The 57671-nt window shown below is 48.3% G+C and carries 56 protein-coding genes and 1 tRNA gene (1 of these 57 running past the window's edge); 26 read left to right on the top strand and 31 right to left on the bottom strand.

Features of this window, described 5'->3' with window-relative positions:
* The 5 genes from SD53_RS08145 to cysW all read left to right on the top strand — a co-directional run.
* Nucleotides 1-479, top strand: part of the annotated coding region (locus SD53_RS08145; protein ID WP_046519741.1) for a trans-sulfuration enzyme family protein (this coding region is incomplete at its 5' end). The annotated region extends 259 nt beyond the left edge of the window; 479 of its 738 annotated nt are in view.
* A 316-nt stretch (nt 480-795) separates the two neighbouring features.
* Nucleotides 796-3204, top strand: coding sequence for a TonB-dependent receptor (locus tag SD53_RS08140; RefSeq protein WP_082101821.1), 2409 nt, complete (start codon nt 796-798; stop codon nt 3202-3204).
* Between the two features lie 89 nt (nt 3205-3293).
* Nucleotides 3294-4292 (top strand): sulfate ABC transporter substrate-binding protein, encoded by a 999-nt coding sequence (locus SD53_RS08135; RefSeq protein WP_046519733.1) that lies wholly within the window; start codon nt 3294-3296, stop codon nt 4290-4292.
* 76 nt (nt 4293-4368) lie between these two features.
* A complete protein-coding gene (gene cysT, locus SD53_RS08130; RefSeq protein ID WP_046519732.1) occupies nt 4369-5211 on the top strand; it encodes a sulfate ABC transporter permease subunit CysT in 843 nt (280 codons plus the stop codon).
* A complete protein-coding gene (gene cysW / locus SD53_RS08125; protein ID WP_046519731.1) occupies nt 5208-6092 on the top strand; it encodes a sulfate ABC transporter permease subunit CysW in 885 nt (294 codons plus the stop codon). The genes cysT and cysW overlap by 4 nt, the downstream gene beginning before the upstream one ends.
* A gap of 17 nt (nt 6093-6109) precedes the next feature.
* On the opposite strand, the gene SD53_RS08120 is transcribed toward cysW, so the two are convergent.
* Both SD53_RS08120 and SD53_RS18595 read right to left on the bottom strand, forming a co-directional pair.
* Complete coding sequence (locus tag SD53_RS08120) at nt 6110-7399, bottom strand: dicarboxylate/amino acid:cation symporter (RefSeq protein WP_046519730.1); 1290 nt, start codon at nt 7397-7399, stop codon at nt 6110-6112.
* 56 nt (nt 7400-7455) lie between these two features.
* Nucleotides 7456-7854, bottom strand: coding sequence for a hypothetical protein (locus tag SD53_RS18595; RefSeq protein WP_125060857.1), 399 nt, complete (start codon nt 7852-7854; stop codon nt 7456-7458).
* Nucleotide 7855: 1 nt separating this feature from the next.
* Between SD53_RS18595 and SD53_RS08115 the strand changes: the two genes are divergently transcribed.
* On the top strand, nt 7856-8665 hold the full coding sequence (locus tag SD53_RS08115) for an isocitrate lyase/PEP mutase family protein (RefSeq protein ID WP_046519729.1): 810 nt from the start codon (nt 7856-7858) through the stop codon (nt 8663-8665).
* Here the strand turns inward: SD53_RS08115 and SD53_RS08110 are convergent.
* From SD53_RS08110 to nudF, 11 genes are all read right to left on the bottom strand, one after another.
* Complete coding sequence (locus SD53_RS08110; protein ID WP_046519728.1) at nt 8662-9726, bottom strand: sulfate/molybdate ABC transporter ATP-binding protein; 1065 nt, start codon at nt 9724-9726, stop codon at nt 8662-8664. The two genes, SD53_RS08115 and SD53_RS08110, sit on opposite strands and share 4 nt — an antisense overlap.
* 147 nt (nt 9727-9873) lie before the next feature.
* Nucleotides 9874-10035, bottom strand: coding sequence for a YezD family protein (locus tag SD53_RS18195; protein WP_068226353.1), 162 nt, complete (start codon nt 10033-10035; stop codon nt 9874-9876).
* 198 nt (nt 10036-10233) lie between these two features.
* Complete coding sequence (rraB, locus tag SD53_RS08105; RefSeq protein WP_046519727.1) at nt 10234-10632, bottom strand: ribonuclease E inhibitor RraB; 399 nt, start codon at nt 10630-10632, stop codon at nt 10234-10236.
* A 4-nt stretch (nt 10633-10636) separates the two neighbouring features.
* On the bottom strand, nt 10637-11374 hold the full coding sequence (locus SD53_RS08100) for a 1-acylglycerol-3-phosphate O-acyltransferase (RefSeq protein ID WP_046519726.1): 738 nt from the start codon (nt 11372-11374) through the stop codon (nt 10637-10639).
* 73 nt (nt 11375-11447) lie between these two features.
* The gene (parC, locus tag SD53_RS08095) at nt 11448-13718 is read right to left on the bottom strand and encodes a DNA topoisomerase IV subunit A (RefSeq protein ID WP_046519725.1); all 2271 of its coding nucleotides are present in this window, start codon (nt 13716-13718) and stop codon (nt 11448-11450) included.
* 20 nt (nt 13719-13738) lie between these two features.
* Nucleotides 13739-15166 (bottom strand): tetratricopeptide repeat protein, encoded by a 1428-nt coding sequence (locus SD53_RS08090; protein ID WP_046519724.1) that lies wholly within the window; start codon nt 15164-15166, stop codon nt 13739-13741.
* A gap of 29 nt (nt 15167-15195) precedes the next feature.
* Nucleotides 15196-17091, bottom strand: a complete 1896-nt coding sequence (gene parE, locus SD53_RS08085) for a DNA topoisomerase IV subunit B (protein WP_046519723.1) — start codon at nt 17089-17091, stop codon at nt 15196-15198.
* 124 nt (nt 17092-17215) lie between these two features.
* Nucleotides 17216-17785 carry a YqiA/YcfP family alpha/beta fold hydrolase gene (locus SD53_RS08080; RefSeq protein ID WP_046519722.1) on the bottom strand — a complete coding sequence of 190 codons (570 nt, stop codon included), beginning with the start codon at nt 17783-17785 and terminating at the stop codon, nt 17216-17218.
* A complete protein-coding gene (locus SD53_RS08075; RefSeq protein ID WP_046519721.1) occupies nt 17786-18556 on the bottom strand; it encodes a metallophosphoesterase family protein in 771 nt (256 codons plus the stop codon). It lies immediately after the preceding gene.
* Nucleotides 18556-18999 carry a DUF1249 domain-containing protein gene (locus SD53_RS08070; RefSeq protein ID WP_046519720.1) on the bottom strand — a complete coding sequence of 148 codons (444 nt, stop codon included), beginning with the start codon at nt 18997-18999 and terminating at the stop codon, nt 18556-18558. Before SD53_RS08070 ends, SD53_RS08075 begins: the two co-directional genes overlap by 1 nt.
* A gap of 30 nt (nt 19000-19029) precedes the next feature.
* Nucleotides 19030-19665 (bottom strand): ADP-ribose diphosphatase, encoded by a 636-nt coding sequence (gene nudF, locus SD53_RS08065; RefSeq protein WP_046519719.1) that lies wholly within the window; start codon nt 19663-19665, stop codon nt 19030-19032.
* Between the two features lie 116 nt (nt 19666-19781).
* On the opposite strand from nudF, the gene tolC reads away from it, so the two are divergent.
* The 3 genes from tolC (at nt 19782) to SD53_RS08050 (ending at nt 22883) form a co-directional block, all read left to right on the top strand.
* A complete protein-coding gene (tolC, locus tag SD53_RS08060) occupies nt 19782-21128 on the top strand; it encodes an outer membrane channel protein TolC (protein WP_046519718.1) in 1347 nt (448 codons plus the stop codon).
* A 130-nt stretch (nt 21129-21258) separates the two neighbouring features.
* On the top strand, nt 21259-22182 hold the full coding sequence (gene lpxL, locus SD53_RS08055; protein ID WP_046519717.1) for an LpxL/LpxP family Kdo(2)-lipid IV(A) lauroyl/palmitoleoyl acyltransferase: 924 nt from the start codon (nt 21259-21261) through the stop codon (nt 22180-22182).
* Between the two features lie 92 nt (nt 22183-22274).
* A complete protein-coding gene (locus SD53_RS08050) occupies nt 22275-22883 on the top strand; it encodes a TcpQ domain-containing protein (RefSeq protein ID WP_046519716.1) in 609 nt (202 codons plus the stop codon).
* 15 nt (nt 22884-22898) lie between these two features.
* Here the strand turns inward: SD53_RS08050 and glnE are convergent, their stop codons facing one another.
* Nucleotides 22899-25733, bottom strand: coding sequence for a bifunctional [glutamate--ammonia ligase]-adenylyl-L-tyrosine phosphorylase/[glutamate--ammonia-ligase] adenylyltransferase (glnE, locus tag SD53_RS08045; protein WP_052749307.1), 2835 nt, complete (start codon nt 25731-25733; stop codon nt 22899-22901).
* Between the two features lie 7 nt (nt 25734-25740).
* The gene (locus SD53_RS08040) at nt 25741-26616 is read right to left on the bottom strand and encodes a CYTH domain-containing protein (RefSeq protein WP_052749306.1); all 876 of its coding nucleotides are present in this window, start codon (nt 26614-26616) and stop codon (nt 25741-25743) included.
* Between the two features lie 113 nt (nt 26617-26729).
* Between SD53_RS08040 and SD53_RS08035 the strand changes: the two genes are divergently transcribed.
* A complete protein-coding gene (locus tag SD53_RS08035; protein WP_157850012.1) occupies nt 26730-27353 on the top strand; it encodes a TIGR04211 family SH3 domain-containing protein in 624 nt (207 codons plus the stop codon).
* Between the two features lie 267 nt (nt 27354-27620).
* The gene (locus SD53_RS08030; RefSeq protein ID WP_125060858.1) at nt 27621-27962 is read left to right on the top strand and encodes a hypothetical protein; all 342 of its coding nucleotides are present in this window, start codon (nt 27621-27623) and stop codon (nt 27960-27962) included.
* A 618-nt stretch (nt 27963-28580) separates the two neighbouring features.
* Here SD53_RS08030 and SD53_RS08020 read toward each other — a convergent pair.
* The gene (locus tag SD53_RS08020; protein WP_046519713.1) at nt 28581-29078 is read right to left on the bottom strand and encodes an Lrp/AsnC ligand binding domain-containing protein; all 498 of its coding nucleotides are present in this window, start codon (nt 29076-29078) and stop codon (nt 28581-28583) included.
* Between the two features lie 133 nt (nt 29079-29211).
* Here SD53_RS08020 and putA point away from each other — a divergent pair, with 133 nt between their 5' ends.
* Both putA and SD53_RS08010 read left to right on the top strand, forming a co-directional pair.
* A complete protein-coding gene (gene putA / locus SD53_RS08015; protein ID WP_046519736.1) occupies nt 29212-32985 on the top strand; it encodes a bifunctional proline dehydrogenase/L-glutamate gamma-semialdehyde dehydrogenase PutA in 3774 nt (1257 codons plus the stop codon).
* A gap of 236 nt (nt 32986-33221) precedes the next feature.
* Nucleotides 33222-34436, top strand: a complete 1215-nt coding sequence (locus tag SD53_RS08010) for a cyclic di-GMP phosphodiesterase (protein ID WP_046519712.1) — start codon at nt 33222-33224, stop codon at nt 34434-34436.
* Between the two features lie 8 nt (nt 34437-34444).
* On the opposite strand, the gene SD53_RS08005 is transcribed toward SD53_RS08010, so the two are convergent.
* Nucleotides 34445-35272: a general secretion pathway protein GspB gene (locus tag SD53_RS08005; protein WP_046519711.1), complete on the bottom strand. Its 828-nt coding sequence runs from the start codon at nt 35270-35272 to the stop codon at nt 34445-34447.
* A 10-nt stretch (nt 35273-35282) separates the two neighbouring features.
* Nucleotides 35283-36191: an ExeA family protein gene (locus SD53_RS08000; RefSeq protein WP_046519710.1), complete on the bottom strand. Its 909-nt coding sequence runs from the start codon at nt 36189-36191 to the stop codon at nt 35283-35285.
* 78 nt (nt 36192-36269) lie between these two features.
* Between SD53_RS08000 and SD53_RS07995 the strand changes: the two genes are divergently transcribed.
* Nucleotides 36270-37514 carry a multifunctional CCA addition/repair protein gene (locus tag SD53_RS07995; RefSeq protein ID WP_046519709.1) on the top strand — a complete coding sequence of 415 codons (1245 nt, stop codon included), beginning with the start codon at nt 36270-36272 and terminating at the stop codon, nt 37512-37514.
* Here SD53_RS07995 and folK read toward each other — a convergent pair.
* Both folK and folB read right to left on the bottom strand, forming a co-directional pair.
* Nucleotides 37477-37986 (bottom strand): 2-amino-4-hydroxy-6-hydroxymethyldihydropteridine diphosphokinase, encoded by a 510-nt coding sequence (gene folK, locus SD53_RS07990; protein ID WP_046519708.1) that lies wholly within the window; start codon nt 37984-37986, stop codon nt 37477-37479. The genes SD53_RS07995 and folK overlap by 38 nt on opposite strands.
* Complete coding sequence (folB, locus tag SD53_RS07985; RefSeq protein WP_046519707.1) at nt 37986-38339, bottom strand: dihydroneopterin aldolase; 354 nt, start codon at nt 38337-38339, stop codon at nt 37986-37988. The genes folK and folB overlap by 1 nt, the downstream gene beginning before the upstream one ends.
* A gap of 137 nt (nt 38340-38476) precedes the next feature.
* Between folB and plsY the strand changes: the two genes are divergently transcribed.
* The gene (plsY, locus tag SD53_RS07980; RefSeq protein WP_046519706.1) at nt 38477-39100 is read left to right on the top strand and encodes a glycerol-3-phosphate 1-O-acyltransferase PlsY; all 624 of its coding nucleotides are present in this window, start codon (nt 38477-38479) and stop codon (nt 39098-39100) included.
* Here the strand turns inward: plsY and tsaD are convergent, their stop codons facing one another.
* Entirely contained in the window at nt 39101-40114 is a 1014-nt protein-coding gene (gene tsaD / locus SD53_RS07975) for a tRNA (adenosine(37)-N6)-threonylcarbamoyltransferase complex transferase subunit TsaD (protein ID WP_046519705.1), read from the bottom strand. It abuts the gene before it with no gap.
* Between the two features lie 169 nt (nt 40115-40283).
* Here tsaD and rpsU point away from each other — a divergent pair, with 169 nt between their 5' ends.
* The 5 genes from rpsU to SD53_RS07950 all read left to right on the top strand — a co-directional run bounded on the left by rpsU (nt 40284) and on the right by SD53_RS07950 (nt 45106).
* A complete protein-coding gene (gene rpsU, locus SD53_RS07970) occupies nt 40284-40499 on the top strand; it encodes a 30S ribosomal protein S21 (protein ID WP_031567241.1) in 216 nt (71 codons plus the stop codon).
* A gap of 16 nt (nt 40500-40515) precedes the next feature.
* Nucleotides 40516-40959: a GatB/YqeY domain-containing protein gene (locus tag SD53_RS07965; protein WP_046519704.1), complete on the top strand. Its 444-nt coding sequence runs from the start codon at nt 40516-40518 to the stop codon at nt 40957-40959.
* A 202-nt stretch (nt 40960-41161) separates the two neighbouring features.
* Nucleotides 41162-42886, top strand: a complete 1725-nt coding sequence (dnaG, locus tag SD53_RS07960; RefSeq protein ID WP_046519735.1) for a DNA primase — start codon at nt 41162-41164, stop codon at nt 42884-42886.
* Nucleotides 42887-42989: 103 nt separating this feature from the next.
* Complete coding sequence (gene rpoD, locus SD53_RS07955; RefSeq protein ID WP_046519703.1) at nt 42990-44840, top strand: RNA polymerase sigma factor RpoD; 1851 nt, start codon at nt 42990-42992, stop codon at nt 44838-44840.
* A gap of 189 nt (nt 44841-45029) precedes the next feature.
* Nucleotides 45030-45106: transfer RNA gene (locus tag SD53_RS07950), tRNA-Ile, on the top strand.
* A gap of 52 nt (nt 45107-45158) precedes the next feature.
* Here the strand turns inward: SD53_RS07950 and hmpA are convergent.
* From hmpA to SD53_RS07935, 3 genes are read right to left on the bottom strand one after another with little or no spacing between them, the layout of a single operon-like run.
* On the bottom strand, nt 45159-46352 hold the full coding sequence (gene hmpA, locus SD53_RS07945; RefSeq protein WP_046519702.1) for an NO-inducible flavohemoprotein: 1194 nt from the start codon (nt 46350-46352) through the stop codon (nt 45159-45161).
* A 34-nt stretch (nt 46353-46386) separates the two neighbouring features.
* Nucleotides 46387-47622, bottom strand: a complete 1236-nt coding sequence (locus SD53_RS07940; protein WP_052749304.1) for an NnrS family protein — start codon at nt 47620-47622, stop codon at nt 46387-46389.
* Between the two features lie 15 nt (nt 47623-47637).
* A complete protein-coding gene (locus SD53_RS07935) occupies nt 47638-47907 on the bottom strand; it encodes a hypothetical protein (protein WP_046519701.1) in 270 nt (89 codons plus the stop codon).
* A 208-nt stretch (nt 47908-48115) separates the two neighbouring features.
* On the opposite strand from SD53_RS07935, the gene norR reads away from it, so the two are divergent.
* Nucleotides 48116-49687, top strand: coding sequence for a nitric oxide reductase transcriptional regulator NorR (gene norR / locus SD53_RS07930; RefSeq protein ID WP_046519700.1), 1572 nt, complete (start codon nt 48116-48118; stop codon nt 49685-49687).
* 6 nt (nt 49688-49693) lie between these two features.
* Here norR and SD53_RS07925 read toward each other — a convergent pair whose 3' ends face one another.
* Together SD53_RS07925 and SD53_RS07920 are read right to left on the bottom strand one after the other, a co-directional pair.
* Nucleotides 49694-50401: a glutamine amidotransferase gene (locus SD53_RS07925; protein WP_046519699.1), complete on the bottom strand. Its 708-nt coding sequence runs from the start codon at nt 50399-50401 to the stop codon at nt 49694-49696.
* Between the two features lie 12 nt (nt 50402-50413).
* Nucleotides 50414-50974, bottom strand: coding sequence for a MarR family winged helix-turn-helix transcriptional regulator (locus SD53_RS07920; protein WP_046519698.1), 561 nt, complete (start codon nt 50972-50974; stop codon nt 50414-50416).
* Nucleotides 50975-51116: 142 nt separating this feature from the next.
* Here SD53_RS07920 and SD53_RS07915 point away from each other — a divergent pair, with 142 nt between their 5' ends.
* The 4 genes from SD53_RS07915 to SD53_RS07900 all read left to right on the top strand — a co-directional run bounded on the left by SD53_RS07915 (nt 51117) and on the right by SD53_RS07900 (nt 52924).
* Nucleotides 51117-51371 (top strand): DUF2024 family protein, encoded by a 255-nt coding sequence (locus SD53_RS07915; protein WP_046519697.1) that lies wholly within the window; start codon nt 51117-51119, stop codon nt 51369-51371.
* A gap of 42 nt (nt 51372-51413) precedes the next feature.
* Nucleotides 51414-51689, top strand: coding sequence for a Rho-binding antiterminator (locus SD53_RS07910; RefSeq protein ID WP_046519696.1), 276 nt, complete (start codon nt 51414-51416; stop codon nt 51687-51689).
* Nucleotides 51690-51932: 243 nt separating this feature from the next.
* The gene (locus tag SD53_RS07905; protein WP_046519695.1) at nt 51933-52175 is read left to right on the top strand and encodes a thioredoxin family protein; all 243 of its coding nucleotides are present in this window, start codon (nt 51933-51935) and stop codon (nt 52173-52175) included.
* 8 nt (nt 52176-52183) lie between these two features.
* A complete protein-coding gene (locus SD53_RS07900; protein WP_046519694.1) occupies nt 52184-52924 on the top strand; it encodes a hypothetical protein in 741 nt (246 codons plus the stop codon).
* 42 nt (nt 52925-52966) lie between these two features.
* On the opposite strand, the gene SD53_RS07895 is transcribed toward SD53_RS07900, so the two are convergent.
* From SD53_RS07895 to SD53_RS07885, 3 genes are read right to left on the bottom strand one after another with little or no spacing between them, the layout of a single operon-like run.
* The gene (locus tag SD53_RS07895; RefSeq protein WP_046519693.1) at nt 52967-53452 is read right to left on the bottom strand and encodes a CC0125/CC1285 family lipoprotein; all 486 of its coding nucleotides are present in this window, start codon (nt 53450-53452) and stop codon (nt 52967-52969) included.
* Entirely contained in the window at nt 53449-54162 is a 714-nt protein-coding gene (locus tag SD53_RS07890) for an RT0821/Lpp0805 family surface protein (protein ID WP_046519692.1), read from the bottom strand. Before SD53_RS07890 ends, SD53_RS07895 begins: the two co-directional genes overlap by 4 nt.
* Nucleotides 54159-54647 carry an RNA polymerase sigma factor gene (locus SD53_RS07885; RefSeq protein WP_046519691.1) on the bottom strand — a complete coding sequence of 163 codons (489 nt, stop codon included), beginning with the start codon at nt 54645-54647 and terminating at the stop codon, nt 54159-54161. The genes SD53_RS07890 and SD53_RS07885 overlap by 4 nt, the downstream gene beginning before the upstream one ends.
* A 124-nt stretch (nt 54648-54771) precedes the next feature.
* Between SD53_RS07885 and SD53_RS07880 the strand changes: the two genes are divergently transcribed.
* Nucleotides 54772-56118, top strand: coding sequence for a S8 family serine peptidase (locus tag SD53_RS07880; protein WP_046519690.1), 1347 nt, complete (start codon nt 54772-54774; stop codon nt 56116-56118).
* Here SD53_RS07880 and SD53_RS07875 read toward each other — a convergent pair.
* Complete coding sequence (locus tag SD53_RS07875) at nt 56115-57029, bottom strand: porin family protein (RefSeq protein ID WP_046519689.1); 915 nt, start codon at nt 57027-57029, stop codon at nt 56115-56117. The two genes, SD53_RS07880 and SD53_RS07875, sit on opposite strands and share 4 nt — an antisense overlap.
* A 45-nt stretch (nt 57030-57074) precedes the next feature.
* Nucleotides 57075-57671, bottom strand: a 597-nt coding sequence (locus SD53_RS07870; RefSeq protein ID WP_046519688.1) for a hypothetical protein, incomplete at its 5' end; no start/stop codon positions are given.

Genomic DNA, 57671 nt, shown 5'->3' with positions numbered 1-57671 from the left:
CGCTCAAGCATATAGGCTCGCCTATAGGCCCGCAGGAAGCGTATTTACTGCAACGGGGTGTAAAAACCCTGACCTTGCGGATGGATGCTCATATCGAAAACGCCCGTAAAGTGGCTGACTTTTTAGTCGCTCATCCTAAAGTAGCCAAAGTCTATTATCCGGGTCACGCCAGTCATCCGGGCCATCAGGCGATTGCTGACACTGCCAGTGGTTTTGGTGGCATGGTGGCTGTGGATATCGAAGGTGGTTTTGCTAAAGCTGCGGTATTTTTAAATCACCTGCAACTCTTCGCGCAGGCAGTCAGCCTGGGTGACGTCGAAAGTTTAGCTTGTCACCCAGCCAGCACCACTCATGCTGCTATGACCGCAGAAGACCGGCAAAAAGCCGGAGTCACGGAAAATCTGGTGCGCCTGAGTATAGGTGTGGAAGATGCGGATGATTTAATAGCCGACTTGGCTCAGGCCCTGTCGAAGTTATAAGCTGGATCAGAGCCTTGGCTCTGATCCAGCTATCTTGTACCCGCATTAGGCCGATTATCGACTTTTATAAGAGGGTTAGAGCGAACAGCTCCGCCCTTTATTCCTTTACGAACTATCAAATACGAATTTCGTTCTTTTTAAGAATATAAATATCCTCTACATTCATCTCAAGCGTCCAGACGGCTAAATTGATTTTATCGTTATGCCGACAGGATCGGAGCAACCACAACTTAAACTCCGATAAAAAAACCAGGAAAACAATGAAGAAAAACTGACCGGAGCGCCGGAAGTTAACAAAAAACTTTTGGAGAATCTGATGTCAGGTCAATACTACGGAGCGGTAAGCAAATCACGCTTACATCCAACCAATAAATTTAAAACCTTAAAGCCTGTGGCTACCGCAGCAGGTATTACAGCCTTGTTAGCTCTGAGTTTTTCAAGCTCACTGCAAGCCGATGAAGCGGCTGCCGATTTAGGCGCAGACAAGGAAGTGGAAGTCATCAAAGTAACAGCGCGTCGCCGGGAAGAAAACGTACAGGATGTGCCTATTTCTATCTCTGTCGTCACAGCAAAAGATTTGGAACAAACCGGAACTTACTCTACGGAGCAACTGACCCGCCTACAGCCAAGTTTACAGTTAATCTCTTCAAACCCTCGCAATACAGCACTGACTATCAGGGGTTTAGGTAGTGTGATTGGCTTGACGAATGACGGCCTGGAATCAGGCGTTGGTATTTATGTCGATGAAGTCTATTACGCTCGTCCTGGATCTGCGGTCGTAGATCTACTGGATATTGAACGAGTTGAAATACTGCGTGGACCACAAGGTACTTTGTTTGGCAAAAATACGACTGCAGGTGCGGTCAGTTTAACCACAGGAGCGCCAACTTTTACGCCTGAAGGTCGTGCTGAACTCTCTTTGGGTGAAGATGGCTTCCTGCAGGGTAAAACCACTGTATCCGGTGCTTTAGTCGATGGAAAAGTTGCTGGCCGTTTCAGCGCGTCCAGCACTAAACGTGATGGTACTTTATACAACGTAACGTCAGGGACTAAACAAAACGATACCAACAGTCAAGCATTACGCGGCCAGTTATTGTTTACACCAACTGACGATATCGATGTGCGTTTATCCGCAGACTACGCCTATCAGAATCCAAATGCCAATACGCAGGTCTTTGTTAAATATGGACCAACTGCTCGCTCTGCCGCCTCTCAGTTTCCTGCTTTAGCCGCACTGTTTGATTATGCACCTCCGAGCTTAAACCCTTATGATCGTCTGGTGGATGTGAACTCTCCTATCCAGGCTCGCCAAATCATTAAAGGCACTTCAGCCACGGTGAACTGGGAGCTGGGTGATCTGCAATTTACTTCAATCAGTGCCGTCAGGGCGTGGGATTGGACCCCCCAAAATGATCGTGATTATACAGCGCTGGCCGTTCGTACCAAGTCAAATAATCCTTCAGTGCAGGATCAGTGGAGCCAGGAGTTCCGTTTAGCTTCCACAGGTCAAAACGATCTGGACTGGGTGATAGGTCTGTATGGCTTCAGTCAGGATATTGAAACCACGGGGACTGAGCAATGGGGCGCAGATGGTGCCAAGTGGCTGATCCGTAGCGCTGTGCCGGAAAATCTGCTGGATGGCTATACTTCAAATACCAAAGTGTATTCAGACACCGATTCGTATGCCATTTTTGCTCAGGCCACTTACCATCTGAGTGATGATTTACGTATTACTCCGGGTGTACGTTACACCAAAGAAGAAAAATCCGGTGACTTTACTCAAGTGGTCAGTGGCGGTTTAGCTACCACCGATCCTGCGTTAATCAGCGCTAAAAATGGTATAGCCCGTAACCAGAAATATCAGGCAGACTTTGAAGACTCCAGCCCTACAGGGCAGTTGAATATCGCCTATGACTTCACCGATGATCACCTGACCTACCTGAACATTGCCCGTGGTTATAAATCTGGTGGTATTAACGCCGCTGGTATACCAACAGATGCAGCAGGTGCCCCTTCTTTGGTCAGTGCTGTTATTAACCCGGAAAAATCTACAACTGTGGAACTGGGCTTAAAATCTCAATTTCTTGATCGTCATATCACGCTCAATCTGGCGGTCTACGATACTAAAGTGACAGATTATCAGGCTAACGTAGTGGATTCAGGTCCAGGCTCATTGAGAGGTTACCTGGCCAATATTGAAGAAGTGTCAGTGCGTGGTATTGAAATTGACAGCCGTATTCTAGTGAATGAATCGTTTAGTACATATTTTACCTACGCTTACACGGACGGCCAGTACGAGTCATTTAAAAATGGTCCTCCGCCGTTAGAGTTTTTAACTGGCACCACCGAAGCCTTTGATTTAAGTGGCCGTGATTTACCTGGTGTTTCAAAAAATACAGGCTCATTGGGCGGTGAATATGTTCACCCTGCCACTATCAGTTCTGTCTCTGGTGAGTTGTACTTTGCCGCAGATCTGAGCTACCGCTCCAAGTGGAACTCAGATTCATCGGTGTCTAAGTATCTTGAGGTGGATGCCTCGACCCTGACCAATCTGCGTTTAGGTTTCCGCTCCGACGGTGGCACTGACGTGTCTCTCTATGCCCGTAATGCCTTTGACGAGGACTACCTGAGCTTTTTAAGTATTCAGGCGGGTAACTCTGGGGCTATTTATGGCCATCCAGGTGACCCTCGCAATATAGGCCTGAGAGTCAAAACAGAATTTTAATCGGATCTGAAGCCACTCTGTAGTGGCTTCATTCTCTCTGGCAATGCTGGTGAGACCAAAAATCAACTGGTAAGAATAGAGGTGAAACTATGAATTCTTTACAAAAATCCAAAGCCTTAGTGTTAGGTATACTGCTTGCACTCAGTGGCCAAGTCGCAGCCAAAGAAGTAACTTTGCTCAACGTATCCTACGACCCAACCCGCGAATTGTATCGTGACTACAACAAAGCCTTTTCAGCATACTGGCAGCAAAAAACCGGTGATAGCGTCAAAATTGAACAGTCACACGGCGGCTCTGGTAGCCAGTCCCGTTCTGTGATTGATGGCTTGAGAGCTGATGTGGTCACTTTGGCTTTATCCGGCGATATCGACCCACTGGCGAAGATTGGCAAACTGCTACCTGAAAACTGGGAAAGCCGTCTAGCCGACAACAGCGCACCTTACACTTCTACCATCGTATTTCTGGTGCGCAAAGGCAATCCGAAAAATATCAAAGACTGGGACGATTTGGTGAAAGAAGGGGTGGAGGTGATCACGCCGAATCCAAAAACCTCAGGTGGTGCCCGCTGGAACTATTTAGCAGCCTGGGCTTATGCCGAACAAAAATATGGCTCAGAAGATGCGGCCAAAGACTTCGTCAGCAAGCTGTTTAAAAACGTGCCCGTGCTGGATTCAGGCGCCCGTGGCTCAACTACTACTTTTGTCCAACGTGGCATAGGCGATGTATTGCTGGCATGGGAAAACGAAGCCTTTTTAGCGGTGAATGAATTAGGCAAAGATAAAATTGAAATCATTGTACCGTCTTTGTCTATTCTGGCTGAGCCCTCTGTGGCTGTGGTCGATAAATACGCAGAAGCCAAAGGTAACACTGAAGTCGCCACCGCTTATCTGCAGTATCTGTACAGCAAAGAAGGTCAGCAAATAGCCGCCAAACATTATTACAGACCCCGCGACAAAGAAGTTGCAGCGAAGTACAGCACACAGTTCCCACAACTGAAGCTGGTGACTATTGCCGACTTTGGCGGCTGGCAAAAAGCGCAACCAGAACACTTTGACGAAGGTGGCCTGTTTGACCAGATTTATAACTAAGCCTTTCGGATGAGCAAAAGGTGACAGTATTGAGCTGTCGCTTTTTGTTGTTTAACCACAAAAGGGGTTCCTTGTTTTGAAAAAATCATATTGGCTGAAACCTACTGTATTACCCGGATTTGGTTTGTCTTTGGGTTTTGCCACCTTTTATTTAAGTTTAATTGTACTGCTGCCTTTAGCAGCATTACTTGGTCAGACCCTGACGTTAAGTTGGGGAGAATTCTGGAAAGTGATTGCCAGCGACAGAGCTATTGCCAGTTATCAGCTAACCTTTGGCGCCTCTTTTATTGCAGCAACCGTCAATCTGATGTTTGGTTTAATAGTGGCCTGGGTGTTAGTGCGCTACCACTTCTTTGGCAAAAAGGTGATAGACGCTTTAGTCGACCTGCCTTTTGCTTTACCCACAGCAGTAGCGGGCATAGCCTTAACCGCCATCTATGCACCCAACGGCTGGGTTGGTCAGCATTTAAGCGCTTTGGGTATCAAAGCCGCCTACAGCCCTTTAGGGGTAACTTTAGCGCTGATTTTTATCGGTTTACCTTTTGTAGTGCGTACAGTGCAGCCTGTGCTGGAAGATTTAGAAAAAGAAATTGAAGAAGCAGCCGCCAGTTTAGGTGCCAGCCGCTTACAAACCTTCTGCCGTATTTTATTCCCCGCTTTGTTGCCCTCGTTACTGACAGGTTTTGCTCTGGCTTTTGCCCGTGCCGTCGGCGAATACGGTTCAGTGGTCTTTATCAGCGGCAATATGCCAATGAAAACTGAAATTACGCCCCTGCTCATCATGACCCGTTTAGAGCAATTTGATTATGCAGGTGCTGCCGCCCTCGGCACTGTGATGCTTCTGATTTCCTTCATTTTATTATTGCTGATTAACCTGCTTCAACACTGGAGCAATCACAGGCATGGAGCTAAAGCATGAGTCGTCTCCAGGTTTCTTTATCCCATCCGGCAGCCGCCACTTTGCGTAACGCCACCACTGAGCCTTTGTGGGTTCGTGTGTTATTAACCAGCATAGCCTTGATATTTTTAGCTTTATTTCTGGTATTGCCGCTGATTATTGTGTTTAGCGAAGCTTTTGCCCGGGGTGCTGAACTCTACTGGGCGTCAATCAGCGAACCTGCCGCTTTACATGCTATCAAGCTGACCTTAATAGCTGCCGCTATTGCCGTGCCCTGTAACGTAATTTTTGGTCTGGCCGCCAGTTGGGCTATCGCCAAATTTCAGTTTAAAGGCCGGCAGTTGCTGATCACCTTAATCGACCTGCCAATAGCCGTCTCGCCTGTGATTGTAGGTTTAAGCCTGATGCTGATTTTTGGTGCCCGGGGTTATTTAGGTGAGTGGCTGATGGACCATGATGTTCGTATTATGTTTGCTGTACCCGGTATAGTGCTGGCCACTATTTTTATTACCTTTCCTTTTGTTGCCCGCGAGCTCATTCCATTGATGCAGGAACAAGGCCGGGAGCAGGAAGAGGCGGCTTTAACTTTGGGCGCGAGCGGCTGGCAAACCTTTTTCCGTGTCACTCTGCCTTCGGTGAAATGGGCTTTGCTGTATGGCGTGATTTTAGCCAACGCCCGAGCTATGGGTGAGTTTGGCGCTGTTAGTGTCGTATCGGGGAAAATCCGCGAGCAAACCAATACCATGCCGCTGCATATTGAAATTTTATACAACGAATACCAGTTTGCCGCCGCTTTTGCTGTCTCCTCTTTACTGGCGTTACTGGCGTTAGTGACACTCTTGCTGAAATCCTTGCTTGAGTATAAAGCGGCTAAAGATTTAGCCGCAGCTCAATCGCGTTAACCCGTACCTGATGCCGGTTAGCTGCGAATATCGCAGCTAACCGGAGTTTCAGCCAGAGCTTTGGCAAACACTGTGTCGTCTTGCAGCTTCTCCTCAGTCGCTGCTGCGTTTAACAAGCCTTCCTGCTCAGCCACCACTAAAGCCACCATAGTGTCACCTGTGACATTGGTGGTGGTTCTGATCATATCGACAATACGGTCAATAGCGGCGATAAAGGCAATACCTTCCAGCGGCAAACCTACGACAGTTAAGGTGACTGTCAGCATCACCAGCGCTGTACCAGGCACACCAGCCGTGCCTAATGAAGCTAACGTGGCAGTGCCTACAATCAGTAGATAATCGACAAACTGCAGCTCAATACCATATAAGTTGGCGATAAAAATCGCGGCGATTGCCGGATATATACCACCACACCCATCCATATTAATGGTCGAGCCCAAAGGTAAGACAAAACCCGCGTAGTCTTTGGAGACCTTCAGATCTTCAGTCACAGCTTTGTAGCTGGCAGGTAAAGTGGCGTAACTGGAACAGGTGCTGAGGGCAACCAGTTGCACCGGAAAAATGGCTTTAAAATAGTCAGTGACTTTCATCGAACTGAAAAAATGCACAAAACCACCATAGGTCAGGCTGATATGCAGCAAACAGCCAACATAAATAGCCAGAATAAATTTGCCCAGCGGCAGCAGCATTTCGAGGCCATAAGTACCGACCACCCAGGCGATCAAACCAAATACCCCGACAGGGGTAAACAGCAATACCAGACGGGTCACTTCAAACATCATGTCGGCACCAGAGCGCACCACCACAAGCATAGCCGCGCCCTTTTCCCCTATATTGCGCAGCGCCAGCCCCAACAAAATGGCAAATAACATCACAGGTAACACCTGGCCCTGCGCCATAGCGGCGATTGGATTGGCCGGTATTAAGTCCACCAGCACCTGACTGACAGGAGGTATGACTTTTTCCGTCACTTGTGCTGCGACTAAATTCTGGTCCGTATTAAATTGAAAGGCGGTGCCAACTGCAAGCCCTATCAGGCTGGCCATCAGCGCCGTCAATAAGAACAAGCCAACAGTTTTAGTGGCAATACGACCTAAACCTTTGCCTTGCCCCAGTGAGGTGACACTCAAAATCAAACTAAAAAACACCAGTGGGATCACTAACATTTTAATGGCATTGATATAGGCAGTTCCCAGAGGCTTTAACAGCAGCGCATCAGTGCCTAAGACCAAACCCGCAATAGCACCCAGTACCATGGCAAGCAGAACCTGCTGCCAAAGCGCAAATTTTAAATTGATGTTTTTCATAATAAATCCCAAAAAAATAGCCGGGCATTATAAGTGCTATACGAATTCGGACCAATTCAGTTCAGTTCTAAGTAAGAACCAAAAACAGCATGACTGGAGTTGGGTTGTAGCCCAAATAACATATTCACTTTTGGAATATAAATAATATTTACACAAACGTTTTGATCTAATAAATTAAGTCTGTTGCCGTAACTCACCGTCAGCGAGAAGCGGTAACTACTCTGGTTGTTGTATGGATACGAAATTCGTAGAGTGCAGGATGCGCTACCCCAGCTACGTTCTATTCCTTGTCCTGTTGCTTGTGGTCCACAGTCTTCACCGACTTCAGTGACTACCCCATAGAGTGCCCCGCCAACTTTTCGGCGGGGCTTTTTTTTGCTATCAGGGCCGGAAGCGGCCAGACGAGATTGTGGATCTGCTTTAGCATGGTTCCAGATATAAAACCGGAGCTCCACTATGAACACCTCTGCCCAACCGTTTTTTACTTTGCATCAACAGCCAGACCCGTTATTACTGATTAACATTTGGGATCCAGCCAGTACGGTCTTGGCACAGCAGCAAGGGGCCAAAGCCATTGGCACATCCAGCGCAGCTTTGGCCTGGTCTTTGGGCTACGCTGATGGTCAACAGCTTCCGATCGCCGAATTGTTAGCAGCGGTGCAGCGGATCCTACGAGTCAGTCAAGTGCCTTTTACTGTGGATATAGAACAGGGGTACAGCGATAATCCACTGCAAGTAGCCAGCCTGGTATTGCAACTGGCAGAGCTGGGGGTGGCCGGGGTGAATATCGAAGACGGAACCGGCGCACCAGAACTATTGGCGGCCAAAATTCGCAGTTGCCGTCAGCGTCTGGATAGGCAGATGTTGTTTATCAATGCCAGAACAGACATCTATCTGACGCAACTGGCAACCGGGCCAGAGGCTGTGACTGAGTGTATCAGACGACTTAAGCTGTATCAGGCGGCAGGCGCGGATGGCGCTTTTATCCCTGGTTTAGCAGACTTAGCTCTGGTGACAGAGCTAAGTCGAGCTAGCCCCTTGCCTTTAAACCTGATGGGTTGGCCTGAAGGCGCCACATTACAGGATTTAACTCGAGCCGGAGTGAAACGCTTAAGCGCGGGGCCGGCTTTATTTCTCGGCAGTTATCAGGCATATCAGCAGGCGGTATGGAGTTTTTTACAACAGAACCCAGTTGCAGCTCAGGCTTTAGATTACGCTGCACTCAATACCATGTTCAGCCAGCCTTTTGCTGATTGGGTCCGCTAAATCCCTTCGCCCAAAAAGACTTTGGTATAACGCGGCTTCACCCAGGCTTGTTGACCTAATGATAACCCCAGTTGTTTAAACCTATCCCGGGCCAGCTCGACATGGATCAGTTGCTGGCTGTCTTTGGCTAAAAACTCCAGCCGGACATTGGGGCCTACTATGGTGATGAGATCAACTTTCGCTTCCAGCGCTTCGTCGGCCGGATTTAACAACACGTCAATTTCGTGCGGCCGCACATAAGCAAAACCGCTTTCTTCCTGTTCGTTGGTAAATTCAGGTGAAGCCACCGATAGCTGGCCTATCTCAGCTTTGCCTTGTTTCACCCGGGCGTGGAACAAATTCACATTGCCTAAAAATTCATACACAAATGGATTAGCCGGGTTGTCGTACACTTGCTCTGGTGAACCTTGTTGTTCAATCCGGCCTTTGTTCATCACGACAATTTTGTCCGCCACCTCCAGTGCTTCTTCCTGATCGTGGGTGACAAACACGCTGGTGACATGAATTTCATCATGCAATCGCCTTAACCAGCGGCGTAATTCAGCTCTGACCTTGGCATCCAAAGCACCAAAAGGCTCGTCGAGCAGCAAGACTTTAGGTTCCACCGCCAGAGCCCGGGCTAATGCAATACGCTGACGCTGACCACCTGAGAGCTGCGAAGGATAACGGTCGGCAGTCCAGTCCAGTTGCACCAGCTCTAATAAATGCTGCACTTTTTTGCGGATAAGCTCAGGCGCAGGACGCTGCTTTTTCGGCTTGACTGTTAAACCAAAAGCCACATTTTCATAGACAGTCATATGCTTAAACAAGGCATAGTGCTGAAACACAAAACCTACACCACGTTCCGACACATGGCGGGCACTGATATCCAAATCATCAAAATGGATGCTGCCGCTATCAGCTTGTTCTAAGCCGGCAATAATACGTAACAAGCTGGTTTTACCTGAACCTGAAGGGCCAAGTAAGGCGGTTAATTCACCGGTCTGAATGGATAAACTGACATTATCGACGGCAACAAAGTCACCAAATTTTTTATTGATCTGGTCTATACGGATGCTCATAGTAGCGCTCTGAGTTCAGGTTGTAGCCAGCACAAAGTCTTTGTGTGAGTGGCTCAACATCACTTCAGATCCGGTGGTCCGGTGCGCTGAAGCAGTTTCAAGTACGACGGGCAGGTTCACTGAGGGACACAGTCTGAACCGGTAAGATTAAGGTTTATCCAGACGTAATTTTTCGTTTTTTTCCAGCTGCACTAATTTGCCCTGATGAAACACCAGTTCAATGGAACCAAACTCTACCCGGCCAACCAGCTTTTCCAGTTTATCGAGCAGTTGGTTCAGCAAATCTGCAGACACTTCTTTTGCCGCCATCTCTGTTCTCCTTAAGGACATCTATATGTCTTTAAGCATTAAAGCAGAGCTAACTAATAACTTAAAATACTTTAAAGTAGCAAGGTTATACGAAAAGGAAATATAAGACTGCAATAGAAAAAGGCCAGAGCTTTCGCTTTGGCCTTTTTGTTTGATCCCAACAGAGTAGAGATCTGAATAGCTAAAAACAGCTTTTACTTAGTGACGTGGAGCATCGTCGCCGTCGTCTTCGTCATCATCGAAGTCGCCGTCTTCGTCTTCGCCACCTTCAAAGTAGGTGCCCCAGCCGTCGTATTCCACGCCAAACTTCTGCGCTAAGGCTTCCAGTTTGATCGCATCTACTGTGATGCTGGCGCCGTCCAACGATTGTTCACGAATAGCGTCGAACACCCAGGCGGTGCCACCTTCTTCAAATTCAACTTCTTCAGCGTCTGTCACTTCGTAACCTAATTTAAAGACTTCCACTGCCAGTTTTTCTAAGCGGGCAAAATCTTCATGGTAAAAATGGTGTTCGATGGTGTATTCCGCATCCGGATCGCTGCCATCTTCCATCAGTGCAGCTATAGTGTCTTCAGTAAATTCTTGCCAGTTTTCCATGATATTACCCCGTGACAGTCAATGAGTCGGCAGTGTAGTCGGTTGCCACTTCGCTATCAAGCTGCTTAATTTTATCTGCCATTTGTTGCCGCACCGTTTCAGCCAGTTCACGGGCGGGAGTTCCTTCAGGCTGGATAGGTGGCAAAATCTCAATAATCACTCTGCCATTATTCCATTTGTTCAGGCTGACTTTAGTGGTGCTGCTCATACAGATAGGCACCAGCGGCACTTTGGCTTGCTGGGCAATATGAAAAGCGCCGGTTTTAAAAGGTAATAAACCACGGCCATAGCTACGGGTGCCCTCAGGAAAGACCCAGACCGATACCTTGTCTTGCACTATCCGATCGACTGCGCCTTGCATAGTACCGACCGCTTTGGATTTATTGGCTCTGTCGATCAGGATATTGCCACTGAGCCAATACAACTGACCAAAAAACGGGATCCATTTCAGGCTTTTTTTGCCGATGGTGACAGTGCCTGGTAACAAGGCTTTGCTGATGGTGAATAAATCGTAGTTATTCTGATGGTTGGCTAAAAACACACAGGGCATAGCAGCAGTCACTTCTGGCGCCTGACGCACTTCCACTTTTAAACCAAAAATCCAGGCCGCCCAGCCATACCAACTGGAAAATAAGGCGACGTTCGGGACATAAAAAGGACGAACCAGACAGATCAGCAAACCCACTAAGGCACTGAATACAATAAAAATGGCGACCAGCACCAGACGTATAATGGCTAACACAAAAAAGGCCCCTGTAGTTTACAAGGGCCCGAGTATAACGGTTTTGAATAGAAAGTCTGGTTTGATCAGCTTACTATTCTGTTGTCTCACCTGCAACTTCACCGGTCAGCAGCTCGTCGATGCGCTGCAAACCACGGGGTAACTTATTACCACGACGGCCACGTTCCCCTATGTAATGGGCTAAATCATCCACCTTGATGGTCATTTTGCGTTTACCCGCTACTAAGGTCACGGCTGTAGCTGCCGGCACTACGGTTAACAGCTTCAGATACTCTTCACGGCTGGCAGCGCGGGCTGATGGGATAGACAAGATCTTATTGCCTTTGCCCTTGCTTAGCTGCGGTAACTCAGCCACAGGGAACACCAGCATCCGACCTTCGGTGCTGATTGCCACTACTAAATCTGTTTCCGGATTTTTAATAGGCACAGGCGGCAATACTTTAGCGCCGGTTGGTAAACTTAATACCGCTTTACCGGCTTTATTACGGCTGACTAAATCGGCAAAAGTACCAACAAAACCATAACCTGCATCACTGGCCAGCAATAACTTCTGGCTGTCTTCGGCCATCAGTACATGCTCAAAGGTCTCCCCTGCCACTAAGGTAAAGCGGCCGGTCAGCGGCTCGCCCTGACCACGGGCTGAAGGTAAATCATGGGCTTCAGCGGCAAAAGCACGACCGGATGAATCAATAAAGGCGGCGTATCTGTTACTGCGGCCCATAGCGGCCGCTTTAAAGCCGTCACCTGCTTTGTATTGCAGGCTGTTGCCGTCCACGTCATGGCCTTTGGCGCAGCGCACCCAGCCTTTTTCTGACAACACTACAGTCACAGGCTCGCTTGGCAGCAGTTCTTTTTCGCTTAAGGCTTTGGCTTCTTCGCGCTGTACTATTGGGCTTCTGCGGTTATCGCCATATTTTTCCGCATCTGAGAGCAGCTCTTCACGAATAAGTTTGGTCAGCTTTTTCTCTGAACCCAAAATACCTTCTAAATAATCACGCTCTTTTTCCAGCTCGGCCTGTTCACCGCGGATTTTCATTTCTTCCAGCTTGGCTAAGTGGCGTAATTTTAATTCCAGTATGGCTTCGGCCTGACGTTCAGAAATACCAAAGTGCGACATCAACACAGGTTTTGGCTGATCGTTTTCGCGGATGATTTTGATCACTTCGTCGATGTTTAAAAAGGCGATTAACAAACCTTCTAATACATGCAAGCGGTCCAGCACTTTATCTAAACGGAATTGCAGGCGACGACGCACTGTATCGCGGCGGAATACCAGCCATTCAGACAAGACTTCCAGCAAGTTTTTCACGCGAGGTCTTTGGTCCAGCCCCAGAATGTTTAAATTGACGCGATAGCTTTTTTCCAGATCTGTGGTGGCAAACAAATGCGCCATTAGCTGTTCCACGTCTATGCGGTTGGAACGTGGCACTATCACGATACGGGTCGGGTTTTCATGATCTGACTCATCCCGCAAATCACTGACCATCGGCAGCTTTTTCGCATTCATCTGAGCCGCTATCTGCTCCAGCACTTTGGCACCCGAGGTTTGATGCGGCAAAGCCGTGATAATAATGTCGCCATCTTCGAGCTGATACAAAGCCCGCATTTTGATACTGCCACGGCCTGTCTCATACATGGCCTGCATTTCATGCGTCGGGCTGATAATTTCAGCATCGGTTGGATAATCTGGTCCCTGAATATACTGCATCAAATCAGGCACAGTGGCTTTGGGGTTGTCCAGCAAATAAGCCGTGGCATTGGCCACTTCACGGGCGTTGTGCGGCGGAATATCTGTCGCCATACCCACAGCTATACCAGTGACACCGTTCAGCAGAATATGCGGTAAACGCGAAGGTAAAGTGCGGGGCTCTTCCAGAGTGCCGTCAAAGTTCGGTACCCAATCCACTGTACCCTGTCCAAGCTCATTGAGTAATACTTCACTAAAACGCGACAACTTGGCTTCGGTATAACGCATCGCAGCAAAAGATTTTGGATCGTCTGGAGCACCCCAGTTTCCCTGACCATCCACCAGCGGATAGCGGTAAGAAAACGGCTGAGCCATCAACACCATAGCTTCGTAGCAGGCGCTGTCCCCATGCGGATGAAATTTACCTAACACGTCACCGACAGTACGGGCCGATTTTTTATATTTTGCCAGATGGGACAATCCCAGCTCCGACATGGCATAAATAATACGACGTTGTACTGGTTTTAAACCGTCGCCGATAAAAGGCAAAGCCCGGTCCATAATGACGTACATCGAATAATTCAGATAGGCTTCTTCAGTGAAGCGACGCAGGGGTAGCTGCTCTGTCCCTTCATTGGATATTGTAATATCTGTCATAGTTAGCTTATAGCCTGTTTCTAGTGTGTTTTTTCAAGTGACTTTCCCTGCAATTGTGCCTGCATCTGGGCCTGACGGCGGGCCAGTTGCCACAACAACAGGACCAGCAGAATTAAACTGGTGCAGCCAAAGAGCCCTATCCATAACCACTGGTTTTGTCTTTTGCGCTCTGCTTCCTGCAGGCGCAGCGCCTGTAATTCATTGTCTTTGGCCAGCAATTCATTTTGAGCTTGCTGACGCTCGGCATCAAAACCTAAACGCAGTTTCTCTACCGACAGCTCGTGCTCTTTATTACGTAATTTGTGATAGCCCTGAAAAAACTGATCCAGATACTGATAGGCTTTTTGATACCGGCCTGAATCAGCTTCCAGTTTGGCTTTTAAATGCAGGAGCCATAGCTGGCTGGACTGATTGGAGCTGTTGTCCTCCTGGCTTAAACTTTGCTCCGCCTGAGCTAACTGCTGACTGGCCAGCGAAATTTGCCCCAGCTCGCGGTAAATCAGTGCCTTTTCGTAGTGATGCATTGAGTTTTGATAGGTCGATTGCAACCCCGGTAGATACTGTTCAGCTTTTTCGATATAAGCCAAAGCCGCATCCAGTTTTTCATTGTCTTTGCTGGTGGACGCCAGCCCCAGATAAGCAAAGTACAGATTGGCTTGATCCTGTTGTGCCACTGCCAGTTGCAGCAACTGATCATAACGTTGCATGGCTTTATCGTATTGTTCTAGGTAGCTGTAACTTCTGGCTAAATTAAACAGTACATCCATTTTGTCTTTTTGCCAGCCTAACGCATCGTAGCCTTCGATGGCTTTTTCCATAAATTCAATGGCTTCTTTGTCAAAACCCAGACCCACATACAGCAGGCCAAGTTCTGCATTAACATAGGCCAGAATTTCCGGGTCTTTCAGCAGCACAGCTCTGTCATAACTATTTTTCAACAGCACCAAGGCGTCCTGAAACTTGTCCTGAATACTGTAAACAGCGGCTATGTTGATATCCGCTTCGATATGTAGTTTTTCGGCTTTTAACTCTGCCGCCAAAGCAGAAGCTTGCTGATAATAATGCAAGGCCTGCTGGTACTGACTTTGCATCTCAAGGGCAAAACCTAAATTGTTCCAGAAATCGATGGTGAGTAAATCGCGACGCTCACCAAGCAGAGCCAGCCCTCGCTCCGCGACTTCCTGCTGTTGTTGATGCTTACCTAAACTTTCATAGATATCAGCCAGTTGCAGTAGATACTGCACCTGTAACTCAGCAGGCCAGTCGCCGTAAGCCGCCTGTTGTTGTTCTAACAGCAGCAGCATTTGTTCAGGTTGTTGTGCTTTTTGTTGCTTCACCTGCACCAGCCAATCCGGCACTAGAGTATCGTCGGCCTGCAGCGGAGCGGCCAGACAAACACAGAGGCTTAACAGAGGTCCCCATAGTCTGAGGTATTGTTGTTGTCTCATCTGTAATCCTTCAGGGCGCAGGTAAAAAGCTACACAGCCACGACAGCGCGGTCGCCCTTCATCTCCAGCCAGTCTTTTCGGTCTGTTGCCCGCTTTTTCGCCAGCAACATATCCATAGTTTCCATCGTCTGCACCACATCGTCTATGGTCAGTTGCACCAGACGTCTGGTGTTGGGATCTATCGTAGTTTCACGTAGCTGCATCGGGTTCATTTCCCCTAAACCTTTAAAACGTTGCACATTGATTTTGCTACGTTTTTTCTCAGCTTCTAACCGGTCCAGAATGCCCTTTTTCTCATCTTCATCCAGCGCGTAAAACACCTCTTTGCCACAGTCAATCCGGTACAAAGGCGGCATAGCAACATAGATATGACCAGCTTCGACCAAAGGCCGGAAATGGCGCATAAACAAGGCACATAACAAAGTAGCGATGTGTAAACCGTCTGAGTCGGCGTCGGCCAGGATACAAATTTTGCCGTAGCGCAACTGACTTAAATCGGCGGAGTTTGGATCCATGCCAATAGCCACAGAGATGTCATGCACTTCCTGTGAACCCAAAATTTGTTCAGATTCCACTTCCCAGGTATTGAGAATTTTGCCACGCAGTGGCATCACCGCCTGAAATTCGCGGTCTCTCGCCTGTTTGGCCGAACCGCCGGCTGAGTCCCCTTCGACAAAAAACAATTCAGTGCGATTGAGATCCTGTGAGGAACAGTCGGATAACTTACCGGGTAAAGCAGGCCCAGCCGTGACCTTTTTACGGATAATTTTTTTCGCTGCACGAAGGCGTTTTTGCGCATTACTGATACAAAACTCAGCCAGTTGTTCGGCGATATCTGTATGCTCGTTCAACCACAAGCTAAAAGCGTCTTTCACTACACCGCTGATAAAAGCCACGGCCTGACGGGACGACAACTTTTCTTTAGTTTGACCGGCAAACTGCGGCTCCTGCATCTTCAACGACAGAATATAACTGCAGCGATCCCACACGTCTTCTGGGGTTAACTTAATACCGCGCGGCAATAAGTTGCGGAATTCACAAAAATCGCGCAGCGCTTCTAACAAGCCCTGCCGCAAACCGTTAACGTGAGTGCCGCCCTGAGCTGTGGGGATCAGGTTGACATAACTTTCTGTTACCAGCTCACCGCCTTCGGGCAGCCATAACACAGCCCACTCCACTGCTTCGTGACTGGCGCTGAAATTGCCGACAAAAGGTTGCTCAGGCAAAGCGACCATGTCTTTGACCGCATCCATTAAATAATCACGGATACCCGCCTGATAACACCACTGATAACTCTGGTTGTTGACCTTGTCATCAAACTTGATGGTAAGCCCCGGGCATAATACCGCTTTGGCTTTGAGTACATGCAGCATACGGCTGACTGAAAACTTTGCCGAATCAAAATACTCAGGCGCAGGCCAGAAACGCACGCGGGTGCCTGTATTGCGTTTGCCGACAGTACCGGTAATCGCCAGCTCACTAACTTTGTTACCATGTTCAAAGGCAATTTCGTAGACATTACCGTCGCGGCGTACCGCCACTTCAACCCGGCTGGATAAAGCGTTGACCACCGAAATACCGACACCGTGTAAACCACCGGAGAATTGATAGTTTTTATTAGAAAATTTACCACCAGCATGCAAACGGCACAGAATCAGCTCGACACCGGACACCCCTTCTTCCGGGTGAATATCCACCGGCATACCACGGCCATTGTCTATGACTTCCAGCGACTGGTCTTCGTGCAAAATCACATGCACTAAATCGGCATGGCCAGCCAAAGCTTCATCGACGCTGTTATCTATCACTTCCTGCCCTAAGTGGTTAGGACGGGTGGTATCGGTATACATACCAGGACGGCGCTGCACTGGCTCAAGGCCGGTCAGCACCTCAATGGAATCGGCGTTGTATTGCTGGTCTGTCATAAGGCAAACATCACTTTTTTGATGACTAAATCACTCATTGAATATACCCAAAGTAATCTGAGTATCACTATCTTTTCTGTGCAGCTACTTCAAATGGGATATAACTGTATTAACAACCAGTGTTTTACGCTATTTGGCAAAACTTGACAATAGTGCTCAGGCAATTGGCATAGCCCTGATAGCTGTGATCCCCACCAGGTTGCACATCCACTGTACAACCTGCATAAAACTGCAGCGCTTTGCGATAATCCAGTACTTCATCACCTTGCTGCAACAGCACCAGATATCTGTCCAACGCTGAGGGTTTACGCTCAAGCTCTGCCAACAGCGGCATATGCTCGGCCGCCACGGTAAAATCCTGTTGCAGCACCGGATGACGATAAGTCCCCAAGTGTTGGCTTAATAACTGATAAGGTGCCACAGCCGGGTTAATCAGCGCGGCATAACAGCCGCTTTGTTCCGCCAGATAAGTGGCTAAAAACCCACCTAATGAACTGCCGATCACTGCATCAGGACGCCGGCCCTTTAATGCTTGCTCAATGGCGGCGACCGCTTCTTTGGGCGTGTAAGGTAAATCCGGCAGCAATAGCTCCACATCGGGCAGTTGCTGTTGGAAAAAGGCTTGGGTGATTAAGGCTTTTTCGGATTGGGACGAGCTGGCAAAGCCATGCAAATAGACCACAAGTTTAGACATTTACCCTTCCAGAAATTGCCAGCGCACTGCGTTATCGGCCTGTGCGTTAGCATTAAAAATCCATTCGATATAACCAGGACGACCCGCCACGCTCTGATAGTCCGCTGTAAGTAAAAACTGCACTGAGCTGGCAGGACAACCAACCAATTGGACTCCGTGCAGCAGTCTGGCATAAGCATAATGGCAATGGCCATGGGCAAAACCTTTAATCCGCCGGTCAGCGCCGATGATCTGCCATAAAGCCGCCGCGTCGAGCTGAATATGCTCATCAATAAAGCTGCCCATCGGACTGATATGGTGATGGCAAAACAGCCAGATTGCTGTATCTGGCGGATAAACCCCGAGCTGCCGCTGTAACTGTCGCTGCCTGGTGCTATCAAAATAACCAGCAGGTGTCGGCCCCTTGCTGTTGAGCAAACAGAGCCGCCAGTCGCCCAGGCTTAACTCTGTCTGCGCAGAAAAAGGCGGTGATGCAAAAGCCTGATGCATCAAGGCGATATCATCGTGATTGCCAGGAAGATAAACCACAGGGCAGGACCAGTCACTCAACAGCTCTGCGATCAGTTGGTAAGAGGCCAGACTGTGATCCTGCGTTAAATCACCGGTCAGGATCAGTGCATCAGGTTGATTGGCGTGAAGTTGAGACAGCAGCAATTGCAACTGACGATAAGGCTGCACCCCACAAAACCAGCCGTCTGGCTCAGATACCAGATGACAATCAGAAATTTGCAGCAGACGATAGGAGTCTTGACTAGCCAACACCACAGCCATCAGGCCAATAACCCTGTGTTCTGATAGCCCCGGCGTGCGCATAAGTTCAGCCAGTCGCGCAGTAATAAATTAATCTGGCGTTTTTCATCCGGCAATAACATATCAACATTGGGGTAGCTGTAGACGGCTTTTAACTGCCGTACTTGCTGACAAGCCAGCACTTCAGCCAGCCGTGCATCATGGTAAAGCCGAACTTCAAAACGGGGTTTTAACCAGCCTGTCATCGACTGGCTAATCAGTTCAATACTGACAGTCGTGGTGTATTTGCACAGCTCTAACAGCTCAACCTGATAACTTTCGCTGGCATTAATATGAATAAGGCAACGCTGTCCTGCCCGCTGATTGACCGGCAGGAAAAAACGTAGCTGCGCGTAATTCCTCTCACATAAACTGAGAAAATCAGGCAAATAGGGCACATAAGGTTTTCGGGCCAAATTTGGCATTCCAGCTACTTAACCTCTTTGATAGTGAATTTATTCCGCCCAACGCTTGCGCACGTCAGCCAGATTCAAGGCTAACCATTGCAGGGCGATGACAGTGGCGGCATTATCAATTTTGCCATCCTGTAGCAGTTGCATGGCGACCTTGCGCGGTAGGCTATGAACTTTAATATCTTCCTGCTCAGATGCCAAGCCAAAAACCCCGCTTGCGACCTGCTGTTGCAGCCTGGCCAGTACCAAATGGATCCGCTCAGTGCTGCCGCCCGGACTACTCTGATAACTAAGCATAGGCCAGAATTCTGTCAGTCTCAGACCTGCTTCTTCTTCCGATTCACGACGGGCAACCTGCTCAATAGTTTCGTCCTGTTCAATCATGCCGGCTATGGCTTCCAGCAACCAGGGGCCATGTGAATTCTGTAAAGAGCCGATCCGAAACTGCTCAATCAACACCAGACTGTCATTTTTTACGTCGTAAGGCAGCACAATGACGGCATGACCCCGCTCAAATAACTCCCGCTTTACCTCGCCACTCCAGCCCCCATTGAACAGCTTATGCTGGATTGTGTAGCTGTCTATCCGGAAAAAACCCTGAAAAACTGTGGTCTGGTCGAGTATTTTTACATCAGAACGATGAAAGGATGGATAATTTTCTGGCTTGAAATCAGGCATTTGAAGACTCACATTCTGTTACACTTGAAGCTATGCTGTTTACGCTTTAATCATTACTTAGTTAATACCAACAAGGTATTATTGGCTCACTTTCGCAACATTATGGACTTTCGGTTATGAAAAAAACCTTGTTAGGCACATTGGTAGGCTCGGCACTGGCTCTTCTGAGTGTGCAGGCGAATGCCGAAAATTTGCAAACCATTTATCAATTAGCCACCAAAAAAGACCCACAAGTATTAAAAGCTGCTGCCACTCGTGATGCAGCCAAAGCTGGGATCGATGTGTCAAGAGCCAGATTACTCCCACAGATAGGCTTATCCATGTCTGCAACCAAATCTAACTCAGAACAGTTCGATTTGGTCGATAATCTTCAATTTGAAACAGAAAGCAGACAAAAAGATATCACTCTCCAGTTACAGCAATCGGTCTTTGATTGGTCTAACTGGGAGAATCTGGCGATTGCAGAGAAAGTTGCCCTACAAAGCCAAACTGCATATAACGCAACAGTGCAGGCTTTGATTGTACGGACCTCTCAAGCTTATTTTGATGTATTGTCTGCGGAAGATGATTTGAGCTTTGTGGTAGCAGAGAAGCGCGCTATTGAGCGTCAATTAGAGCAAACTAAACAACGTTTCGCTGTAGGTTTAACTGCTATCACTGACGTTCATGAAGCCCAGGCACAATACGACAGCGCTGTTGCACGCGAAATTGCAACTCAGAACACGCTCGAAATAGCGCGTGAGGCCCTACGCGAGATCACTGGAGAGTACCACCCAGAGCTTGATTCACTCAACACAAGTAGATTTAGCACCAGCCAACCAACGCCAGCCAATCCTGTTGACTGGGTTGAAATAGCTCAAGATAACAATCTTGAACTGAAAGTCAGAAAACTAGCCGTACAAATTTCTGAGCACAACATGACAGTCGCCGAAGCGGGCCATTACCCAACAGTCGACTTCACCATGCAAAAAGGTTTCAGCGATAACAAATTCACATTAAAAGAGACAGGAACGGTCAATAACCCACCTCGTCAGGACTCAGAGTCAATAGGCTTGTCTTTGAATGTACCTATTTATGCAGGTGGCGCTGTTGTTGCCAATCAGGACGTTCGTCGGGCAAATTATGTGGAAGCATCTGAAGATCTGGAACTCAGTTACCGTAGTGTAGTTCGTCAGGTTCGCAGCAACTACAACAACGTCGGTGCTTTGATCTCCAGCACCAAGGCCTTAGAGCAAGCTGTAGTGTCGGCTGAAAGTGCGTTAAAAGCCACTGAAGCAGGTTTTGAAGTAGGTACCCGTACTATTGTTGACGTCTTACAAAGTACCAGAAACCTGTTTGATGCCCGCCGTAACCTGTCCAAAGCCCGTTACGACTACATCCTGTCTGTTTTAGCCTTAAAACAAGCAGCAGGTACTTTAACTGAAGAAGATTTATTCACTGTAAACAAAGCTTTAGGTAACTAAAACTTTGTTCAGAGCTTTTCGTCTGAAGCTGTCATCACAGCTTCAGACGAGCCTGTTCCTACCAGTTAGCGCTTTTTTCCCCGCTTTTTTTCGTTACAATAGCCGCAGTTTTTTTGCCCGAGGATTTGTTGTGGTTCATGTCCCACGTTTTACTATTGGTTTCCTGCATCCGAAACACTGGCCTTTGTGGTTCGCTTTAGGTCTGATGTGGCTGCTGCTGTGGTTGCCTTATCCTGTGCTGATGAAACTGGGTGAAGGGGTCGGCTGGCTGCTGATGAAAACCATGAAATCCAGAGTAAAAGTCACCCGCCGTAATCTGGAACTGTGTTTCCCGGATATGCCGAAAGATGAACGTGAAGCCTTAGTAAAACAAAACTTTAAAGAAACCGGCAAAGCTGCTTTTGAAACTTTTATTGGCTGGTGGTGGCCAGACTGGCGTGCCCGTCCTTTATGTCATTTCACCGGCAAAGAACATATTCAGGCGATTCTGGATCAGGGCAAAGGCGTGTTGTTACTCAGCGGTCACTTTTTATCGCTGGAAATGATAGCCCGCACTTTTGGCTTTCATTGTCCTGCAGTAGGTTTCTACCGGCCAAACGATAACGAAATTATGGAGTACTTCCAATACCATGGCCGGGTCCGTTCTAACCGTTACCTGATTGGCAAACGGGATGTCCGTACCATGATCAACGCGTTAAATGAAAAAGAAGTCTGCTTTTATCTGCCGGATCAGGACTATGGCCGCAATAAAGCTGAATTTGTGCCGTTTTTTGCAGTTAAAGAAACCGCCACCACCACTGGCACCTTATTATTTGCTGGCAGCGCTAATTGTGAAACAGTACCTATTCACTGTTATCGTTTACCTGGATATCAGGGCTATCGTGTTGATGCGCTGCCCGCCTTTGAAAATTTCCCCAGCGGGGATGCTAAAGCGGATGTGACCCGGGTCAACCAGTGGCTGGAGCAAGGTATTCTGGCCCATCCTGAACAATATATGTGGTTGCACCGCCGCTTTAAAACCCGCCCGAATCCTGACGATCCAAGCCTGTATTAGCAAGCTGGCTGCAACTTCAGTTCAAGCAGAGAAGTTGCAGCGCAGCGCAAAGGCAAGTTATGATGGCTTGACGCTGACCAGGGATAAAAGCTATGTGGTTTTGGATCAAGCACTTATTGCTTGCAGCCTTTTTATTTATACTCGCTGCTATTGTGATGTTTAAACCTGAATTGCTGTACTTCAAGCCGGACAAACTGTCTGAAAAAAGTTCAGAGGCAGTAAAAGGCTTTACCAACTTTTACAGCAATATTCGCAGTTCCTTTGACGATAAAGAACAAGACTCAGCAGATTTTGTTATAGAACTGACCGACGACCACAGTAATTTGGTTCCTCTGTTGCAAGACAGAGCCAACCGTATGATTGCCTTACCAGAAAACTGGAAAGGACAGGAAACCGACAGACGTTTCCGCGTCGGTGACACCTTAAAAACTGTATTGACCATGCAAGGCCGCAAAGAAGGAGTCGAATTGTTTTGGGTCTTGTCTAAAGACTACAAGGTAAAACACTATTTCCAGACTGACTTTAGCTACATAAGCGCTATTCAGGAAGCCTCACAAGCCATCTCCTCTGATTTTGAACAGCCAGTTCAGGCGTACTTCTGCAACCTATCCAGAGCCGTGGTACTGACTGACAAAATCATTCCGTTTTTGCAGCAAAACTGCATTAATCTCAATGCACCACGCCGCAGAGTGACAGGATAACAGCGGACAACACCGCTACAGCGTTTGCCCGAAAAGCTGTTCCCACACCTGCCGTACCTGCTCCATCGCATTTTCTAACTGCTGTGCGGTTTCAGTGGCAGGGTCGAGCGTTTGTCTGTGACTAACGCCCCGTAATTGCTGATAAGCCTGTTGTAACGCCTGGGTTTGTTCCAATGGCAACAAGCCAGCGGCAGCAGCGGCATCCAAAATACGAATATTGTCGCTGTAAAAATATAAATCCGGGTGCTGCTGGCCATAGCCCAACACCAGATACTGGCTGATAAACTCCAGATCCACTATGCCACCGGCAGCATGTTTCACTTCAGTGCTTTGTTCACCATGATGTTGCCGTAACTTTTGCCGCATCTCAGTGACTTCAGTTTTCAGCACAGCCAAATCCCTTGGCCTGGCTAACACTTCACTGCGGATCTGATTAAAACGTTTTGAAATCCTGTCATCGCCATAGACCAGACGGCTTCGTACCAAAGCCTGATGCTCCCAGGTCCAGGCGTCTTTTTCCAGATACTCAGCATAGGTATCAATATGCACCGCTAATAAACCCGCATTACCGGCTGGGCGCAAACGGGTATCTATCTCATACAACACGCCGCTTGGGGTTCTGGTGGTAAACATATGCACGATACGCTGCACCAGCTTGATATAAAACTGCCGCGAATCAATAGCTTTGTCGCCCTGAGTTGGCGCAAGGTTATCGCACTGATGCACAAAGACTAAATCCAGATCCGAGCCATAGCCCAGCTCCAAGCCCCCCAGTTTGCCATAAGCCAGCACTGCAAAAGCTTTGGCATCTTCGGGTTGTAACCCTGCAGGCAAACCATATTTTTCCGCCATTTGCTGCCAGGACAACTCCACTACTGCGGCAATAATGGCTTCGGCTAAAAAGGTTAAATGGTCACTGACTTTCATCAGAGGCAAAATACCTGTGATATCTGCCGCCGCAATACGTAGCTGTTGCGCTTGTTTAAACTGCCGTAATACTTCCATTTGCAGTTCTAAATCGTCGGTCGGCACGCGCAGCATCGCCTGCCGTAGTTTGTCGCTGTAGTCTGTCGAGTTTGGCACCTGATAAAGTTGAGCCGGATCGATCAGTTCGTCCAGCAACAGCGGGTAACGCGCCAGATGTTCAGCCAGCCAGCCGCTTTTATGACATAACATCACTAGTTGCTGCAGCGCAGGCGGGTTTTCGGATAAAAGCTCCAGATAAGCAGTACGGCTGACAATTTGCCGGAATACGCCAAGCACCCGCTGCAAAACCAAAGCAGAGCCTTGTTGTTTAGCCAGTTGATGCAATAAAAACGGAATAAGCTTTTCTAACAGCTCACGGCCACGTGGCCCTACACTGCGCTTTTGGCAGTCTTGTTTAAACTGCTTCAGGTGATCTAAAAGTTGTACAGCCTCATCAGCAGAGAGCCAATCCAGATGTTCTGCTAAATCAGCAGAGGCTAATTCGCTGTCCCAGCATAAACGACCCAACACCATTACTTCCGGTTCAGGGTTATCGCCCTGATCAATCACCAGTTTAAAGTGCTGATGGATACGGCCCATCGCCTGCTCCGTGGTCTCTGTCAGTTGTTGCCAGTTGCTAAAACCCAGCCCCAACACCAGCCGCTGCCGGTTCAGCTCGTCGGCCGGTAAGGTTTGAGTTTGCTGATCGTCCAGCCCTTGCAGCAGTTGCTCCACTTTACGCAGCCATAAATAATCCTGCTTCAGTTGCTGATACTGTTCCGGTTCTAACAAATTCTGATGTTTCAGCGCCTCTAAGGCGTTAAAAATAGACACCTGCTGTAACTCAGGCAAACGCCCACCGCGGATCAACTGCAGAGTTTGCACCACAAACTCCACCTCACGAATACCGCCAGCGCCAAGCTTAATATTGTCTACTCTGTTACGACGGCGGTTTTCCTGCTCGATCAGTTGTTTCATCCGGCGCAGCGACTCCAGCGCGGAGTAGTCGATGTAACGGCGATAGACAAAAGGTTTTAGTAGCTGATTCAGCTCGGGTGCATGCACAGAGTCAGGGTTCAGAATACGGGCCTTGAGCATGGCATATCGCTCCCACTCCCTCCCCTGCGCCTGATAATAGTCTTCCATTGCGGCAAAACTCAGTACCAGCGGACCACTGTCACCAAAAGGTCGTAACCGCATATCGACCCTGAAGACAAAACCGTCGGCTGTCACCTGATGCAACGCAGAAATCAGCTTTTGGCCTAACTTGGTGAAAAACTGCTGATGTTCAACAGAGCGACGGCCACCACTGGTTTCGCCGTTATGCGGATAGGTAAAAATCAGATCAATGTCGGATGAGAAATTCAACTCACCGCCACCCAATTTACCCATACCTAAAATCAGTAAAGGCATTGGCTTGCCGCTTTGATCCAAAGGGTGACCCCACTGAGTGGCCACATCCTGATAGGCCCACTGATAGGCACAGTTGATCAGGTTATCCGCCATAGCAGAGATGTCCTGCAGGCATTGCTCTGTCGATTTCACCGCCAGAAGATCGGCCGCCAGAATTTGGGCAAGTATCGCATTGCGGCAACGGCGCAATGCTTTAAATACACTGGCCTCTGATTGTTCTGCAAGCTCTGCGAATGGGTTCTGCTGCACCAAAGGCAAAGCCAGTTGCTGTTTATTCAGCAGCACTGAAATCAACTGAGGTTGCTGTTGCATCACCCGACTTAAAAAAGGACTGACCGCCAGTAAAAATTTCAGATCTTGTTGCTGTGCCTCAGTCAAATCAGGCAACAACAAGGTGGGTAAAACCAGATCGACTTCATGCTGTAACTCAGACGGCAAAATAGCAGCGAACGGGGCGGTCAATTGGCTCATCAGTACCTCAGGCGGAAAACAAAGATTCAGAACAATTCAGCAAAGCACAGTTATAAGCTGCACTGCTGAAAAAACTCAAGGCTTGTGCTGCATCCGGCTGCGGCAAAGCGGCGAAATCCGCTGAGACAGCAGCTAAAGCGGTCAGGCACTCTGAGATCACTTGCCAGGATGCAGGATCCTGACTGCGTAAAAAGTAGCTTTCGTGATACTGCAGAGATTTTAATAAAGCTGCTGTGCTGCTGTGATCGGCTGGCATAAAAACCAAAGGCTGCTTCTGCACCAAACGATAACCCCGCTCCGCTTTGGACTGCCAACCTAAACGCAGCGGCAATAATTGCACCAGTTGGCGTGACAATTCAAATAAGGCACTCACCTCCCCTTGCTGCAGCTCCAACTCCAGCTCAGCGATAGCTTCGCTTTGCTCACCGGACACCACAGCCCCCCGGTCCAACACAGCTTCTATTGTGCTGCCATCTGCGAGGGTCAACAACCAACTTTGACGAACAAAGTCGGTACGAAACAGTTGTTTTAACCGAGCTTGTAACTCAGCCAGATCTGTACCCTCCGGCCATAATTCCGCAGGAAATGCGCTCAGCTCAGGCCAGACCGACGCACAGGGCAAATTGTATTCCGGCCGCAGATGTAAGCCGCCATGTTGCTGTCCTGAAAGTTTAATGGTTTGCTCAAATTGGCCATTTTTCAGTCTTGTGCGCAAACCCGCATCAAAGCGCCGGAACCACAGATCGTCCGTCTCATAATAGGCATTAAGTAGCTGCACACTATCGTGTTTCTGCACCCTGACTGCCAGTTGCTGCCACAGCCGATCCAAGGCGGGTACATCAGATTGGATCAGTAAAAATTTAAGTTCAGCTTCCATCGCCATAGTGGCTTATTTCCTGTTCTGTAAGAAGAAGTTGTCAAGTCATTAGCTTCTGGCCTATGATCGGCTCAATTCTCTATTTTGACCAGATGTTGGTCGGTTTTTTTAGGATTTTTATGTTAATCAACTCAAGACCATGGCAAGCAGGCATGCTTCTGGCCACAGTGCTGCTGAGTACCAGCGTCACTGCACAACAAGAACCAACAGGCACTCCGGTCAGTCCACAAAATGCGTATATCAGTGACAAGCTGATCACCTACATCTACAACGGTCCTGGCCGCGACTACAAAATTATCGGCAGTATCGCCGCTGGCGAAGAAATTAAACTGTTGGCAGAAGACAGCACTTCAGACTACTGGCAGCTCACCGACAGTAAAGGCCGTACCGGCTGGATTTTAAAGCAGTACGTCAGCTTAACCCCGGTGTTTAGTGGTGAAAGCGAGCAACTGCAGCAACAGTTACAGCAACAGCAGACTCTGGTCTCTCAGTTACAGCAAGAAAAAGAGCAACTGCAACAACAACTGAACGAAACCGACGCTGCAGTACAACAAGCCGAAAAAGCCACGGCCACAGCGCAGCAAACTATAGCCCTGCTAACCCAACAACTGCAGGAAAAACCAGCCGCCTTCTGGCAAGACAAAATGGTTTTAGGCTCGATTCTGGGTTTCGCTGGTTTGCTTTTAGGCTTACTGCTCCCGGCTTTAATTCCATCACGCCGCCGCAAAGAACGCTGGATGTGATTTAACGCGCTTGGTTTCACCTTCCGGAATATCCTATTTATTGTTTAAAAATCAGGTGCTGAGTTGGCTGTAAAGGCTCAGTATCTGGTTTGATCCCCGCCTGCATCCGCTTTTCATTTTTATTAGTCAGAAACAATGGGGGAAGCTACAGCGGCGGTAACCTAGTAAAAATCTGATCCCTGCACTAACTACTTAAATTCTTGCTCAGCCTCATTTTTAATTTCAGAAAAATCTATTGAAATAGATGTACATCATGAATAGCTTGGTATGGAGAAAATGATCAAAATACGGATTAGAGATCCCTCGACTTACGGACAGGTAGTTCTTGAAACTGAGCAGTTAGGAGGCAAAATAGAAGAAATCACGGTTATACATCTTTCTGAAGTCTATAAATTCACAGGGATATTACTTGGTAAAGATCGAAAAACAGAAATGTATAAGACGGCTGAAGGTAAATATATTGTTTTTGAAAAAGAGTCAGAAAGCGAAGGTGGAATGACTGTTTTCCCCACTGATCAAGCTTTACTTAATAATCCTGAATATACTGAACCACAATGGATAAAGTGGGCTGGTTTAGAGTTTCCAGAATCAATGGTAAAAAGACTTTAATAAAAGCCAAACAAGTCTTATCACTCTGGGGGTCAGGTCTTACGATGTGCCCCTATCACTCTGGGGGTCAGGTCTTACGATGTGCCCCTTTATTTCTTCTGATATTTGCACGGCAGTCGAAAAAGCAATATCAACTACTACTGGCACCAAATCCCCATTAGGGCGCGAGCCGGACAAAATTGGGTGGCCAAGGTTTGGCCAGTGGTGTCAGGTCTTGCGATGTGCCCTGTTACTTCTTTTCCCCTTTACAGCTAGTCGTAAAAGAAAGACCAACTACTACCACCAATCCCCCATTGGGGCGCGAGCCGGACAAAATTGGGTGGCCAAGGTTTTAAGGCTGGGAGTGTCTGAGTGAGGAGCGGTAGCGACGAGCGAGTTGCCCAGCCGCCTTGGACGCACGATTTTGGGCCGGGCTTTATACTCACTGCGTTCGTACCCCTTCGGGGCCAGCTAAAGCTGTTCAACGCAAGCGTTGTCGCTGCGACTTGGGGTCGCCTTTTCTTTGGATACTTTCTTTTGGCGAAGCAAAAGCAAAGTATCTCGCCAGCGGCGAAACGCTTTGAATTATAAAGACCTGATTCAAATTCGAGGCGGGCGGCTGCAAGGCCAGCCCACAATTTACTCAGGCGCCGTAGCCAACTTCAGCGGCAAACCCGCATCCTGCTTCACCTGCTCAATCACCACATAAGTATGAGTCTGTAACACACCCGGCAAATCCACAATCAAGCCCAATACGCCGCGATAGGCCTCCATACTGGATAAGCGCAATTTTAGCAGATAATCAAAACCACCGGCCACCATATGGCATTCCGCCACTTGAGGGATTTTCACCACTGCATCACGAAACTGATCAAAGACTGCGCCTGTGGTTCTGTCTAAAGTCACCTGAATAAAAGCTGCTGTACCAAAGCCCAGTTTACTGGCATTTAAACGGGCGCCGTAGCCTTCAATAAAACCGTCCTGCTCTAGTTTGCGAACCCTGTCTATGCAAGGGCTTGGGCTTAAATTGACCTTTTTTGCCAGTTCCACATTAGAAATACGACCATCTTTTTGCAGCGTGTCTAAAATTGTCATGTCGATACGGTCCGGTAACCGGCCTTTGGCACTTTGAGTCATGGCAGTATTTTTTCTGGTTTTATGGTTAATAAACCAAATTATATAAGGTTAGAGTGAAAAAGAAACCACCAAATAGGGCTGCGCTTTCACTAAAATGCAGCATAATTTTTTCATATCACTGGATGAAAACCCTATGTTATTCCAAGGCCAACTGACCACCAGTCACGCTATTCGTCAAACCATGCGCGATCATTACCGCGCTGATGAAGATCAGGTTCTGAACCACTTATTGCCTATTGCTGATATCGGCCCTGCCGCGCGCAGCCGTGCCTGGGAAAAAGCCCGTCAGTTGGTAGTGAACATTCGTGCAGCTCAGGTCGGTAAAGGCGGTGTAGACGCCCTGCTGAACGAGTTTTCGCTGTCGACCGAAGAAGGTTTAGTGCTGATGTGTTTAGCTGAAGCCTTATTGCGGGTGCCGGACAAACATACGGCTGACCTTTTGATCCGCGACAAGTTATCCAACGGCGATTGGAGCTCACACTTAGGCAACAGCGACTCTTTGTTTGTCAATATCTCGGCCTGGGGTTTATTGCTGACCGGTAAGCTGGTGAATTACAGCGACGAGCAGAAAAAAGCTCAGTTTGGTTTATTAAAACGTACCTGTGGCCGTATGGGCGAGCCGGTGATCCGTCAGGCTGTACGTTATGCCATGCAAATTATGGGTACCCAGTTTGTGATGGGCACCAGCATTGAAAAAGCGGTCGAACGTGCAGTAGAGCTGGAAAGCAAAGGTTTTACTTACTCCTATGATATGCTGGGTGAAGGCGCCCGCACTATGGACGACGCTAACCGTTATTTCGACAGCTACATGATGGCGATCAAAGTCATAGGCACAGCGGCGAAAAAACGTGGCCCGTTAAAAAGCCCTGGCATTTCAGTGAAATTATCAGCCATTCACCCACGCTACGAATTCACCCACCGCGACCGGGTGATCAACGAATTAGTACCACGCTTAAAACAACTGGCCATTGCCGCTAAAGCCTATGACATCAGCTTTACTGTCGATGCGGAAGAAGCCGACCGTTTAGATTTATCGCTGGATATTATCGAAGCCGTGTTCTCAGATCCTGATTTAAACGGCTGGGAAGGTTTTGGTTTAGCTGTGCAGGCCTACTCCAAACGTGGTTTGTTTGTCATTGAATGGCTGCGTGAGCTGACGGTCAAAGTGGGCCGTAAAATGATGGTGCGTCTGGTCAAAGGCGCCTACTGGGATACGGAAGTTAAAATCAGCCAGACCGAAGGCTTAAGCGACTTCCCGGTGTTCAGCCGCAAGCCGTCTACTGACGTGTCTTATCAGGCCTGTGCTAAAAAGATGCTGGAATACCGTGACAGTATTTACCCTATGTTCGCTACTCACAACGCCTATACAGTGGCCACTATTTTAGAAATGGCACCGGATCGCACTGGTTATGAGTTCCAGCGTTTACACGGTATGGGTGATGCACTGTACGATCAAATTGTGGCGGAAGATAAAGTACCTTGCCGTATTTATGCCCCGGTCGGTGAACACTCAGACTTACTGGCTTATTTAGTCCGTCGTTTATTGGAAAACGGTGCGAACAGCTCCTTCGTAAACAACATTGTAGATGAAACTATTCCGGTGGAATCTTTATTAAAAGACCCGGTAGAAACAGTAAGGGCCTGGAGCAAAAAACGTAATAACTCTATTCCGTTACCTCACCAACTGTACGGAGCAGAGCGCCTGAACTCAAAAGGTCAGGACTTTACCGATATCGACCAAATCACAGCGATGCGTGATGCCATGGATCAATGGCTGGCGTCAGTCAGTCAGATTGAAGTACCAGCAGGTGCTGTTGCCGTAACTAACCCGGCCAACACCAAAGAAGTGATAGGTTTCCATCATCACAGCAACGCTGCTCAGATGGAACAGACAGTCACCAAGGCTGAAGCCGCCTTCCCAGCCTGGTCTGCAACTGCTGTGACCGAACGCGCAGTGCTTCTGAACAAACTGGCCGATCAGTTGGAATTACACCGCGACGAATTACTGGCCTTGTGTATTAAAGAAGCGGGTAAAACTGTCGGCGACAGCATGGCTGAAGTGCGCGAAGCTGTGGATTTCTGCCGTTATTACGCCGCTGAAGCCACGAAGAAGCTGCAGGCGTCTCAGGCCCGTGGTGTGGTGCTTTGTATCAGCCCGTGGAACTTCCCACTGGCTATTTTCTTAGGTCAGGTCAGTGCTGCTTTAGTCGCTGGTAATACGGTAGTCGCCAAACCTGCTGAGCAAACCAGCTTAATTGCGGTGCGTACCGTCGAGCTGATGAAAGCTGCCGGTTTCCCGGACAATGTCGTGCAGTTAGTGATAGCACCAGGTCGTCAGGTCGGTGAAGTCATAGTGCCGGATCACCGTATTCAGGCCGTAATGTTCACAGGTTCGACTGAAACAGGTGCCTGGATTGCCCGTAAACTGGCCGAACGGGGTGGTGAGCCAGTGCCTCTGATTGCCGAAACCGGTGGTCAGAATTGTATGATAGTGGATTCTACCGCTCTGCCTGAGCAAGTGGTGGATGATGTGATCTCTTCTGGTTTCCAAAGCGCTGGTCAGCGTTGTTCTGCCCTTCGGGTCTTGTTCCTGCAGGAAGATGTGGCCGATAAGATCATTACGATGATCAAAGGCGCGATGAAAGAGTTGCATGTCGGCGACCCGGCCTGGTTAAGCACAGACTTAGGTCCGGTGATTGATGCCAAAGCTTTAGAGCGGTTAAACCAGCATGTGCAGTATCTGGAAGGCAAAGCCACCTTGCATTATGTCTGTGACGCACCAGTAGCAGGCGATCACTACTTCTTCGCACCACGCTTATATGAAATCAGCAGCCTAAATCTGCTGGAACGCGAAGTCTTTGGTCCTGTGGTACATATCATTCGCTTTAAAGCCGAAGAGCTGGATAAAGTCATTCAGCAAATCAATGCCACAGGTTATGGCCTGACGATGGGCATTCATAGTCGTATTGCGCAAACCACGATGAAAGTCGCCAGCGAAATCAAAGCCGGTAATATTTACGTCAATCGTAATATGATTGGAGCTGTGGTTGGCGTGCAGCCTTTTGGTGGTCGCGGTTTATCCGGTACTGGCCCGAAAGCTGGTGGTCCGTTCTATTTAAGCCGTCTGGTAAAAGAACATGAATTACAGGCTCCGGCTCTGGAAGCTACAGTACAACAACAGTTGGAAGCGGCCAGTGGTTTTGATGCTCAGCTTAATACTCAACTGCAGCAAATGGCTGTGGCTCAGGTGGCCTGGCTGAATCAAAACGTTACCAATCGAGGTTCTGTGTTACGTCGTTTTATCGCTCAGTTAGCTGGCAACAAGCTGGTGTCCGAGCAAGAGCACGACTTAAACCAAGTGATCACAGCGGCCCGTGAACAGCTACAGTTTATCGAAAAAGAGCTGGCTCAGCCTATCACTCTGCCGGGACCTACGGGTGAATCGAACCAACTGCATCTGGAAGCCAAAGGTGTAGTGGCACTTATTCGCAGTGAACACAGCAGCTTCCAGCACTGGATGCTGGCGTTAATCACAGCGCTGGTATCAGGGAATGCAGTGGTCAGCACTGCTGCTGAAGCTCAGCAAGCGGAGATGGATACCTGCCGTAAGTTGCTACTGCAGGCCGGTTTACCCGCCAACCTGTTCCACTGGGTCAAACTGCCGGCCTTAAAAGCGCTGTTAGCACATCCTGTACTGGCGACGGCTGTGATTGAAGGCACCAACCCACTCAAAACCTTATCGGCTCAGTGGATGGCGGCCCGTGATGGCGCTATCAGTGCTTTAGTCACCAGCCCTGCCGATCATCAGTTGCTGCACCGTTTAGTGACAGAAAAAACCGTCACTATCAATACCACGGCGGCTGGTGGTAATGCGTCGCTGATGACGATGACAGACAATCTGGGTTAAAACTTCAGCAAAAGCTAATTAAACAGTCTCAACAAAGTTCCGTACAGTTGCGACATACCGTCCCTCCATGGACATCGTCGCAACAAGGTTCCGTACAGTTGCGACATACCGTCCGTCCATGGACATAAAGCCTGCTTTGTTGCGGGCTTTTTTTTTGCCTGAAAATAATGTATCATTTTTTTCATATTTACACTTATTAACGAATTTCCGAACTTCGGCAATTCCAGAGTACGCCTATGACAGCACCAGCTCAGCTTAAAGTTCTTAGCATTACCGAGTTACAGCCAGGCATGTATGTGGTGTCTGTGCATAAACAAAAAGGCAATGTCGAAATCAAAACTCAAGGCTGGGCCAGAACTGAAGCAGTGATAGAGCAGCTAAAGAAAAAAGGCGTGCTGGAACTGGTGGTGGATTTAAGTAAAACTCTGGAACAACCAAAAACAGGAACCGCAGCACAGTCTGAACCAGTCCAGCTACCCATTACCGCCAGAAGCCGCGAAAAAGTTAGTTTTGAGCAGGAACTGGGCCAAGCCAATGTATTGTACCAACAAGCCAAGGGGCTGCAGAAAAAAGCCTTTGCCGATATACAGGCGGGGCGTGAGCTGAACCTGCAACAGTTCCAGGACTGTGCCACGGGTTTTATCGACTCGGTATTTCGTAATCAGGACGCCTTGCTCTGCATCAGCCGTATTCGTGAAAAAGACGCCTACCTGCTGGAGCACTCAGTTAATGTCTCTATTCTGATGACTATTTTTGCCAAACAAATGCAGTTTGACGAAACGCTGATCCAACAACTGGCGACAGGCGCTTTATTGCATGACATAGGCAAAATTCTGGTGCCGGACAGCATTTTAAATAAGCCAGGTAAACTGACGGCGGAAGAATTTGCCGAAATGCGCCGCCATGTGGTGTACAGCCATGAAATTCTGCAAAAAATACCTGGTTTAAGCCCAATCAGTATTGAGGTGGCTGCCGTGCACCATGAGCGATTGGATGGCAAAGGTTACCCCTATGGCCTGGCCGATCAGCAAATCTCAGTGTATGGCCGGATGATTTCTATCGTCGATACCTACGATGCCATCACAGCACAACGTTGCTACAAAGAAGGCCAGACCGGTATTTCAGCGCTGAAAATTCTAAAACGTGAATCGCCACAGAGTTTTGATCCTGTGCTATTGGCCCAGTTTATTAAAGCTATTGGCATTCATCCTGCGGGTACACTGGTGAAACTGAGTAATGAAAAGCTGGGGATAGTGCTTAAAGCCAATGAACAAGACCCGCTGCGGCCCATCGTCAAAGTGTTTTATCACTGCAAATTCAGACGTTATATCGAAGTTTCAGTGCTGGATTTGGCCAGTAACAAAGTCGATCTGGAGATCGAAGGTGCGGTGATGCCAGAAGACTTTGGCATTGATATGATCCGTTTTTTCCGCCAATCGGTGCTGGAGTAACCAAGCCATCAGCGGCGTTGATAACTCCAGTCGGACAAGGCTTCAACACTAAACTGCAACTGATTAAATTGCAGCACCACATACTGAGGTAAGATTTCTTTCACCTGAATATCGGCGGTTACCCACTGGCCTTGTTGTAAGTCTTTGCCGTTGACTTTAATCCAACGTTGTCTGGCATCTGTAGCATAGACATGAGCTTCAAAACGCAAGGCTGGCAACTGACGCTGTAACAAGTCATCCAACTGATTGATATCCACGGCCGGTGCATCATGGTAATGAATATCTTGTTCTGGTCCACTGCTTCCATCCGCTGCCGCCAGGGCCGATTCGAATTTACCACGTAGCTCTGCGGAGACCTCAGATTGTTCCAGTTCAGCGGCAGGCAATAACTCCTCAACAGGAGTTAATTCGTCTTGCAGATCAGCTTCCTGCATTTGCTCAAAGTCGACGAAGTCGTCTTCAGTTCCATCGTCAGTGGCGCGTCCCAGTACTTTCTCACCGCGTTTAGCCGATACCACCAATTGCGGTTCATCTTCAGGTACTTCGTCCAGTTGCACAGGCTCTGTTGGTTTTAGCAGATCGGCCGCCAGTTGCAGCTCCAGCGCAATATCAGCCGCATTGGCAACAGCAGGTGCAGCCTGAACCGGCGCAACCACCACTTCCGATACAGGCTGTTTTTGCTCAAATTGATACTGACCGATAAAAAAGCCCAGTACTAAACCTAAAATCACTAACAAGGTTAAAGCGGCGATACGCCAGCCATGGCCTGATGCCGTTTTTACCACGGTCACAGGCACTTGCTGTTGTTGCTTTAACGCATCCATTAATAACGACATAAACAGATTCCTACCAAATGAATGCAGATAACCCTGCACCTATACCCAAAGCCAGCAGCGTGAATACAGGCCATAACCAGACAGGCCAGACCGCTTTTTCCGCTTGAGGTTTAATTGCCAGCACTTCGGAGGCCGCTTGATTGACCAGAGCTGCATCAATCAAAGCCTTTTGCTGACTATACCCCCCTAACAAAGCGCGGTCGCAGATTAAATTGAGTAAACGCGGAATACCACCAGATAACTGAAATAATTTTTTTACTGCAGAGGCTGTAAACACAGGCCTGCTACACCCCGCTACCTGCAGTCTGTAACTGACGTATTGCTGCACCTCCTGCTCAGTTAAAGGCATCAGGTGATAACGCGCCGTGATCCGCTGCGCCAGTTGACGTAAATCCTGCCGCTGCAGCAACTGCTGTAACTCAGGCTGACCTATTAAAATCACCTGCAGTAGTTTTTTAGTGTTGGTTTCTAAGTTGGTTAACAGCCGCAGTTGTTCCAGCACGGCTGGCTGTAAATGCTGGGCTTCGTCGATAATTAAAATGGTATTTTTATCAGCTTGATGGTTTTTCATCAGGCGGTTGGTAATTTTATCCGTCAGCATTTTTAAGCTAGCGTCGGATTTTTTGTAGCGGATTTTTAACTGATCACAAATCGCAGCCAGCAACTCCAGCTCGTTTAAGGTGGGGTTTAAAATAAAAGCGACTTCGGTTTTGTCTGTCAGTTCCTGCAATAAACAACGGGACACTGTGGTTTTGCCTGTACCCACTTCGCCCGTCAGCAACACAAAACCACCGGCTTCGCCCAAACCATAGCGCAAATGCGCCAACGCTTCGGCATGACGGGCACTTAAAAACAGAAAGTCCGGGTTAGGTGCTATCGAAAAAGGCTGACTGGTTAAACCGAAAAATCCGGTGTACATAAGCTTCCCGCTGCTGAGTTAGGGCGACAATTGTAAGCAAGGCGTTATAATGGCAAAAAAACAGGGAGCAGGAAAGCTTTGAACATTTATCTGGTAGGCGGTGCTGTTCGTGATGAGTTACTGGGTTACCCGGCCTTAGATAAAGACTGGCTGGTGGTCGGGGCTACCCCTGAACAATTACTGGGGTTGGGTTATCAGGCTGTAGGCAAAGATTTCCCGGTGTTTTTGCATCCAAAAACCAAACAGGAATACGCTTTAGCCCGCACCGAACGCAAACAAGGTCAGGGTTATACCGGCTTTGCCTGTTATTTTGCAGAGGATGTCACTTTAGAGCAGGATTTGCAGCGCCGTGATTTAACCATCAATGCGATTGCTAAAGATGATACAGGTCAGTTGCACGACCCCTATGGCGGCATTGCTGATCTGAAGGCTAAAGTTCTGCGGCATGTCTCCCCGGCTTTTAGTGAAGACCCACTTAGGGTGCTGCGGGTTGCCCGCTTTTATGCCCGTTATTTTCACTTAGGTTTTACTGTTGCTGCTGAGACTTTACAGCTCATGACAGAGCTGAGTAAGAGTGGTGAGTTGGAGCATTTAACCGCAGAGCGGGTTTGGCAGGAAACGTCCCGGGCCTTAACAGAACAAGACCCGCAAGCTTATTTTGAGTTACTGCATCAATGCGGTGCGTTAAAAGTATGGATGCCAGAGCTGGAGCAACTCTGGGGTGTGCCTAATCCACCACAGTGGCATCCGGAAATAGACACAGGCATCCACTCTATGCTGGTGTTAAAACAAGCGGCGTTGTTGTCTGACCGGTTGGATGTGCGTTTTGCCGCGCTGTGTCATGATCTGGGCAAAGGCACTACAGACCCGGCTTTATGGCCGAAGCATCATGGCCATGAGCACAGTGGTTTACCTTTGGTGCAGGAACTCTGCAGCCGTCTGAAGGTGCCGAACGATTGCCGTGATTTGGCCTTGTTGGCCTGTGAATATCATCAGTTGCTGCATAAAGCCTTTGAGCTGCGCCCTGTTACTGTACAAAAGTTATTCGATGGCATAGACCTGTGGCGTAAACCTGAGCGATTGGAGCTATTACTGCTTTGTGCTATGGCTGATTTACGGGGGCGCACCGGCTTTGAGCAGGCGAGTTACCCTCAGGCTGATTATGTAAGACTATTAGCAACAGCGGCCCGGACTGTTGATATCAAAGCTATAGTGGCCTTGGGATTAAAGGGTGAGGCGATAAAACAGGAAGTAGCGAAAGCCCGACTTGAGGCTATAAGCCTGGCTAAACAGCAGTGGCAACAGTTGCATCCGGCCAGTTGAATTCAATGGGCCACAGTTTTTGGTCTTCCCGGTAGTTGTGCCACATCTGCTGATAGCTCAAGCCTGTCAGCGGATGGATTTGTTCTGGCGCCAGTTCGGATAAGGGCAGTAACACAAAGGCATTTTTAGTAATTTCATCGCGCGGTAATTCAACAGGGCTTGAGCACACCCATTGATCGTAGGTCAACAAATCTAAATCCAGTCGTTTACCACAAAATTTAGGTGATGTGGCAGGCCGGCCATATTTCTGCTCTATCGTTTTAAAAGCGGCCACACAATCAGCCACAGACAAATCAGTATTGGCCTCTGCCACCAGATTATAAAAGGCATCACCGCTAAAACCCACAGCTTCACTTTCATACACAGCAGAGCAGCGAATTTCGCCGAACAGAGCACAAAGTTCCAGATAAGCAGCACGTATATGCAAATCACGCTCTATATTGCTGCCAATACTGATATAAATCAGTGCCATTACCAGGTCCCGCGGCAAATAGAAACACCGACGCCCGCTGCAGCAGGCACCGCAGCAGGTTTAGTGATCGTCACTTTCACCGCTTTAGTTTCGAATTTCTGCAGTACCATGGCTGCAACTTTTTCAGCCACAGTTTCAATCAGTTCATGAGGTTGCTGACAAAGCTCTGCAATAGCAGAGCATACGGCGCTGTAATCCAGAGTGTACTGTAAATCGTCTGTCGCAGCGGCCTGACGAATATCGGTCGACAGCTCCAGATCAAACTCCAGCGTCTGCTGTATCGCTTTTTCCCATTCATACACCCCTATTACGGTCTGAACCTTGAATTGCCTGATAAAAACTATATCCGTCATAGATTTCCGCTTTTGTTAAAGACTTGTTTCAGGTAGGCTGGTCGGATAGGCAAAGACTGAAAAAGCCTATACTCTGAGCAGCTTATTAAACAGGACGCGATTTTAGCGTACTTTGCCGGACTGAGGAACCTTAATCCATGACCCCTACCATAGCGATTTTGATGCTGCTTGCTTATTTAAGTGGCTCAATCTCGTCTGCTATTGTGGTCAGCCGAATTTTCAGGCTGCCCGATCCACGTACTCATGGTTCAGGCAATCCAGGTGCCACCAATGTTCTGCGTTTAGGGGGCGCTTTTCCCGCATCTTTAGTTTTAGTGTTTGACGTGCTCAAAGGTACTATTCCGGTCTGGGGGTCGTACTTCTTAGGGGTGGAAGCCTTTTATCTGGGCATGATTGCAGTCTGTGCCTGCCTCGGCCATATATTTCCGCTGTTTTTTGGTTTTAAAGGCGGCAAAGCTGTGGCTACCGCCTTTGGCAGTATGATGCCTATTGGTTTAGATTTGGCGGGCTTGCTGATTTCTACCTGGATGATGCTGGTGGGCGCAACGGGCTATTCATCTTTAGCCGCTCTTGTTACTGTTGGTCTTGCCCCTGTGTTTACCTGGTTTATCAAACCTCTGTATACCATTCCGGTTTCCATGCTGAGCTTGCTGATTATTGTCCGTCACAAAGACAATATCATCAGGCTCTGGCATGGTCAGGAAACCAAGGTCTGGCATAAAAACCGAAAAGCCAAACCAGAGGATCCTGAACAAGAGTAATTAAAGCGCGGGGAGCTCCTCCATAGGCCAACGGGGTATGACGCCTATAGTTAAATCCTGCTGCTGCCCCGCTTTTAAGCGCTGAAAGCCAGCATACGCAATCATGGCACCATTGTCGGTGCAAAATTCTTTACGCGGGTAATACACCTCACCTTTTAAGCTTTTCAGTAACACTTCGAGCTGTTGACGTAACGACGTATTAGCACTGACCCCCCCTGCCACCACTAAACGCTTTAAGCGCTGCTCTTTTAACGCCCGACGACACTTTAACACCAGCGTATCGACTACGGCTTGCTGAAAAGATGCGGCGATATCCGCCTGCACTTCCGGGCTTTTGCCTTCCGCTGCAATCACATTAGCCGCTGCAGTTTTTAAACCACTAAAGCTGAAATTTAAACCCGGTCTGTCAGTCATAGGGCGTGGAAAGGCATACTTATCAGCCTGGCCTTGGGTGGCTAATTTAGCGAGCAAAGGGCCGCCCGGATAATCAAGTCCCATTAATTTCGCTGTTTTGTCAAATGCTTCACCCGCTGCGTCATCAACAGATTCACCCAATAACTGATACTGGCCTATGCCATCTACCCGCACGAGTTGGGTATGACCGCCCGACACTAACAAAGCGATAAAAGGAAACTGTGGCGGATTTTCTTCCAGCATAGGTGCCAGCAAATGGCCTTCCATATGATGCACGGCGAGCGCCGGCTTGCCCCAGGCAAAAGCTAAACTGCGGCCTATGGCAGCCCCCACTAACAAAGCACCTGCCAAACCCGGACCTGCGGTATATGCCACGCCATCAATATCGGAAGCTTCACAACCCGCTTCTTTTAATGCCTGTTGGATTAACGGCAATGTTTTTCGGATATGGTCACGCGAAGCCAGTTCAGGCACTACCCCGCCATAATCGGCATGCAGAGGGATCTGGCTATACAACACATGACTTAACAGACCCCGCTTTTCGTCATACACAGCGATGCCGGTTTCATCACATGATGTTTCTATGCCAAGTACTCGCATTTTGCTCCCCTTACCTATATGCTACGCGGCGAATTGTACTGGGATCCGAGCATCATCACCAGCACAACACTTATTGCTTTACATTGGGAGTGGCTTTTGAGTAAAATGCCGCACCATTTTTAATCGTATTGGTTAGACACTAACCAGAGTTGACCGAGGTGAGAATTTAATGCCTGTTGTTAAAGTAAAAGAAAACGAACCATTTGACGTAGCTTTACGTCGTTTCAAGCGCTCTTGTGAAAAAGCTGGCGTATTAGCTGATGTACGCGCTAAAGAATTTTTCGAGAAGCCAACTTGGGTTCGTAAGCGTAAGAAAGCTGCTGCTGTTAAGCGCCACATGAAAAAGCTTTCTCGCGAAAACGCTCGTCGCATCAAGCTTTACTAAGATTATTGCCTGACCTATGGCGTTGTTAGAGCAGCTACAGGAAGCGCAAAAAGATGCGATGCGTGCCAAAGACAAATTGCGTCTGGGTACTATTCGTCTGGCCTTAGCTGAAATCAAACAACGTCACATTGACTCGCAGATGGTGCCAGATGACGCCAATATCATTGCTGTTCTTACCAAAATGGTAAAGCAACGCAAAGAATCTGCCAGTCAATACAGTGCAGCAGGTCGGCAAGATTTAGCTGATATTGAATTAGCAGAAATCGTAATCGTAGAACAGTTTTTGCCACAAGCCTTATCTCAGGCTGAGCTGGATGATTTAGTGCAACAGGCGATTACTGCTGTTGCAGCCTCTGGAATAAAAGACATGGCGAAAGTGATGTCTCATTTAAAACCACAGGTTCAGGGTCGTACTGATATGGCCGTTTTAAGTCAGGTGATTAAAGCTCGTTTGAGTTAAGCTGTTAGCTGAACTACTGCACGCCGTGCTCTTAGCACGGCTTGTCTTTTTCTGTATACCCGTCGTACTTGAAGCTGCAGCTTTGTTGACTGCGCTCATTCGTCCCGGCCAGATAGTGCGCCTATGCTGCTGGGTCTCACGAGCTTGTCGCCTCCCTGCAACATCAAGTTGCTTGGGTCTATATCAGTAGATGAGGAAAAAGGTGGCAGGACAAATCCCCAGACACTTTATCGACGACTTATTAGCTCGTACAGATATAGTAGAACTGATTGATCACAGAGTTCCGTTAAAAAAGGCCGGTAAAAACTATCAGGCTTGTTGCCCTTTCCATAACGAAAAATCCCCTTCTTTTACCGTAAGTAGCGATAAACAGTTTTACCATTGCTTTGGTTGTGGCGCTCACGGCAATGCCATCAGTTTTATGATGGCGTATGAACAGCTTGAATTTGTCGAAGCCATTGAAGAACTGGCCAAACAACATCATTTAGAGATACCACGCGAACAAGGTAGTGGTAAGCCCTATCCGCAAGCTCAGGCCGACGATTATAGCCAGATGCAAAAAGCGGCAGATTTGTACCAGCAACAACTGAAGCAACAAGCTCATGCTGCAGCCTATTTACAGAAACGTGGAATATCAGAAGCCACAGCAACAAAATACGGTATAGGTTACGCACCAGATAGCTGGGACTTTGTGTTGAAACAACTCGGTGCTTCACGTTCAGCCCGGGATCAGCTGTTTGAGATTAAACTGATCAACCGCAATGATCAGGGGCGTGAATACGATTTTTTCCGTGACCGGCTGATGTTTCCGATCCGGGATAAACGCGGCAGAGTGATAGGTTTTGGCGGCAGGGTGATAGGTGAAGGTACGCCTAAGTATCTAAACTCACCTGAGACCCGGCTTTTCCATAAAGGCCGTGAACTTTATGGCTTGTATGAAGCCAGACAAAGCCAGGACAGGCTGAATCGGGTGCTGATTGTTGAAGGTTATATGGATGTGGTGGGTCTGGCCGAGCAAGGAATATCTTTTGCTGTGGCTTGTTTAGGCACCGCCACGACCCCAGATCACATGCATACCTTATTCCGCCTGACCAGTACTGTCACCTGCTGTTACGACGGCGATAGAGCAGGTCGTGATGCGGCGTGGCGCGCTTTACAAAGCGCCTTACCGCATTTAAAAGACGGCGTGGAACTGAATTTTGTATTCTTACCGGACGGCGAAGACCCGGATTCACTGGTACAAAAAGAAGGCAAAGAGGCCTTTTTACACCGTCTGGAACAGGCCATGCCTTTAGGTCAGTATTTATTTGACCATCTGGCCAAAGAATTAGATTTAAACACTGATGCTGGCAAGTCCGCCCTGTGGGTCAAAGGCAACGAGTTGATTAAACAAATTCCAAGTGAATTTTATCGCGATGCCTTGTTTGAGACTTTAGGTTCGCTGGTTGGTAAATCGTCGCAGCACAAGACAGCAGCCAGAAGCCAGGCTAAGGTGCAGAGCAAAGCGCCTGTGGCAACAAAAATTACGCCGATGCGCCGGGCTATAGCTCTGTTATTACAGTACCCTGCGCTTGCCAAAGTGATGCCTGTGGCGCCGGAACTGGCAGAGGCGAATTTACCTGGTATTCAGCTATTACTGACCTTACAGCAAAGGTTGTTAGCTCAACCTGAACTGACCACAGCACAACTGCTGGAGCATTGGCGCGATACGCCTGAATACAATATTTTGGTCAAACTGGCGCTGTGGGATCATCAGGTTGCTGAAGAGCAGTTAACCCAAGAATTTATGGATACGTTCCGGTCTATTGAAGATCAGTATCTAAGTCAACGTTTGGAAGAGTTGCAACGTAAAGATATGTTGCAGCAACTAACCACAGCGGAGAAACACGAATTTGTGTTGCTGTTAAAAGCTTTTAAAAGCAAATAACCGTGAGTAAGCCGTCATTGCGCGGTGGCTAGAAAAGCCGCGCTTTGTTATAATCGCTAATTCGCATTTTTGAACTAACTATTTGGGTGGAAGAACAGCCTCTATGGAGCACAATCCTCAGTCGCAACTAAAACTCCTGATCTTAAAGGGTAAAGAGCAAGGTTATTTGACCTTTGCTGAAGTTAATGATCATCTTCCACAAGATATTATTGACTCCGATCAGATCGAAGACATTATCCGTATGATCAATGACATGGGTATTCAGGTGTTTGAAACAGCACCGGATGCTGATGACCTGATCATGTCTGATGCTGCGCCGGATGAAGACGCCGCAGAAGAAGCTGCTCAGGCTTTAGTCAGTGTGGATAAAGAGTTAGGTCGCACTACAGATCCGGTCCGCATGTATATGCGCGAAATGGGCACTGTAGAGCTGTTAACCCGTGAAGGCGAAATCGACATCGCCAAACGGATTGAAGATGGTATCAATCAGGTTCAAACCTCTGTGGCTGAATACCCTGAAGCCATCACCTATCTGTTAGAACAGTGGGATAAATTCGAAGCCGAAGAAATTCGCTTAAGTGACATAGTCACCGCTTTTATCGATCCTAACGAAGCGGACGACTTACCACCAACAGCCACTCATATTGGCTCAGACGTACCAGAAGATGAACTGGCCGATGAAGACGCCGATATCTCTGGCGATGATGATGAATCAGAAGACGCCGACGATGAAGGCGACACTGGCCCTGATCCGGAAATGGCACGTGAGAAGTTTGCAGAACTTCGCACCCAATACGAAGTAACTCGCAGCTCGATCGTCAAAAACGGCCGTGAGCACCCGACCACCAAAGATGAAATTGAAAAACTCAGCGAAGTATTCCGTTGCTTCCGCTTAGTGCCAAAACAATTTGACCGTCTGGTCAAAAACATGCGTGAAATGATGGACCGCGTCCGCGTCCAGGAACGTATTGTGATGAAGCACTGCGTTGAGTACGCCAAAATGCCAAAGAAAAACTTTATGAAGTCTTTCAGCGGCAATGAAAACTCAACAGCCTGGATCGACGCCGAAATTGCAGCCAACAAGCCCTATTCAGCCAAACTGGCTGAGATGCGTGATGAGTTGTATCGCAGCGTTGAAAAGCTGAAAAAAATTGAAGAAGAAACCGGTCTTTCGATCTTTAAAATTAAAGATATCAACCGTCGTATGTCGATTGGTGAAGCCAAGGCCCGTCGTGCGAAAAAAGAAATGGTTGAGGCGAACTTACGTCTGGTTATTTCTATCGCGAAAAAATACACCAACCGCGGCTTACAATTCCTTGATTTAATTCAGGAAGGTAACATCGGTTTGATGAAGGCTGTCGACAAGTTCGAATACCGCCGTGGTTATAAGTTTTCAACTTATGCCACATGGTGGATCCGTCAGGCCATTACCCGTTCTATCGCTGACCAGGCCCGTACTATCCGGATCCCTGTGCATATGATCGAAACCATCAACAAACTGAACCGTATTTCACGTCAGATGTTGCAGGAAATGGGTCGTGAGCCGTCTCCGGAAGAATTGTCCGAACGTATGGGCATGCCGGAAGACAAGATCCGTAAAGTGCTGAAAATTGCCAAAGAACCAATCTCTATGGAAACACCAATAGGGGATGATGAAGATTCGCATCTGGGCGATTTTATTGAAGACAGCACGTCCGAATCACCGCTGGATTCAGCCACCATGGAAAGCTTAAAAGCCGCCACCAACGAAGTGTTGGCCGGTTTAACAGCCCGTGAAGCCAAAGTACTGCGTATGCGTTTTGGTATCGATATGAATACCGACCATACCCTGGAAGAAGTGGGCAAACAGTTTGACGTGACACGGGAACGTATCCGTCAAATCGAGGCCAAAGCGTTGCGTAAACTGCGCCACCCTTCCCGTTCAGAAGTGTTAAAAAGCTTCCTCGACGAGTAGAACCAAAGATATAAAAAAGGCACCTGACGGTGCCTTTTTTATAGAAACAAATCAGAAGCGAATAAAAAGTAGGCAATCGATACAAAGTCTGTGTCACGAAGCGGTGACAACAGCGGAAAAACTTCTTATACTGCCTGCGCTTTAAAGAGTTCAGCCCCTGGACTCGTATACTTAAAGCCTGTTTAAAATGGCCCTATAGCTCAGTTGGTTAGAGCATCCGACTCATAATCGGCAGGTCCCTGGTTCAAGTCCAGGTGGGGCCACCATTTATCTCAAATCTTTCCTCTGTATTTTTTTATCAGCAGAATTAAGTGCTGCTTATAAGTCGCTATGCGGCCCAAATACTTCATAGTGAATTTGTGCCGAAGCCACACCCAAAGCCAGTAACTGATCTTTGGCAAACTTCATAAAACCTGTAGGGCCACAAAGGTAGAAGTTGGCACTTTGCAGCGGCAACTGGGCAGCGACAGCTTTCAGATCCATCAAACCAGTAAACTGAGTGGCCGCTGTGTTCTGCTCAGCTTTGTTGTACCAGGTAAAGTTGTGCAGTAAGGGGTAGTCTTGTTGCAGTTGCGAAATACGCTGTGCAAAGGAATGTTGTTGTTGGTTTTCACAGGCGTGCAGGAAAAACACCGGGGTTTGTTGTTTTAACGCTACTATGCTTTCCAGCATCGACAGCATAGGGGTTAACCCCACACCAGCGGAGATCAGCACTGTAGGTAAATGAGCCGATTGCAGAAAAAAATCACCAGCTGGCGGCAGAATATCCAGCTCGTCTCCCACCTGAATATGGTTATGCAGATAGTTGGATACTAAACCAGCTACCTCACCCAATTCACGTTTGACACTGATCCGATAGCTTTGACCATTGGGCTTATCTGACAGCGAATACTGACGAATTTCATAATAATCAGAATACGCAGGTTTTACTTTCACCCCCAAATACTGACCCGGCTGGTAATCCACTACTGCTTCGCCATCTGTAGGCACCAGCACAAAACTGGATACCAGTTCAGATTCAGAAAGTTTTTCTTTCACTTTAAAACGACGTGGGCCATACCAGCCACCCGGCTTTTGTTCGGTCTGGTTATACAGCTGACGCTCACGGCCAGTAAAAATAGTCGCCAGTGCACCATAAGCTTCGGTCCAGGCTTGCTCTACTTCTGGCGTAAATGCATCAGGAGCCAGCTCACGTAACGTTTCAATCAGGTGGTGGCCGACAATACCATAGTGCTCTGGCTGGATAAAAAAGCTGGTATGTTTATGCGCTACTCGCTCCACAGTTTCAGTCAGCACAGCCAGGTTATCGATATTTTTGGCATAAGCGGCAATAGCACTAAATAAAGCAAATTGCTGGCGGCCACTGTGCTGGTTAGTCATATTAAAAATATCTTTCAGCTCTGGATTCAGCCTGAACATCCGTTGATAAAAATGGTTTGTGATGGCCACTCCAGCGCTTTCCAACAATGGAATAGTACTTTTGACAATGGCAATGGTTTGCGCAGATAACATAAAAACCTCATTACATCAGTTAGAACAGCAGAAACTAACCCGGTCTGCCATCAGCACGAGGCTGAGTCAGAACAGGCCAATAAAACCGAATAAAAATTGCAAAGGCGCACAGCCATAACACAGCGCTAACTTGCCAGAACAACAAAGGAACCCCAGCTAAGCTGGCCAACATCCGCACTGGGCCAGCCAGCAACAGCAAAGCAAAAGCTACAGTGATAGTTTTGCCCACCTGCAGTACCCGGCCTGTATGGCCTAAAGACACCCTGGCCATCATGGCGAGGATCATGCCCGCCATAGCGCTGATGCTCAGCAGATGCAACACATCTTTAAATACCAGTATCTGAGTTAAATCGCTGATACCAAGAAGGATTAAACCTAAAGCCAAGGCCAGATAAGCCAGTTGTAAGGACCACAGCAAAGGGGCTGCCCAGATTTTCCATGGCGTCCAGAAAGATAAACGCAGCAGATGCAAAGACCCCACCAGCAGTATCAACCAGCCCGCTTTAAGCGGCAGTTGGACAAAAAAATCAGTAATAAACCAAACGGTGCCAAACGCCGACAAAGACAATAACCACTTATCCAGCAGCGGCGTTTTGTTTTGCTCCAATCCCAAAGCTCTGGCGGTAAAAAATGGGATCACCCGGCCGCCGACTATGCCCATCAGGATGCTAAACAGCAGGACCATGCTATGGCTTAAATGTGAAGCCGAGGCAAACCGCTCTGTTGCAGCTGCATAAATAAAAATCGTATTCAGCAAAGCCATCACAGACAACAGCGGAATAAACAGATAGTTATTTTTGCTTTTTGCCCTAATCAGCAAGCTCGCCAGGCTGTAAATAGCACCAGTCCACCACAGCAGTTGAGCGACGATAAAAAGCCACAACAGCGGAGTGTATTGGGCGAATAACAAGCTAAAACGAGCCGTCAGCCATAGCAGAGTTAATAACAACAGTGGTTTGCCCGATAGACTGGGCAAGCCTGTCCAGTTTTGTGCTGCCGTAAGTAAAAAGCCCACAGCCACCACAGCACCAAAGCCAAATAACATCTCATGGGCGTGCCACAGAGCTGCAGGAAAACCAAACTGAAACGACATCAGGCCGCTAAACCACAAGGCCCAAATACATATTGCCAGCAAAGCCCAACAGGCACCAAAGAGAAAAAAAGGCCTGAATGCCAAAGCAAACAACGGATAAGCCGATAAAGCTTTTCGCTTGCCCGCTTCGGTCTGTTCAGGCCAATGGATATTGATCAAAGGAGGACGTTGGCTCATTCTTTTATTCACAACCTAACGCACTTCTTTATGCAGTTCGTACTGAGCTATACAGCGGCAGACATAGGCAATTTTCACCAAAGTCGCGCTGAAAATCATAGTGACATGCCCTGCCAGCTGCAGCTCAAACGAAAACAGGTAAGACAGCGGATAACAGACCAGCACAGTCGCCAGCAGTACACTAAAAGACAAAGCTAATAACGTATTGGCCCCCAGCAACAAGACTTCAAATTTGTCAGAGGTGGACAGTTTTTCATTACTAAACAATTGGGCAACATAAAACATCATCAGCTCCTGTGGAGTCCCTGACTCCGGTTTGGTTTCCTTATATAGTGCAGTTCTGATGCCAATTATTTTTTTGAACTAAATCAATAATTTAATATAAAATACGCAAAAAAAAGAGTCATAATGACAACAGATAAAAAGAGTCAAAATGACAAACAAGATTCTTTGTGACACAATTTAAGTACTCTAGTTGTCAGCAGGAGCTGCCATGGCTGAACTTAACTCCACCTTGTTGCTGGAAGTAGCGCTGGATCTGGCGAACAGCATCACTACTACAGATCGCTTTGACCGTTTGCTGGGCTCTGTGCGTAAAGCTATTAACTGCGATGCTGTGGTGCTGCTCTCTTATCAGGGGGAGCTGCTGATGCCACTGGCCATTCAGGGCTTAACAGCTGATACCTTAGGCCGTCGTTTTTGGTTAAAGGACCATCCACGCCTGGCGATTATTTGCCAAAGCAGCAGCCCGGTGCGTTTTCCATCCGACACTGAACTGGCCGATCCTTACGATGGCTTGTTACTGGCGCAGGCCGGTGATTTGCCAGTGCATTCCTGTATGGGTTTACCTTTGTATTCAGATGGTCAACTGATAGGAGTGCTGACGCTGGACAGCCTGAAACCTGATGCTTTTTCTGCGATAGCAGAACGGACTTTAGAGCTGATTGCAGCTATGTCGGCAGCAACCCTAAAAACCGCTATTCAGCTGAAAAAACTCGAACAACAGGCGCTGCAGGCGCAACATTTGGTTGAAGAACTGACCCATGAAGCCCTGATCCGGGATGGTGGCGAGCTGATAGGTCAAAGCCAGGCCATGCTGGCGCTGAAAAGTGATATTCAACTGGTGGCGGGTTCGGATTACACAGTGCTGATTCAGGGCCAGACTGGTGTGGGTAAAGAGCTGGTCGCCAGAACTCTGCATCAGTTATCCAGAAGAGCGAAACGGCAACTGGTGCATTTAAACTGTGCTTCTTTACCTGAAACCCTGGCTGAATCTGAGTTGTTTGGTCATGCCAAAGGTGCTTTTACCGGCGCCGAGCGGGAAAGACCTGGTAAATTTTTATTGGCTGACGGCGGCACTATCTTCCTTGATGAAGTCGGGGAACTGCCACTGAGCGTACAAAGCAAATTATTGCGGGTGCTGCAAAGTGGCGAAATTCAGCCAGTCGGCAAAGATGACGTAAAAGCGGTGAATGTGCGGGTGATAGCCGCCACCAACAGAGATTTAGCTGCTGAAGTGGCAGCAGGTCATTTTCGCGCCGACTTGTATCATCGTTTGTCGGTCTATCCCATTACTGTGCCGGCTTTAAAAGAACGGCAACAGGATGTACTGCTGCTGGCCGGTTATTTTCTCGAACTGACAGCCCGCAAACTGGGCATACGTCAGCTAAAACTCAGTACTGCTGCTCAGTCTGTGTTGTTGCAGTACAACTGGCCTGGCAATGTGCGGGAGCTGGAACATGTGATTAGCCGCGCTGCGCTCAAAGCCAGAAAAGAAGCCAAAGCTCAGGATATTATTGCCCTGTTGCCGCAGCATCTGGAGCTGGCAGAGGGCGCAGTTTCAGCCACTCATAACCCACCAGCCGTTTTGCCTCAGCTCCACAGCAGCGGCTTAAGCCTGAAAACGGCCACTGAAGAATTTCAGAAACAGCAGATTATTCAAATCTTAAGCCAAACCGGCGGCAACTGGAGTCTGGCGGCGAAGCAGCTGGATCTAGACAGAGCCAATCTGGCCCGCCTTGCCAAACGTTTAGGTATTAAAGTCGAAAAAACAGTGCGTAGCTAAGTCGTTTTACAGCTTATCCAGCCAGCGCGTCAGCAGTTGCTGACTAAACTGACGTAAAGCCGGGGCATAAACCTGGGTGTCCTGACGGATTTTCGCTAAATCTGCCAAAGGCCAGACCGCTAATTCGGCGGCATGGCCAAGCAACCATTGTTCGATACGCTGGCCTTCCAGTTCAGGGTGGCATTGAAAGGCCAGTACCTGTGAACCTATACGGTAGATTTGTTTGTAGTCTTCACTGGATGCCAACAGCTCCGCACCTGCAGGCAAATCAAAGGTATCGCCATGCCAGTGAAACATAGGGATGTCCTGCTCCGTGTTCTCCACAGCAAAAAGACCAGTGTCCAGCCCTTCTTGAGTAAAACGAACAGGCGACCAGCCAATTTCTTTACCAGAAGCGCCCGGATAGACAGCAGCACCAGCAGCTGCGGCTATCAACTGCGCCCCCAGACAGACCCCTAACAAAGGCCGTTGTTCTGCCAGACGTTGTTTGGCGATCAAAAGCTCAGTCTGTAAAAACGGATACAAAGCTGTGTCGTACACGCCTACAGGGCCACCTAAAATGATGGTTAAATCGGCCTGATATGCCGCTGTTAACTCATCCACAGCCGCATCCAGATACTGCAGCTGATAACCGGCTGCCATCAATGGCTCAGCAAAACTGCCCAGATCTTCAAACTGCAAATGCCGGATCACCACACAAGGTTTCGTCTTCATCTATTTTCTCCTCTATGCCGTATCCTGATGTTCACGACAAATCAGCTCTGTGCTTGCGACAGGCAAAGGCTGCTGAGTTAAACCACAAAAAGGCAAACCATCCTGCTGTTGATGGAAACGACAGCTTTTGCATTGACCAAAACTTTTGCGCTGCTGTTGCTGCTGCACCTGAGTCAGCAGTTGATGCAAAGCACCGGTCAGTTGTTGTTCCAGTTCAGGCCCCAACTGCTCTACCGCCTGTTGCAACACCTGCACAGCCACCAACTGCTGTACTACAGCTAAACCTGCTGCTGTTGGTTTTAAATGCACTATGCGTTTGTCCTGCAGATCCGGCTCTTTGTAGATCCACTGCCGCTCTTCCAGCGCTTTTAACGACTGGGACACTGTGCCTTTGGTCAGGCCCAGATAGTCGGTCACGCCCATCACAGTGTCTGAGTAATGATTACAAATACTCAGATAACGCAAAGCGCTGAGCTGCACTGCCGGCACCACAGAAAGTTCGGCATCATCCCGCTGCCAGCTGCGCAGCAAACTGTTGATGCGTTCAACATAATCAAAAAAGCTTAAAGCCATAGTTTTTACACCTGCACTTGCATCTGGGTTTAGACCTGCATTTTATCTGCACAGTATAGCTTGACATAGTATCGAAGCGAAACTATTATTTTCATAACGTATCGACTCGATACTTAATTTAAATTTAACTGAGGAGCTTTTTATGAACGTTCAGGTTTTTGACACCCATGTAAAAACCACCAATGGCCACTACCTGCATTTTGATGTATTGGTAACGCCAGAGCATGCAGGGAAGGCTAAACTTTATGCGCAGCAGTTTTTACAACAACAAGGCTACGATAATGAAGACGTACAGCAACAAAGCTGTGATTTTTGTCATAACGAAATAGCCACCCCTGCTGTTATTGCAGCTATTCATGCTCAGGGGTATTACATTCTGAAATTACAGGGCTGTTAAGCAGCTCTGTGTTCATTAACCCAAGATCAAAGGAGCAGCCTGATGAGTCCGGCCATTCTTGCTTGTGATTTACATGATCATGTCGAAATTATCTGTATGAGACGATACCAGGTCCTGATCCATCAGCTGGATGGCAGCACTATTGAGGGTATTGCCCGCGACACCCGAAGTACAGCACAGGAAGAATTTCTGCTGCTGGATAAGGACGGGCAAAAAGTGGAAATTCCACTGCTGCAGATAGAACGTATTGAGGTGCTGGATGCCAATGCTCCCCAACAGGAGATTTGGTTACAGCAAGGCGGAAGCTGCGCTATTTAACCCTATCCTCCCAATAACTAAGAAGCCACCAATCCGGTGGCTTTTTTATTTTTTGGTGTTTAGCCGCACAGAACAAAAAATAAAACATTAAAAATCAAAACCTTAACAAATAAGCCTCAGTTTTGTTAAAACGCCGCCTTGACACAGTTTCGATTCAAAACAATAATACGTATCGAATCGAAACATTCATAACTATACAACACGGTACTGACTCTTAACCTGACCTTTTAAAGGAAACAAAACATGAAGACTAAAGCTATCGCTACTTTTTACCATGCTGGTTGTCCTGTTTGCATTAGCGCTGAACAGACGGTGTTAAACCTGATTGACCCGAATAAATACCACATCCATGTCGTGCATTTAGGTGAACAGAGTGCTGAAGTCGTCACAGCCAAAGCGGCCGGCGTGCAGTCAGTGCCTGCCTTAGTGATTGATGGCCAGGTGTTACATATCAACTTTGGCGCTGCCATCACAGATTTAGCCTGAGGTGAATGATGAAAAAATTACTGTTAAGTTCATTCATAGCTTTAGCCGCCAGCCAGGCATTCGCTCATGGCCCAGGTGGTATTCATGCAGAAAAATCAGCCACTAAAGCGGCTTTTGACTTAGTTCACACCCGGGTCTTTAAAGACGGTACCCATCTGGTGTTTGAGCAGGTGGTTGCAGGCACTGCAGGCTCAGAAAAACCCGCCAGCAATGGCGGAAAATTTGCCACAGCAGAAGTCCTGAGTTATGTCTGGCCCACCACACTGGATTCGTCAGTCATTGGGTTTGATGGTAAAAAAGGCATAGTGGCGCTGGCGTTAACAGCCCACCCTGACTTTGATGACACCCCTTTGTATGACGAAAACAACGATGGCAATCTGGCCAACGATGGCGACGACTGGCATTCACATTGGGTGGTGTTAACCCCGGATGAAAGCTGTGGCCCTAAAGGTTTAAAAGTGCGGGATATCCCACAGGGTGAAACCCCGAAAGTGCCAAAAACCTGGCCGGGCGCGCCGATTTATATCGACTCACCGGGTTATGATTTCAACCTGAAAAAAGATACTGTCACCATCCGGGTGCCGTTAAAAGAAGTGGGTTTCCCGACTGATTTTAACTACGATGGTGTAACAGCTGCATTGAAAGTCAATGCCAACCTGCACAACCCGCTTTTGTGCGTAGTGAATGTCTACGATGTGGCTTCAGGTGATTTATCTTTACCTGCCAGCTGGCCGGAAAAAGCAAACTAAATCTGCGATGAACCGGCAGTAACCAACCTGAGCTCCTGTTGGTTACTGCTTGATATGTTTCAAGACTTCTGAGGCCTGAAACACAGTCTGCCCCTCTGGACTTACTCCCTTGCCAAGACGAATATCGATCCTCACTTCGGTGAAGTCCGTTGCAATATCGGGCTCAGACATGCTTTCGCTCTGGGAATAACTGCTGCAACTGAGTAAACCACAAGACATCTGCTGATGATGGTGAAGGGTGCTGAGTCTCGCTGTGACCTCATGGTTTTTACGGTCTACCAGTGTCTCTTTCGCCACTAAATCAAACCAGTCATAGCCCTCAGCCAGAGTGAGTTCTGCAGCCCTTTGCAGGGCGTAATCCATAGCTTTCGCTTTATCTTTGCCTCTGAGCTTAAACTGAACTCTGTGATAATTTGGGCCAAGCTCAGTATCACTGTACCCATATCCGGCCGCAGAGGCGCTGCGGTACTCAGGCACAGAGCTACAGGCAGCTAAACTCAACAAAATACCAGCAATCAATAGCTTCATGGCTGCTCTCCATCTGATGTAGTGACCCACTGCTGCCGGATCAATTGTTGCTCAGCAGATAAGCTGACGACCTGACCTGAAATCATGCGATCAATCACAGGATCCAGCACCACAGAACCAGTTGCGGTTTGGTAGCCTGAGTTGTCTTGCGCTGCACCATTCACCATAGCTTCTAATGTCCAGCCTTGTGCACTGCGGCAAGCCAATTGCTGACTGATTTCATCTGAGCTACTCACCTGATACTGCCGACAATACCGGCCTTGTTTATCCATAAAGGTCAAATGTGGCGTCAGTCTTGACGCTCCGGTCAGCGGATAACTGACTCCTGCAGCTTGAGTTTCCAATGCCAGACTGATCTCTGCCCATGGGTCCTCAGCCTGCCATAGCGCCAGGCTATAACCTGCGACAACAGCCAAACAGGCAGCTGCTGCACCGGACCATGGCTGCAGAGCAGTAATACGCCTCCAGAGTGGAAAGGAAACCAGATTATCCTGTGTGGGTTCATCCAACAGAGCCATCAGCTTTTCAGGAACAACCTGATGATCCATCTGGCTTGCATGCTGTTTCAGCAGCAGGTCCATTTCAGCCAGAGCCGCCAAACGCCCGGATAGCTGTTCATCCTGATGCAGTGCTTCGCGAATCATCTGCATTTGAGATTCAGGAAGTTCTGCATCAAGAAATGCAGATAACATTTCATCTGTTATTTTCATACACCGTAACTCCCTTCTGATAACCTGACACTTTGCAGTAAAGCATTGCGGGCTCTGGCAAGCCGGCTCATAATAGTGCCAGCCGGCAAGGCCAGAATTTGTGCTGCCTCTGCGTAGCTACAACCCTGCACTGCAACCAGACTCAGCACTTCTATCTGTTCATCCGGTAACCGGCTCATGGCCTTTTGCAGCTGCGTCAGTTGAATTTGCGCCAACATGGTCGCTTCACCATCAGTGCTGGCCTCCTGCAGCTCAGGTTCATCAGAGCTGGCTTGCCGCACTTTCCGGCTGCGATACTCATCAATCCAGACATTCCGGCAAACCCGAAAACACCAGTGCAACAAAGTCACATGGGGCTCAGGCGGATGATTCAGTAATCGCTCTATGGTGTTCTGCACCAAATCGTCAGCGTCCTGAGCAGAGCCGGTCAGCGAGAACGCAAAACGTCTTAGCTGGGGTAATAAAGTTTTTAATTCAGTTTTCATCGTCAGCAATACTCCCTGTTAAAAAGGAGACGAAACAACAGACAGATTTATTCCATCATGCCGGAATTTTTTTTCTGCTCAGACGTTTTTATGGTACATAGTTTTTGTAGCTGAAGAGATCACCATGAAAAATAAACTGACCTTTGCACTCTTGTTATTGCTGTCGCCGGGCGGTCAGGCTCAGCTTTTAGCTGTGCCTCCACTGAGCGACACACTGCGTCAGCAGGTGGATTTGCCGGTGGCTGAACGCCTGAGCACATTGGATCAAACTTTGTTGCGCCAAACAAGGCAGCAGCTACTCAAAGACAAGTTGGCGACAGAACAGCTGCGTCAACAGCTAAGCCGCAGCCTGGATCCTGTGAGCCAACTCCCCGCCAGCTTAGCCATATTGAATACACAAAACCAACTGCTGTGGCGGGAAACCGAATTGTCCCCTGGAGTCAGAGTCGTCGAAGGTCAATGGTTGCTGATGTTAAGTGCACAACAATGGCAACAGCATCCTCAATTACACCGCTATTTAGTGGATCAAAAAAATTACCCTGAATTGGGTTTAGCTTTATACCGGCTCCAACTGCCTGAAGGTGCAGGAACTAAACCTGAACTGTTTCAGTCTTTGCCTGCAGATATACGAACACAGATTTTCAGCAACACCATTTACAGCCCGCAACAGGGCGAAGCGGCCGGAGTGACCGACCTGGCAACACCAGGCAGCGCCTGCCAGAGAGCGGTAAAAATTGGTATGGTGGATTCAGCTGTTGATCGCCGGCATCCGGCCTTTGCCCGTCCGGATGCATTGATCAGTAAAAACTTTTTACCTGCCGACTTATCTCAAAGCACACAACATGGTACAGCTGTAGCGTCCATCCTGATGGGCCAGGGGCCACAGCTAAACCCTCTGCTGCCAAAGGCGCAACTCTATAGTGCTGAAGTGTTTTATCAGCAAAATGCCTACCAGCAAGGTGCAACTCTGATCCACTTATTGGAGGCACTGAATTGGTTAGCCTCACAACAGGTGCAACTGATTAATCTGAGCCTGACCGGCCCTGCTCATCCGTTGTTGCATCATGCCATCAGAGCCCTGGATCAGAAAAGTATCGCCTTGGTTGCAGCTGCAGGTAATGCAGGCCCTGGCGCAGCGGCTTTGTACCCTGCGGCTTATACAGAGGTGATTGCAGTCACAGCAGTGGATCAGCAGCAACATATTTATCGCTGGGCCAATCAAGGGGATTATATTGAGTTCGCCGCAGCGGGAGTCGCGGTCACTGTAGCCAAAGCCGGGGTTGGTTTTGGTGTTGAATCCGGCACTTCATTGGCCTCTCCTGTTGTGGCTGCTATTGCCGCCTGCCATCTGGCCTCAGGCATTCCCACCACTCAACTCAGAGCTCAGTTACAGCAACAAGCGATAGATTTAGGTGAACCGGGCAAAGACAGTGTTTATGGTTTTGGCTTGCTTCGCCCGGGCTCCAATTAAAAAGAGACACGCACTGCCATACCAAGCAGATTTTGAGAGTAATCTGCACTGGCTAAACTGGATGCGGAATTCTGATGTTCCAGCTGGGTTGTCAAGGCCAGATAGGTATTCAGTTGCCATAACCAGTTCAGCTGCCAGCTATGGATCCTGTCATCCCGCTTTTCGGCATCAGCCAGTATTTGATAATCTTTGTGCTGCCATTGCCAGCCCAGCTGCACCTTATGCTCCTGCGTCCCCCGGCGCCACAGTTGCGATGCTTTCAGTTGCACCAAAGGCCCCTGAAAATCAAAGAGTTCAGACCTGCTCTGTTCATCCTGATAAGCCAGTCCAAACTGCACAAAACCCAACTGATCGGTGCTGAATGCAAAAAAATCACTGCGCAATTGCTGCTGTTTGGCATCTCTGTCATTCAACACTTTAAAATCCTTGTCTGCCTGATTCAGGCTTAAGCGCCAGTAATAACGCTGCTGCCAGAGCTTAGCCAGATAGAGGCTGTATTGCTCCAGAGCAAGAAAATCCTCGCTGGCTAAGCTGGCGTCAGCTTTGTGATAACTGCTGCCAAGGGTCAGCCAGCTGGCCTGATAGCTGACATCTGCAGACCACAAACCTAAGCTGGTATTAAAATCAGAATTATCCTGCCATTTGTTTTGCTGATGGGTATAACTGAGATCCAAAGTCCACTGCTGCACAGGCATCCAACGTGCGGCTAACTGAGCCTCCAGTTTCTGGCCTGAAGCCGAGCGCCCGGACGCATTATCCAGCTCAGCGGTTTTCAGGTTGGAATTGTAGCTCTGACCATAACTCAGATAACCAGTCACTTTGGTCTGCTGTGACATCTCAGTGGTGCCTGCCTGAACAGTTCCAAACAGGCTTGCCAGTGCTAAACACATCAAATAATTCAGTGTTTTCATCATCATGCTCCGGAAAAAGGCCAGCAGAACGCTGGCCTGACTGCCTTATAAACCCAGAGTTAACACTGTGTTCAGGCTGGATTGCACAGAATTCACCACTTCAGCTTTGATGGTGTCATCCACAGCTTTTGTCAGTTCAGTGCTGATTTGCTGCTGAACCAAAGCATTGGTGGTTTGGCTGACGGCGGCCTGAGCTGAAGCATTGACCAATTCAGGCAGTGCAGGAAGTTCAGCGGGTACCACTGAGTCTGCGGACGGCAGCTCTGGTATTGCCACAGCAGGTTGAGGCAACACAGTGCTTAAGGCCGCAGAGCTTTGCTGAGCTATGCCTGTACTTTGTGACAAAGCCGCTGATGTCAGTGGCGCTTCACTTTGTTCAGTGCTGTCTGGATTGCTACTGACCTGATGATTGGTTTCAGCGGAAGCTGAGCTGGCAGAACGCATCCCCAAAGACGGAGCGCCTGAAGATAAGGCCACCGTATTGTGTTGCTGTTGCAAGGTTACAGTGGCTGTAGTATTTCCTGCAGTAGCAGTCGCCGGGTCTGACGTTTCGGCCTGCGCCATACAAAAACCAGACAAAGATGCTAAAACCACAGCTGCAGATAATGAAGTTAAGCGGATTGTGTTCATATTGATTACCTC

Source organism: Rheinheimera mesophila (assembly GCF_000986865.1).
Lineage (GTDB): Bacteria > Pseudomonadota > Gammaproteobacteria > Enterobacterales > Alteromonadaceae > Pararheinheimera > Pararheinheimera mesophila.
Note: the sequence above shows the minus strand (reverse complement) of the source record. Positions and strands in the feature narration are given on the sequence as shown.

Excerpts from the sequence above, each read along its gene's own strand:
- SD53_RS07875 (WP_046519689.1), bottom strand. The coding sequence starts at position 57,029 with ATGAAAACACTGAATTATTTGATGTGTTTAGCACTGGCAAGCCTGTTT.
- SD53_RS08140 (WP_082101821.1), top strand. The coding sequence starts at position 796 with ATGTCAGGTCAATACTACGGAGCGGTAAGCAAATCACGCTTACATCCA.
- tsaD (WP_046519705.1), bottom strand. The coding sequence starts at position 40,114 with ATGCGAGTACTTGGCATAGAAACATCATGTGATGAAACCGGCATCGCT.
- SD53_RS08000 (WP_046519710.1), bottom strand. The coding sequence starts at position 36,191 with ATGTACACCGGATTTTTCGGTTTAACCAGTCAGCCTTTTTCGATAGCA.
- SD53_RS08075 (WP_046519721.1), bottom strand. The coding sequence starts at position 18,556 with ATGGCTGTGGTGTTGGCTAGTCAAGACTCCTATCGTCTGCTGCAAATT.
- SD53_RS08030 (WP_125060858.1), top strand. The coding sequence starts at position 27,621 with ATGGAGAAAATGATCAAAATACGGATTAGAGATCCCTCGACTTACGGA.
- SD53_RS08035 (WP_157850012.1), top strand. The coding sequence starts at position 26,730 with ATGTTAATCAACTCAAGACCATGGCAAGCAGGCATGCTTCTGGCCACA.
- SD53_RS08010 (WP_046519712.1), top strand. The coding sequence starts at position 33,222 with ATGACAGCACCAGCTCAGCTTAAAGTTCTTAGCATTACCGAGTTACAG.
- norR (WP_046519700.1), top strand. The coding sequence starts at position 48,116 with ATGGCTGAACTTAACTCCACCTTGTTGCTGGAAGTAGCGCTGGATCTG.
- SD53_RS07920 (WP_046519698.1), bottom strand. The coding sequence starts at position 50,974 with ATGGCTTTAAGCTTTTTTGATTATGTTGAACGCATCAACAGTTTGCTG.
- SD53_RS07935 (WP_046519701.1), bottom strand. The coding sequence starts at position 47,907 with ATGTTTTATGTTGCCCAATTGTTTAGTAATGAAAAACTGTCCACCTCT.
- putA (WP_046519736.1), top strand. The coding sequence starts at position 29,212 with ATGTTATTCCAAGGCCAACTGACCACCAGTCACGCTATTCGTCAAACC.
- SD53_RS07910 (WP_046519696.1), top strand. The coding sequence starts at position 51,414 with ATGAGTCCGGCCATTCTTGCTTGTGATTTACATGATCATGTCGAAATT.
- SD53_RS18195 (WP_068226353.1), bottom strand. The coding sequence starts at position 10,035 with ATGGCGGCAAAAGAAGTGTCTGCAGATTTGCTGAACCAACTGCTCGAT.
- SD53_RS08115 (WP_046519729.1), top strand. The coding sequence starts at position 7,856 with ATGAACACCTCTGCCCAACCGTTTTTTACTTTGCATCAACAGCCAGAC.
- SD53_RS07885 (WP_046519691.1), bottom strand. The coding sequence starts at position 54,647 with ATGAAAACTGAATTAAAAACTTTATTACCCCAGCTAAGACGTTTTGCG.
- SD53_RS08135 (WP_046519733.1), top strand. The coding sequence starts at position 3,294 with ATGAATTCTTTACAAAAATCCAAAGCCTTAGTGTTAGGTATACTGCTT.
- SD53_RS08070 (WP_046519720.1), bottom strand. The coding sequence starts at position 18,999 with ATGCCAAATTTGGCCCGAAAACCTTATGTGCCCTATTTGCCTGATTTT.
- SD53_RS07900 (WP_046519694.1), top strand. The coding sequence starts at position 52,184 with ATGAAAAAATTACTGTTAAGTTCATTCATAGCTTTAGCCGCCAGCCAG.
- SD53_RS08110 (WP_046519728.1), bottom strand. The coding sequence starts at position 9,726 with ATGAGCATCCGTATAGACCAGATCAATAAAAAATTTGGTGACTTTGTT.
- plsY (WP_046519706.1), top strand. The coding sequence starts at position 38,477 with ATGACCCCTACCATAGCGATTTTGATGCTGCTTGCTTATTTAAGTGGC.
- SD53_RS08080 (WP_046519722.1), bottom strand. The coding sequence starts at position 17,785 with ATGTCTAAACTTGTGGTCTATTTGCATGGCTTTGCCAGCTCGTCCCAA.
- SD53_RS07895 (WP_046519693.1), bottom strand. The coding sequence starts at position 53,452 with ATGAAGCTATTGATTGCTGGTATTTTGTTGAGTTTAGCTGCCTGTAGC.
- tolC (WP_046519718.1), top strand. The coding sequence starts at position 19,782 with ATGAAAAAAACCTTGTTAGGCACATTGGTAGGCTCGGCACTGGCTCTT.
- glnE (WP_052749307.1), bottom strand. The coding sequence starts at position 25,733 with ATGAGCCAATTGACCGCCCCGTTCGCTGCTATTTTGCCGTCTGAGTTA.
- SD53_RS08050 (WP_046519716.1), top strand. The coding sequence starts at position 22,275 with ATGTGGTTTTGGATCAAGCACTTATTGCTTGCAGCCTTTTTATTTATA.
- SD53_RS08040 (WP_052749306.1), bottom strand. The coding sequence starts at position 26,616 with ATGGCGATGGAAGCTGAACTTAAATTTTTACTGATCCAATCTGATGTA.
- SD53_RS07940 (WP_052749304.1), bottom strand. The coding sequence starts at position 47,622 with ATGAGCCAACGTCCTCCTTTGATCAATATCCATTGGCCTGAACAGACC.
- SD53_RS07880 (WP_046519690.1), top strand. The coding sequence starts at position 54,772 with ATGAAAAATAAACTGACCTTTGCACTCTTGTTATTGCTGTCGCCGGGC.
- cysW (WP_046519731.1), top strand. The coding sequence starts at position 5,208 with ATGAGTCGTCTCCAGGTTTCTTTATCCCATCCGGCAGCCGCCACTTTG.
- SD53_RS07965 (WP_046519704.1), top strand. The coding sequence starts at position 40,516 with ATGGCGTTGTTAGAGCAGCTACAGGAAGCGCAAAAAGATGCGATGCGT.
- SD53_RS07905 (WP_046519695.1), top strand. The coding sequence starts at position 51,933 with ATGAAGACTAAAGCTATCGCTACTTTTTACCATGCTGGTTGTCCTGTT.
- SD53_RS07890 (WP_046519692.1), bottom strand. The coding sequence starts at position 54,162 with ATGAAAATAACAGATGAAATGTTATCTGCATTTCTTGATGCAGAACTT.
- hmpA (WP_046519702.1), bottom strand. The coding sequence starts at position 46,352 with ATGTTATCTGCGCAAACCATTGCCATTGTCAAAAGTACTATTCCATTG.
- rraB (WP_046519727.1), bottom strand. The coding sequence starts at position 10,632 with ATGGAAAACTGGCAAGAATTTACTGAAGACACTATAGCTGCACTGATG.
- SD53_RS08120 (WP_046519730.1), bottom strand. The coding sequence starts at position 7,399 with ATGAAAAACATCAATTTAAAATTTGCGCTTTGGCAGCAGGTTCTGCTT.
- rpsU (WP_031567241.1), top strand. The coding sequence starts at position 40,284 with ATGCCTGTTGTTAAAGTAAAAGAAAACGAACCATTTGACGTAGCTTTA.
- SD53_RS08005 (WP_046519711.1), bottom strand. The coding sequence starts at position 35,272 with ATGTCGTTATTAATGGATGCGTTAAAGCAACAACAGCAAGTGCCTGTG.
- SD53_RS07925 (WP_046519699.1), bottom strand. The coding sequence starts at position 50,401 with ATGAAGACGAAACCTTGTGTGGTGATCCGGCATTTGCAGTTTGAAGAT.
- folB (WP_046519707.1), bottom strand. The coding sequence starts at position 38,339 with ATGACGGATATAGTTTTTATCAGGCAATTCAAGGTTCAGACCGTAATA.
- SD53_RS08020 (WP_046519713.1), bottom strand. The coding sequence starts at position 29,078 with ATGACTCAAAGTGCCAAAGGCCGGTTACCGGACCGTATCGACATGACA.
- rpoD (WP_046519703.1), top strand. The coding sequence starts at position 42,990 with ATGGAGCACAATCCTCAGTCGCAACTAAAACTCCTGATCTTAAAGGGT.
- SD53_RS07915 (WP_046519697.1), top strand. The coding sequence starts at position 51,117 with ATGAACGTTCAGGTTTTTGACACCCATGTAAAAACCACCAATGGCCAC.
- parC (WP_046519725.1), bottom strand. The coding sequence starts at position 13,718 with ATGACAGATATTACAATATCCAATGAAGGGACAGAGCAGCTACCCCTG.
- parE (WP_046519723.1), bottom strand. The coding sequence starts at position 17,091 with ATGACAGACCAGCAATACAACGCCGATTCCATTGAGGTGCTGACCGGC.
- SD53_RS08090 (WP_046519724.1), bottom strand. The coding sequence starts at position 15,166 with ATGAGACAACAACAATACCTCAGACTATGGGGACCTCTGTTAAGCCTC.
- folK (WP_046519708.1), bottom strand. The coding sequence starts at position 37,986 with ATGGCACTGATTTATATCAGTATTGGCAGCAATATAGAGCGTGATTTG.
- nudF (WP_046519719.1), bottom strand. The coding sequence starts at position 19,665 with ATGCCTGATTTCAAGCCAGAAAATTATCCATCCTTTCATCGTTCTGAT.